This is a genomic window from Acinetobacter johnsonii CIP 64.6 (genome assembly GCF_000368045.1).
Lineage (GTDB): Bacteria > Pseudomonadota > Gammaproteobacteria > Pseudomonadales > Moraxellaceae > Acinetobacter > Acinetobacter johnsonii.
Genome location: NZ_KB849238.1, coordinates 57672 through 115342 on the forward strand (window position 1 = coordinate 57672; position 57671 = coordinate 115342).

The window sequence follows — 57671 nt, forward strand, 5'->3', positions numbered from 1 at the left end:
TTCTTCTTAAAATGAAAAAAGTCGTGCGGATGCACGACTAATTTTTTTGATTAAAGGTTATTTAATGTGCCTTCAGGAAGAACTGAAATCACACTTGCGCGTTGAATTTTTACGTCTACACCGCGGCTCAGTTCAACCACTGCAAAGTCACCTTCGAGTTTAGTGATTTTACCCATTAAGCCACCAGCAAATACTACTTCGCTGCCTACGCCAAGGCTTTCAACCAAAGAGCGGTGCTCTTTAGCACGTTTTGCTTGAGGGCGCCAAATTAAGAAGTAGAAGATTGCAATAAAAACAGCAATCATCAATAAGTTTGCGACCATACTTGGTTGTTGTGCAGCTTCACCCGCTGCGTGAGCTGTAGAAATAAAAAGGCTCATTTCAAATTCCTAAACTAAAAAAACGGTGACCAACGAATTGATCATAAATAGACTTGTTCTGCAATTTACCTTGTCTTTTTACCAAGCGCAAATGCTCACAACAATTAATCTTGGGGGCAAGGTGGAACTTCTAAACCACGACGTGCATAAAAATCTTCAACAAAGGCATCAAAGCGATCATTATCCAATGCATCACGAATGTCTTGAGTGAAGCGTTGGTAGTAACGTAAGTTATGAATAGTACCGAGCATTGAACCTAGCATCTCGCCACATTTTTCCAAATGGAATAAGTACGCGCGAGTAAAGTTTGTACAGGTATAACAGTCACAGTGTGGATCAAGCGGACTTTGATCATGACGGTATTTACTGTTACGGATACGCACTAAACCGTCGGTCACAAAATAATGTCCATTTCGGGCATTACGTGTAGGCATGACACAGTCAAACATATCGACGCCACGGCGGATGCCTTCTACGATGTCTTCAGGTTTACCCACGCCCATCAGGTAGCGCGGTTTGTCTGCCGGCATTTTTTCTGGAAGGTAATCCAGCACTTTGATCATTTCTTCTTTCGGTTCACCGACGGACAGACCACCAATGGCATAACCGTCAAAACCAACTTCAAGCAAGCCTTTTAAAGACTCATCACGTAAGTCTTCATACATACCGCCTTGAATAATGCCGAATAGCGCATTTTTATTTTCAAGCACATCATGGTGCTGAGTCTTACAACGCTTTGCCCAACGCAATGACAATTGTAGCGACTTTTGCGCTTCTTCATGCGTTGCAGGATAAGGCGTACATTCGTCAAAAATCATCACGATGTCTGAGTTCAATGTATGTTGGATGTCCATTGAGATTTCAGGAGACAAAAATACTTTAGAGCCATCAATTGGAGAGCGGAACGTTACGCCATCTTCTTTAATTTTACGCATCGCGCCCAAACTGAAGACTTGGAAGCCGCCTGAATCGGTTAGAATGGGCTTATCCCACTTCATGAATTTATGCAGACCGCCGTGCTCTTTAATCACTTCAAGGCCAGGGCGTAGGTAAAGATGGAAGGTGTTACCTAAAATAATTTGCGCTTTGATGTCTTCAATATCACGCGGGAGCATGCCTTTCACCGTACCATAAGTACCGACAGGCATGAACACAGGGGTTTCAACCACACCATGCTCTAAAGTTAAACGACCACGACGGGCGCGACCCGACTGACCTAATTTTTCAAACTTCATAAAATATCCTGAACAAGAGCAAAGCACTGCTCTGCTTGCAGTGCAAGAGCGAAAAAACAGTTCGCCGCTAAAAGGAGGCTATTTTCCTTGATTATGCAAATAAACACCAGTGTTGTAACACTTTTAACGCAAAGCTTTTCGGAGCAGGGTGGCGTGCTGTAAGGGGGGGGGCGGTTTGAGTTTAAGTCATGGTGGCGAGTGAATCGTGATTAGGATGAAAAGAGTTGATCGCATGGACGAGGTTGTGAACGTAGAAGTTAAAAAGGCACTCATTTTGAGTGCCTTGGATGTGTTGTTTGTGTTAAAGCGATTTTTTAGTTGAAATTGGGACGGTAATCAAAATTTTGCAGCGCAGCAGCGTCACGGAATGGACGCACAGCTTTTTTACCGACAGTCATGGTGTTTACAATGTTGTTTGGAAAGATTTGAATGTGGTTGTTAAACAGTTCGACATTGCGGTTAAAGATGCTGATCGCGGCACCGACATTTTCGTTTTGCTCTTCAATTTCATTCATCATCTTTAGATAAATATCATTGGCTTTGAGTTCAGGGTAGTTTTCGACCACGACATTGAGACTACGCATTAGCTCTTGGTTTAATGCTTCAATGCGCTGTAATTGGTTGACATCTGTATTGTTCAAGTTCAGGTTGAGAATGTTCTGACGGAGCTCAGTAACTTTTTCCAAAGTACCTTTTTCAAAGCTGGAGTATTGTTCGACCAGAGGCTCTAAGCTATCTAGAATTTTTATTTTCTGACGCTCATAGGTTGCTACATCCGACCATGCCCGAATGGTTGCATTGTGGTGTCTGACAATATTATTGCGAATGACGATTATGCCAAACACGATTGCAATAATAATCAAGAAGAAAATCAATAGCCCCATACAGTCCTCAAACGGCAAAATGTCATTATTTTAAAAATTGCGTTAGATCAGATTCTAAGCGATCTAGATAAGGTAATTTAAAAGTGCGTAAGTGTCCACGCAATGTCGAAATGTCATTGATTTTTTTTGCTTTTCTGGATATTTCAAACAGGTTTTGTGGGCTGATATAGCACAAGATATTTTTTTCAGGATGAAAAAGTAAATCGCCTTCACGAGAACGGAAAAAATCGGCAGTACGCAGCACAAATGCAGGGGAGAGTAGTTTGGCCATCTGCAGCTGGTCAGTACCAAAAAACTTGAGCTTTTGGTTAATCTGAATATCACTGCTATGCCATGGAAAACTATAAGGATAATAGAATTTTTTATTGTATGCGGTAATCGCGAGTCCTTGCGTGGGTACTTCAAAGACAAAACATCCCCATAAGTCTTTATGCACTTCTTTCACTTTTAACTCATTGCCATCTTTATCACGTACGCGAATTTCATCGACAAAGTGGTATTGAAACAGCAAAACCTGATGTTGTTGTCCTGCTTCATCCTGCCAAGTGGTACTGGCGTAGTAAGGAATATCATTGCTGATGGTGCCTTGATTAAAAATTGGAAACAGCTGCTTTAAATGGGCAATAAAAAATGCAGGTTGTAGGGCCACGCCAATTTGCTGTAGAGGGGTAAACTCGTTGAGCTGGTATTTTTTATGGATAATTTGTTTTTCAAGATAGTCGGTGACCTCTTCAAGCGGATCATCTTGCTCATAACTTAAATAGGCCCAAAGCAGGCAGCCTAAGCCAAATAAAAAGCTAAATAAGGTCCAAATGTGCTCTCCGACAAAGAACACAGGCACAATAAAAAAAATGCCGACTATTCCAAGTAGAATAGGCAGCACATTTTCAAATTTCAGGGTAATCGGGGCATTCCAAGGATGCAGTCGGTCAAGAATGTCTTGTGCCGAATCGGCCCCTCGGCCGATGTCCCAAAGCCTGTCGATATTATCAAACACAACTTTATTCTTTTTACGTCGAATATGAATGGAATGTTTGATTGTGTCGATAGGCATGTGAGGTTCTTATTTGGGTTGAAGTTGGTCGACTAACATGGCATCGCCATAACTAAAGAAGCGATACTGGTTGGCTACCGCATGTTGATAAGCTGCCAAAATATTATCACGATTTGACAGCGCTGAAACCAACATCAAGAGGGTCGATTCAGGCAGATGGAAGTTGGTGATAAGACGATCCACCACTTTGAACTCATAACCTGGATAGATAAAAATTTGAGTATCTCCCGTCCAAGCTTTGAGTTCACCCTGATGCGCTTGAGCCGCACTTTCTACGGCACGTGTGGCGGTTGTCCCAACAGAAATGACTTTGTTGCCACGAGCTTTGGTTTGGCGAATCAGCTCAACGGCGTGCTCTGGAACATCACACCACTCACTGTGCATAATGTGATTGGCAATATCATCGGTACGTACAGGTAGAAAAGTACCAGCACCCACGTGCAACGTGACAAAGGTTTTTTGAATGCCTTTGGCTTCAAGTTGATCCAACAGCTTTTGGTCGAAGTGTAAACTTGCAGTAGGTGCAGCGACACTGGCTAACTTGGTTGGATCATTAAATACCGTTTGATAACGCTCGGTATCAATGGCTTCAGCTTCACGGTTGAAGTAGGGAGGGATCGGAAGTTGTCCGTATAAATCCAGCACCGTTAAAATAGGCTGGGAAAACTCCACAATAAATAAATTTTCATGACGACCTAGTACCATGACTTTAACGGCATCTGGGCCAATAAAGAGCTCAGCGCCCGCTTTGGGGGTGTTGCTGGCTTTGATGTGACAGTGTGCAATAAATGCATCTTGCATGCGTTCAACCAGAACTTCGACAGCTCCGCCACTGGCACGTTTGCCTTTGAGACGTGCTTTCATCACTTTGGTGTCATTTAAGACCAGTAAATCACCGGTATCGAGCAAATCTAAAATGTCAGTGAATTGAAAGTCATGATGCTGACCTTGAGCATCGAGGTGTAACAGTCGAGAAGCACTGCGCGTATCTAAAGGATAACGGGCAATGAGTTCATCAGGGAGGTCGAAATTAAAATCAGAAAGTTGCATGATGGGAAAGCAGCGTCAAAATAAGGGAGGTCAAAATTGCGCTTAGTATATGCGTTTTTGTTGAAAAACGCTGAAATTGCACAAATATAAAGCTAAAAAATCAAATATGACTTAAAAATAGCCAATCACCACCAACTTGCGTTGACAAGTTTTCCAAAAAGTTTAATATACGCATCAACACCTTCCCGAGGTGGTGAAATTGGTAGACGCGGCGGACTCAAAATCCGCTGTCAGAGATGACGTGTCGGTTCGAGTCCGACCCTCGGGACCAAGATATTAAAAAACCCAAGCATATTCAGTCTTGGGTTTTTTATTGTCTGAAATTTAACATTTGAATTAAATCGCCGTAAAACATTACAGGTGGCTTAAAGCAATTCAATGTTCGGTGTGGATTTGGTTGATTATTTCCTCATATGATGGACTCAAAATTTTGTTTTAATCATTCTGATAAATAACGATTTTTCAAAAAGCAAAACCAGTCACAAGATAAAAGTCTGACATAATTGATTTTTTTGTTAAATGCCACGCTTGTATTGTTGTATTTTTATATTGTTTTAATGTTGAAAATTTGCTAATAAATAGAAGTAAATAATAGGTTTGTGCCGAAAAAATCACAAAAGATGAGGCAGAAATGGGTATTCAATTGCTAGATGTCGGGTCTGATACAGAACAGTTAAGTGCTTGTCACTTATCTTTATTGTTGGGCGTGAACAGTAATGACAATAAAATTAAGAGCTTTCTCAAATTTGCGCGAAAAATTTTAGGTGCACATGCCGCTATTTTAACGTTTAGCAATGAACCTTATAGTTGGTATGCGGGCAAACACGCATTCAATGCTTTTCAGTTACCCGCTGAAGCCAATTTTGCTACTCATTTTGAAGGGGATATCGCGATTGATGTCCTGCATCGCCATTATCATCATCTTTCTCAGCAGATGAGTGCTCTAGGCTTTGAACATCGCCGTATCATCGCATTGGATTTAAAGGCATCGGATAAATCCGTGGGGCAAGTGATTTTCTTTGATGAACAGTTGGACGCTTTTACGCAAGATGCTGTAGAAAATGTTTATGAACTGGCCTCTGGATTTCTTAATCTGCTGCATTTGCGCATGGAAAATGCGGAGCTCAAAGAGTTGTATGAACAACAGGTGGCCATGAATGTCAGTAAAACCAAATTTTTCCAAATTATTGCACATGATTTAAGAGCCCCTTTTCATGGCTTAATTGGTTTCTCAGAAGTGTTGGCTGAAGAGCGCAAAAGTTTGGATGAGTCTGGTGTGCAAAGCATTGCAGATTATTTGCATGATACCGCACAGTCGACTTATAGCTTGTTGGAGAGTTTACTGAATTGGGCGATGGCAGAAGGCGGGCGCTTTGTTTATCACCCCATCCATTACAAGCTTAAGCAGTCCTCTCAAATTGTTTTTGATGTGTTGCATGCGTTGGCTATCAATAAAAATATTCAACTGATTGACCGTGTACCCGATGATTTAAAAATTTTTGCAGATATCAATATGGTGACCTCGGTGATCCAAAACTTGGTATCAAATGCGCTGAAATTTACCCATATGCATGGCGAAGGTGTTGTGACGATTGATGCCAAACAACGTGATGATTTTATCGATATCTATATTCAAGATACGGGTCTAGGTATGACATTGGGGCAAATCGAATCTTTGTTTGAACCGAAACTAACCGTTAGTTTTAAGGGGACAGCTGGGGAGAAAGGTACGGGTCTGGGTCTGGTGTTGTGTAAGCGTTTTGTTGATTTGAATAAAGGTGAAATTTCAGTCACATCAAAAGAAGGTGTAGGTTCAACTTTTATCGTCAGCCTGCCACGTTCGAACAGCGCACATCAAGCATTGTCACTCGAGACATCCCAGCAAGAATTTAGTGAATAATCATACTTTTCTTATAAAATAATTCGCCTAATCTCATGATCTGCTGTTATAAATAACCAAAACAATGCGAAAGAGTCGATCATGAATGCTGAGCAATTGCAAAAGACATTGCGCGCAAGTCAATATGCGGAACAAGTCCTATCTATACATCAGGTTTATCTTGAACAAGATTATGCAATTGATCAATTTTCTCAGCCATTGACCACCGAACAAATTTTCGATGTCGTTCAAAACACCTTAAAAGAGATCAGTGATGAAACCACATGGATGCGCACCATCCGAATTTTACGTGCGCGTTTAATGTTTCGCTGGATTTGGCAGGATGCCAATCAACTGATCGATGTGATGACGCTAACGCGGGAGTTATCTGATTTTGCCGATGCAGCCATTTGTGTGGCAAAAGCGTTTGCCTTAGCGCCATTGGTGGCTAAACATGGTCAGCCTGTGGGTTATAACCATAAAATTCAAGATTTAATTGTGGTTGCGATGGGGAAGCTCGGTGCACAAGAGCTGAATCTCTCCAGTGATATCGACTTGATTTTTGCTTTTGATGAGCAAGGTGAAACTGATGGTCGTAAATGCATCGACGTACAACAGTTTTGCATTTTGTGGGGGCAGAAGCTCATTTACTTGTTGGACCATATCACGGCTGATGGTTTTGTCTTCCGTGTGGATATGCGCTTGCGCCCTTGGGGCGATGGTTCTGCATTGGCCATTAGTCATGCGGCACTGGAGAAGTATTTAAGCCAACATGGGCGCGAGTGGGAGCGCTATGCGTGGATTAAAGCTCGGATTGTGGCAGGGGGCAAAGAGGGAGATGAGTTGTTGGACATGACTCGTCCTTTCGTGTTCCGTAAGTATGTCGATTACACCGCTTTTGAAGCTATGCGCGAAATGAAAGCCATGATTGAGCGCGAGGTATTACGCCGCAATATCGAAGATGATATTAAGTTAGGTGCGGGCGGTATTCGTGAAGTCGAATTTATTGTGCAAGTTTTTCAGCTAATTTATGGCGGGGCAAAATTAGAATTACAAGACCGTCAATGTTTAGTGAGCTTACATCATTTGGGTGAAGTGGGTTTGCTGGATGGTCAGGCGGTCAGTGAGCTGGAAGATGCTTATTTATTTCTGCGCCGTGTAGAGCATGCAATTCAAGCCTTAAATGATCAACAGACCCAGTCTTTGCCCACAGAACCAGAACTCAGACAAAGGATGATTGATACCTTGGGTTTTGTCAGTTGGGATGCATTTATTGAGCACTTAAACCAAAAGCGCGTCAAAGTTATTTACCAGTTTGAGCATTTAATTAAAGAAAAAGAGCATGACCCTTTCGTAGAAAGTTTTAGTCAGTTAGAAGCGCGGTTAAATGAGGTGTTGGATGCGAATGCAAAAAACCTCATTCATGAATTTTGGAATGGTCATGCGCTAAAAAAGCTGCCTGCAAAAGCGGTGCAGCGTTTAAAAATGTTTTGGCCGCATTTGATTGAAGCGATTTTACAGTCAGATAAGCCGCAAGCCGCGCTGCTTCGCCTCATGCCCTTGGTTGAGTCGGTGATGCGACGCACCGTATATTTGGTCATGTTGATTGAGAGTAAAGGGGCTTTACAGCGCTTAGTGAAAATGGCAACCGTAAGTCCATGGATTTGTGAAGAGTTGACCCATTATCCAGTGCTCTTGGATGAATTTTTGTCAATGGACTTTGAGCTGCCGCGCCGTCAAGATTTGGAAGATTCTCTGCGTCAACAGTTGCTTCGTATTGAGCTTGATGACGTTGAAGATTTGATGCGTGTGCTGCGCCTATTTAAAAAATCCAATGTTTTGGCAGTTGCAGCCAGTGATGTTTTGGCTGAAAGTCCGTTGATGAAAGTATCCGATGCTTTGACCGATATTGCAGAAGTTTCGGTCAGTACAACTTTAAATTTGGCTTACCAAATGACGGCAAAGAAACATGGTTATCCGCTCGATGTTGAAGGACAGCGCTGTTCGATCGATCATTTGGCATTTGCTGTGGTGGGGTATGGAAAAGTTGGCGGGATTGAGTTGGGTTATGGCTCGGACTTAGATCTGGTCTTTATTCATTATATGAATGAGCAAGCCGATACAGATGGGCTGAAGTCGATCAGTGGGTTCGAGTTTGCAATGCGTGTTGCGCAGAAATTTATGTCGTTGATGACTACGCAGACCCTCGATGGTCGGGTTTATGAAATCGATACGCGCTTACGCCCATCGGGTGAAGCGGGGGTCTTGGTCACCAGTTTAAAAGCCTTTGAGCAATATCAGTTGAAAAATGCATGGGTCTGGGAGCATCAAGCATTGGTACGTGCTCGCTCGATTGCGGGTGAGTCAAGTTTGCGTGATAAGTTTGAAGCATTGCGCTGTCGGATTTTGACGCAGCCACGTGATGAAGAAAATGTACGCGCAGAAGTGCTGAAGATGCGTCAAAAAATGAAAGACCATTTGGGTTCTTCTAAAGAGCAACAAAAAGATGGAATTTTTCATTTAAAACAAGACGCAGGTGGTATCGTCGATATCGAATTTATGGCACAGTATGCTGTGTTGGCATGGAGCGGATCTCATCCAGATCTTGCCCATTATTCCGACAATGTACGAATCCTTGAAGACGCCGCAAAAGCCAGTTGCTTATCCAGTGACGATGCGACTGCATTGATTCAAGCTTATCTCAGTGAACGAGCCGAGAGCCACCGTTTAGCCCTTGCGAATCAATCCATGCAAGTAAATGCTGCGGACTGGCGCGATACCCGAGTGATCGTTTGCAAATTATGGCAAAGATTAATTGATCCAAGCTCAATCGTGAGCATTGGGTAACATGACTGTGTATATAAATTTGGAGTGTGTGTCATGAATTTGGCTGATCGTGATGGTTTTATTTGGCAAGATGGACAATTGGTTGACTGGCGTGAGGCAAAAACTCACGTATTAACACATACCTTGCACTACAGCATGGGTGTGTTTGAAGGTGTCCGTGCCTATGAAACACCGAATGGCACGGCTATTTTCCGTCTAAAAGAACACACTAAGCGTTTATTGAATTCTGCAAAAATTTATCAAATGAAAGTCCCATTTGATCAAGCAACATTAGAGCAAGCTCAAATTGATGTGGTTCGTGAAAATAAATTAGCGTCTTGCTACTTGCGCCCAATTATTTTTATTGGTTCGGAAAAATTAGGTATTGCTGCAACAGACAATACGATTCATGCAGTAGTAGCGGCATGGAGCTGGGGTGCATACCTCGGTGATGAAGCAATGGCGAAAGGTATTCGTGTGAAGACCTCATCATTTACTCACCATCATCCAAACGTGACGATGTGTAAAGCGAAAGCGTCAGGTAACTATACCTTGTCGATTTTAGCTCACCAAGAGGTGGCACATTCAGGTTATGACGAAGCAATGTTGCTCGACCCTCAAGGTTATGTATGCCAAGGTTCTGGTGAAAACGTATTCTTGGTGAAAGATGGTGTTTTACATACACCTGACATTGCAGGTGGTGCACTTGATGGTATTACGCGTCAAACCATTATTACCATCGCAAAAGACTTGGGATATGAGGTGGTTGAGCGTCGTATTACACGTGATGAATTCTACATTGCAGATGAAGCATTCTTTACAGGTACAGCTGCCGAAGTGACGCCTATTCGTGAATATGATGACCGTGAAATTGGTTCAGGTACGCGTGGTCCAATCACTGAACAAATTCAAACCACATTCTTTAATGCGGTTAAGGGTAAAGACCCGAAATACGCACACTGGTTGACTTATGTAAAATAAGTGGTTCGATGAAAAAAAGGGCTCTTTGGAGCCCTTTTTTGTTGCTCTGTAGTTTAGTCATCGATACCGAAAATATCGCGAGTGTAGAGTTTATTTTGGACGTCATTTAGTTCTGATGTTTGACGATTGCTAATAATTAAGTCAGCTACTTGCTTAAATTTTTTTAGATCGCGAATAACTTTACTATTAGCAAATTTTTTTTCTGAAATATTTGGCTCGTAAATAATCACCTTAATGCCTTGCGCCTTAATTCGGCGCATAATCCCTAAAATTGCGGATGAGCGGAAATTATCAGATCCTGATTTCATGACCAACCGGTAGATACCAACCACTTTGGGATTTTTATGAATAATCGTTTCAGCAATGAAATCCTTACGGGTCCTATTTGCATCTACAACCGCTTGAATTAAGTTACTTGGGACTTGCTCATAATTTGCTAAAAGTTGTTTAGTGTCTTTAGGGAGACAATAGCCACCATAGCCAAACGATGGGTTGTTATAATGATTGCCAATGCGTTGATCTAAACATACGCCTTCAATAATTTGACGGGTATCCAGACCGAAGGACTGGGCATAGGTGTCAAGTTCATTGAAATAAGCGACACGCATGGCGAGATAAGTATTGGCAAATAATTTGATAGCCTCTGCTTCAGTCGAGTGAGTAAATAGTACAGGGCAGTCTTTTTTAATAGCACTATTAAGAAAGAGTTGTGCCAATGTTTCAGCACGTTCCGATTGCTCTCCTATAATAATTCGAGAAGGGTAAAGATTATCCTGAAGTGCTTTGCCCTCACGTAAGAATTCTGGTGAAAAAATAATATTGTTTGTGTTAAATCGCAGTCGCATTCTTTGTGTAAAACCGACAGGCACTGTTGATTTAATGATTATGGTCGCAAGCGGGTTGGTGTGTTGGATGTCGTGAATGACTTGCTCCACACTTGAAGTATCAAATTGATTGGTAATGGTGTCGTAATTGGTGGGCGTTGCAATGAGAATAACCTCAGCATTGATGTAACTGTCTATTTTATTTGATGTTGCTTTAAAATGAAGCTTGTCATTTTCTAGGAATAATGAGATGTCTTTATCTTGAATTGGGGAGATTCTTTGATTTAACTGATGAATACGATTTTCATCGAGATCAAATGCAGTGACACAGTGCTGCTGCGCTAAAATCAAAGCATTAGAGAGTCCAACATAGCCTAAACCGACCACTGTAATTTTCATTCTGTTGATTCTGAATTATTTTTTATTACGGTGCAGGAACAAGATGTCATGTAAATGAACAATACATTTCAGTTTAATTACCGTGTAATTACTTGGGATTTTATGGCTCTAATCTTTAATCAAACCGAGACTATGTTATGATGCAAAATACTATGTAGATCGGTAGTTTCAAGCATGTCTTTACATGAAAATGATGACGTTTTAAATACGACAGAGCAACAAAATCAGAATATTGTGCTGTGTATGAAGTGGGGGACCAAATATGGTTCGGACTACGTTAATCGTTTGTATAACATGGTAAAACGCCACACTACCGTTGACTTTAAAATGGTGTGTTTAACGGACCGTACCGATGGCATTGATCCTGCGGTACAGTGTTTTCCTATTCCTCCATTAGCACTTCCAGAGGGAAGCCCTGAACGTGGCTGGAATAAATTGTCTACGTTTGAGCCAGATCTTTATGGTTTAAAAGGCAATGCGCTCTTTTTAGACTTAGATGTAGTGATTGTTGATAACATCGATAGTTTCTTTACCCATTCTGGGGATTTTCTGATTATTCATGACTGGAAGCGCCCTTGGCGTATTACGGGAAATAGTTCAGTTTACCGTTTTAAGTTGGGTGCTTTTCCAGGATTGATGCCCTATTTCCGTGAGCATTTTGATGAAATTCGTCAAAAGTTCCGTAATGAGCAAGCTTATTTGTCTTGGTATGTCGATCAAGAGAAAAAGCTCTCTTACTGGCCTGACAGTTGGTGTAAAAGTTATAAGTATCATTGCTTGCAAAAAGTACCTTTGGCGTACTTTAAAGCACCCGTAAAACCCGAAGGTGCAAAAATTATTGTTTTCCATGGGGAAATTAATCCACCTGATGCAGTAAATGGTGGTGGTGGCAAGTGGTATCGTTACGTCTTGCCATCAGATTGGATTAAAGAGGCTTGGCATTAAAAACCCAATGTTGGTTTACTTTTGATTAGAAAATTATGAAAAAACTAGATTTTGTTATTGCTTGGGTTGATGGAAGTGATGAAAATCATCGATTGAAACGTCAACAATTTCAACCTGAAAATGTTGTAAAAGGTGCAGCGGAAGACACTCGATTTGCCCATAATGATGAAATCTATTTTTCGATTGCTTCAATTCTGAAATATGTTCCGTATTGTGGAACGATTTACATTATAACTGATCACCAACAGCCGAGTTTTGTTGGGGAGTTTGAAGCGCAGGGGCTATGTCGCTCTGGTCAAATTCAAGTGGTTGATCATCAAGAAATATTTAGAAATTACCAACAGTATTTACCTACTTTCAATTCATTAAGTATTGAAAGTATGTTGTGGAATATTAAAGGGATTTCAAATCATTTTATTTATCTGAATGATGATTTCTTTTTCAATCAACAGTCTGATTTAAGTGATTTTCTTATTGATGGTCAGATGGTGATATATGGACATTGGCAAGCAACACTCATCAAGAAAATGAAATATATTTTCCGAAAATTCTTACAGCAGAATTTTGGAATGGTAGCTGAAGCGAAATATTCAACGGCTCAAATGCTGAGTGCAGATCGTGTGGGAATGACTAGATATTACGAAATTCATCATCGCCCTCATATTCTCAGTCGTGATTTGCTCAGTACTTACTTTAAGAATAATAAAGAGCTTTTAGAGCAGCAAATTCAGTTCAAATTTAGGAACATTGATCAACTGTTACCAGTGGGATTGTCTAATCATTTAGCAATTCAATCTGATCAAGCCATTTTAAAAGATGATATTGATATTGCTTATTTAAAAGATGGTCGTGATTTGGAAAAATTTATATTAGCTTTATCTAATTCTGAGATTAAATTTGGCTGTATACAAAGTCTAGATCAATTGGAATCATTAGCTGAAGGACGCATCCGAGCCGCACTGATTCAAAAATTTACAGGGTTTTTACCCAGCCAAATTCAACCGACTACTGTGGTCTAAACGAAGGAAAGCAAATGAAAGTTGTGACTTATCTTATTAATTTAGACGGCAGTGATCAACGTTTAGCAAGTGCGACAGCTCAGCTCAATCAAGCGGGATGGGATTTTAGCCGATTCTCTGCTTATGATGGGCGAGGTAAAGCCTTATCTGAATTTGAAAACTACGATGATCTTGCTGCTCAGAAAATATTAGGGCGTAGTTTAATGAATTCTGAGTTGGGTTGTTATCTAAGTCACTACGGTTGTGCTGAAAAATTTCTAGAAACGGATGCCGATTATTTAGTTGTCTTAGAAGATGACATTGAAGTGTTGCCTAACTTTAAACAGAAGCTTGAATCTTTATTAAGTTATTTAGATCAACATAAAGAGTTGGATTGGTATACCGTCAATATTGCTGCTAAAAAGAAAAAATTAGCAAAAGACATTGTTGAGTTTGATCATTATACCTTGTGGCATGCATATTATTTCCCAATACGTGGTGTAGGCTTGGTTTGGTCTCGAAAAGGAGCTGAACAGTTTGTACAACTGGGTAAAATCATGACCGTTCCAGTCGATATTTTCTTCCAAAGTTGGTTAAGTAAAACAGGAAAAGGGCTTGGCGTTTGGCAGCCATTTGTGCAGCCAGCAGGTCTGGATAGTGATATTTTAGGTACTGTTGCTGCTCAAGGTATCAAACGGAAGCAACTTGAGAATCGAAGTGCTTCTCATGGATTTAAGAAACAGAAGCGTATGTGGCGTGATCGCTTTTATGCAATTAAACATTTAATGTCTTGAGTCCTAGTTATAGACTGTAATAAATAATTTTCTTTATTTTGTTGAGTACATTTTATGAAGTTTTTTAAGAAGCTCTTCTATCTTTTGAAATTTTATACAATGTATTCAAACCAAAAAAGAGAAATCAATGAGTCAATAGATAACTACGCGGACCTGATCGTTCTCAATCCTGGTCAGAAAAATGCAGTTATTCCCAAAATTATCTGGATGTATTGGGAAGGCTCACTCCCTGAGTTTGTGCAGAAGTGCGTTGATAATATAAAAAAGAACAATCCAAACTATGTTGTAAACTTTCTAACACCTAATAATGTCAAAGAGTTTTGTGATATTGATTATGGTCGTTTAAAGCATGCGACACCACAACAGAAAGCTGATCTCATTCGATTTGAATTAATTTATCAACACGGTGGGATATGGTTAGATGCCAGTACAATTGTTTATGAAAATCTAGATTGGATTGAAAGGTTAGTTACTCAACATCAAACTAACAGTTTTGCCTATTATCGAAAGAAAAATACGACTTGCCCAGACTTTCCTGTTTTAGAGAATTGGTTATTGGCAAGTTCTGCCAAAAATATGTTTTTTAAGTCTTGGTTTGAGGAGTTATTAAAAGCTATAGAATTAACACCAAAGGTTTATATTCAGCAGATTAAAGAAAATAACGAAAATTATCAGGACTATTTTCAAGAGATAGGCCGTTTAGAATATTTGGTTGCTTATGTTGCCTGCCAAAAAATTATGCGTACAACTTTACCGAGTATGACCTTGATTAACTGTGATCGGAATGCTTTTTTCTATCAAGTAAAAAATAAATGGATGAAAGAAAAAGTGTTGATTGATCTTGCCCTCAATTATCCGCCAGTTGAAAAGCCTAAGCTGATCAAACTGGCAGGAAAAGAAAGGGGAATATTAAGTCGTTATTACAGTAAAAAAATGTATTTTAACGACTCGTTTATTGATATCTAATCACTACTTTTTAGCAATAAAGTTTTCTAATACTTTAAATTTTGGTCGTGTTTCAAAGTATTGTTCAGATGCTAATGACCCAACAATTGAGATATGACGTCCATCAAATGAATACGGTGTGTTTTTGGTTGCCATATGATCTGATTTAAATAGATCTGCTTGGCTTAACAAGAGTGTATTCGGATGTTCTGAAACGATTTTATTAATCACACTCGTTGCATATTTTTGCTTTGTAGCGAGTGGATTGTTCATATACTCATTTAGATTAAAGTCTCGCTCTAACCATATTGCACGTTTGAAAATTGAGCTGATGTTTTGATCAAAAGTATATGGTTCAGACATTACAATCACTTTCTTATTATTCATTTGTGCAACTTTGAGTAGCTCACTAAATGAATTCTGCTGATTTTGACGAACAATATCAGTCCAACGACCAGCAAAAATAAGAACGTCATACTGAGCTATATGATTCTTCAGATAGTTTCGGTTGATTAAGCACTGCTGATAAGCGGTAGATGACTTGTCACCTGTAAATTCTTTATCAAGACTTGGATAGCACCAATTCGTACTGATCGTATGGATGTTCAAGTTTAGCTTTTTGCCTAGATGATCCCAAAATGGAATATTGTGACCTGCAAATGAATCTCCAAACAAAAGAGCTGATTTAGCATTTGTTGAGTTAGATGCTATATGACATTTTAATCCATTTTCTCCAACAGTCAGACTATGATCATCTTTAATGTTATAGAAACACCAACCATTCGAGACCATAGGCATCTGTATTTTCTCAATACGCTTTAGGTATTCTGCATCGGCTCGATTTTCTAACCCATCCTTACCTAGAAACTTATAAAATGGATAGAGAATCGCAATACTTAAGATAAAAAGTAGATAAACATACTTTTTATTGATTTTATTCAGATGAATACGACAGGGTTCAATATGTTTGTAACTCAACCATCCTAAAATAAAAGATAATAAAAGAGCAAAACTGATATTGATAATATTTTTTTGAATTAGGAAATAGCTCAATAAAAATGAGATCGGCCAATGCCACAAATAAATAGAATATGAAGCACTGCCTAAACTCTGTATAAACTTGGGTTTCGTTAGTATAGAGTTTTGACGGTAGGCGATTAGAATTAAAACTGTACCCAAAACAGGAAGGGATGCAGCATAACCAGGCCAAGGCGTATCTTTGGTTAAAAAAATCAAGCTTAGCGCTAAAAGTCCAAAACCTGTATATTCAATAATTTTTTGCTTAATCGATGATAAAGAATATTGGTTAAAATAAAAGTACACCAGTCCACCTGCAATTAACTCCCATGCACGTGTTGAGAGTTTAAAGAAAGCATATATCGGATTTTCTGGTGTAAGTTTTACAGACAACAAAAATGAGCAAGAAAATAATATTAGAAGTAATATGCCTATATATTTAGTTTGTTTTGTAAGCTTTTTAAATGTGTACAAAATGATGGGAAAAAGGATGTAGAACTGCCATTCAACAGCTAAAGACCAGGTATGCAGTAATGCTTTATCATGTGAACTAGTTGCAAAATAGTCTCCTGATTGTTCATAGAAGAGATTATTTGATAAGAAAGTGAGACTGTATCTCGCATCTTTAGCAAAGTTTTTTAGATCTTCTGGGATAAACACAAATAGCCCCAAAGCCGTTAAAACTAAGACTAAGAATAATAGTGCGGGATAAATACGAATAATTCGAGATAAGTAAAAATCAACAAAAGAAAAATTATTGTGTTCAAGCTTTTCCACAATGATTTTTGTCATCAGATAGCCTGATATCACGAAGAAAACATCAACGCCCAAGTACCCAGCAGAGAAACCGAATACATTGAAATGGAAAAGAACAACAAAAACTACAGCATATGCTCGAAGTCCATTAATATCAGTTCTAAATTGATGATTATTCATATATTTGGGATGACTACAGAAAGACTTGAGCGTTCACATAAGGATGGAAGGAAATTACAGGTGAATTGTAAGTTCTACTCACCACTTTGTGTCAATAGAGTATTTTGTAATTGTTCAGGAGGTATTTTTTCAAAAGCTTTTACTGCACTGTTCTGAGATAAATTATAGACATTTATTTGCTGAGATTTTAGAAAGCGGGCAGCGGCATCGAATGCAGGCAATGTTACATCTAAATACTGATTCAACATAGTGGGTTGTTTATTTTCTTTATTTTCATAGAATCTGGGTTGGGAAAAATTATTCATATCCAAACCTGCAATATAAATGTCTTTATATTTCAAATGATAAGTGATTTGAAGTGCAACATAAGCCACTGTAAAATAGTCAAAAACAGCATTAAAAATGTGACTAGAAAACCCTAAGCGGTCATAGATATGAAAATAATTTGGAGTTTCAGTCACGCGTATCCGCTCACCTAAAAATCGCTCAATTTCACCTTCAGTTATAGGCTCAACAACTTTAATGTCGCAAAGAATATTTTCTAATTTTATTTTTCTTAAAATCAGGTCTAAACAACGTGGTGTTGTAAATAGTGTACAAAAGGAAGTTTTAAGTACATTTTCAATTAGATCAAAACGATTGTTGGTGAAATTGTGATCAATGATCACATAATATTTAAATTTGACACCACTTAAGGCAATTGCACCATTTACACCAATATAATCAATATCCGATCGCTGTAAATATGACGTTTCTAGTTGATGCACAGATGGACCTGTTGCAATTAGCATACATTTTCGATTGGGACTAAAATTTAATTGGGAATTATCGACAATAAGTTGTTTTTTAAAATAAATTTTTTGCAAATCACCATCGGGACTACGTTCTACTTGATAGTATGGCCAATAGCGACGATTGTGTTTATATGATTTTGGATGACTATACTTGTAAATAAATTTATACAGATTTCTAAGGATATAATTTGAAAAAAAACGTTGGGCTGAGATTATTGGTTGAGACATAAAGATCAAATTCTATGTAAGAAAATATGAAACAGGATACAACGTAGCCTGCTACCAATTTTAGTCATCTAAAGTAAAATTAGGTTTTTTACTAAACTTTGATTTTATGGCTTTGATGCTAGCTGTAAGCCAAGTTGTCCCTTTGACAGGGCGTGTAACTTTATTGCCTTGATAATTGATTTGAGTCGCTTTTTGAAATGGACCATAAGCTTTTACTAAATAGTCTTCAGGTTTATAACCATTATCCAATGCTTCTTGATAATATTGATCAAATAACTCAACTAAGTCTTGTCTTGGATGAGGCATGATTTTTCCATCAAACCAATGTTTTTGATTGTTTTTTTCTAGGCGCGGTAACGAGTATTTATGGCTAAACTGAGTACCCATGTCGGAGTAATGTAGAATTTTGATGTCTTCTATTTTTAAGCCTTCACCATCAATACAGTTATATGAATTATTGTAGTTTTGGACTAAATGAGGTTGGTCTTTGATTAGTTGCATTAACTTCTTGTGACCATCTGGATCCGATTGCAACGTTTTAAGTGAAGGTAAATATTGTTTAGCTTTTTTACAATCCCAAACACAAGTACATAAACGAGCTGAACTTTTGCCACCTTTGGCGATGACGATTGCATCATCTTTCATCGGATGCGACCATAACTCTGCGATATCACATAAAACGATGACATCAGCATCCATATAGATCGAACGCCCTTCAAAGTTGGATGATTCAGGAATTGCCCAACGGAAACCAGAAAATGGGGTTGCCCATTTCTCAGTATGCCATCCTTCATGCGTTTCTTGATTGCTATACCACGGACTAGTAGGATCATGGCTCAACTGCATCCATGTAATTTCAATTGGGTGCTGTGTATTTTTACGGATGCTATAATCAAGCACCATCATTTGTTCTAAATCACAGTTATTTGGATCACAGCCAACAAAAATTTTAATTGTTTCTTTGGGCATTCTGATTCTCGTCACGCAGAAGATAGCAAGCAGTTTGATAAGTATAATCTGAAAGCAAATAATACAAAACCCTTTGTTAAAATAAATTCAAATAATGTCTAGTTTAATTTTATAGAAAATTGTTATTATTGAATTTAAGAATAAATTTAGCCTTAGTTTATGAGAAATTTTGTTATTAGTTTGTCTAGCGCGACTCTTCGACGAGCGCATATAAGTTCGGAGTTTGCTAAAGAAAAGGTCGATTTCGAGTTTTTTGATGCCATTACTCCTGAGACCATGGCACAGGCAGTTGAGGATCTAGGTGTTGATATTTCGAAAACAGAGCTCAGAAAATGTGAGATAGCTTGCTTATTGAGCCATGCAGTTTTGTGGAAAAAAGCTGTGGATGAGAATTTACCATATATTGCAATTTTTGAAGATGATATTCACCTTGGTAGAAAATCTACCAGCTTTTTAACCAGTGATAAATGGATTCCAGCTGAATGTAAAATTGTAAAATTGGAAGCATTCTATCCAAAAATCATCGTGGCTTTAAATTACAAGCCTTTAATCAACTCTAAGCGCAAACTTGCACTGTTAAAAGCGAAACATATGGGATGTGGTGGTTACATTCTCTCAAATGAAAGTGCTAGAAACTTATTGGCTTTATTAAAGCAATATGAAGTCTTGATTCCTGTTGATCATATTGTTTTTAATGATTATTTACAGAGTAATCCACAAGATATCTTCCAGATGTTACCTGCAATTTGTATCCAAGATCATAGATTGACTAAAAGTCATGATAAGTTTCCTAGTTTTCTTGAACAGGAACGCAACTTACGCAAAGGTGAGGATAAAACCAAAGTTAAACTTAGCCTTTTAGATAAAGCTAAAAGAGAGTTTCTACGTTTGGGTACGCAAACTGTAAAAATTGTGAAAGAGTTAGCTGTTCTATTACAGGGTGAACGTGTGGTTCGTATACAGGGTGAACGTGTGGTTCGTATAAAATTTAAATAATTTCAATGAATAGTTTTGCTTTTATTTATTGTAGTGATTTCCTGCGATTTTATCGCCTCTAAATCTTTTATAACCCCACATATATTCAGCAGGGAAACGGTTAATCATTGCCTCAACGGCTTTATTCAGCGCAGCAGTCGCCACGTCTAGGTCAGCATCACATAGTTGTGGATCGTTAAGATCATCACAATACACTTCAAAGCCTTCACCATCTGCACTGCGGAAGCAACTTAAGCCGACTAAACGACATTGGGTTTTTTGTGCCATTTTACTGGCGAGCGTACTGGTTAAACAAGGAATACCAAAAAAGGGAACCACCACGCCACCAGAAGGCTGTGGCACATGGTCGGGCAAAATAATGCTAAAACCACCTTGTTTTAGATTTTTGAACAGTGTTTTTACACCATTGGCATCGGTCGCAACCAAGGTCGCATTTAATCTTTGTCGAGCCTGTAAGGCAAAAGCGTTAAAATCTTCATTTTTCATGGGTTTATACATAATGGTGGGAATGCCATATTGATGAATCCATGCATTCATCATTTCCCAAGTTCCCAAGTGGGGAACAATAATCAGCGCACCTTTGGGGTCTTTTAGCGCTTCGGTAAATACCTCTAAGTGATGAACTTTCTGAATCTGCGCAATGCTCCATTCAGGTGGCATCGCCCAACACTTCGCCGACTCGATATAGCTTAAGCATTGCTTTTGCACGCTTTCACTGGCGAGTTGTTCTTGTTGTGTTGCGCTAAGCTGTGGATAGGCTAAACCCAAATTCACGCGGGTTTTCCACAGCATACTTTTGTTCGGGTTTTGATTGATCAAATACGCTGCTACTTTTGCAAGGCTGCGCAAAAAAGCCAAAGGCAATAGGCGAAGCAGCATAATATAAAACGACATCTGGCTTAGTCTTGCGTATCAGCATTGCCTTTTAAGACCATATAAATCAAACCGACAAAAATGACAAAAGCACCTGCCAAGCTACTTACACAGAAAAAGACAATACGGTCATAGGTGGTTAAATTAAATAATTGATTGTCTAGAATATAGCGCATGAAAAACCATTGTACGATTGCAAAAACAATTAGCACAATACCACGACGACGGACTTCAGGACGCATAGCCATTTGGTTGCTCACAACTTATCTAAAACAGTGCGCCATTATGCCACTGCTGAGAATTGATCTCAAATGAATAAAAATATTCTATTCAGGCCGTTAGGAAATAGCATAAATTATTCTTTCGAAATTCTTGAAATCACATGTAGGTTTGTGGAGCCTACATCGGTGGCTTTATCCGATAAGCATTGATATTGCCATAACAATTTCGAAAACGTTTATAGGACCAAATATACTGTTCGGGTGCTTGGTTAATCATGTCTTGCATGGCAAGATTTAAACTGTCTACAGATAGCTGTAGATCTGTCGATAAAATATCTTGAGATAATTCTGTACAGTACACATCAAAACTCGCTGCGTCAGCATTACGAATACAACTTAATCCGATCACATTGCATTGTGTTTTTGCCGCCATTTTAGAGACCAGTGTCGTGGACAAAGTATTTTGCTGGAAAAAATATGAATAAATACCGCCACTAGGTTTTGGTAGATGGTCCGGTAAAATCACCGTCAGCCCACCTTGTTTTAAGTGTCTGAAGATACTGCGGATACCTTTTTCATCAGTAGGAACAAGGGTTGCATTAAACTTTTGCCGTGCAGCTAGAATATAGCGGTTAATTCCTTTAATTTTATAGGGTTTATACATGATCATCGGTTGCGTATAGACATTTAACCATGCATTTAACAGCTCCCAACAACCAAAATGCGGAATGACCACAATCACGCCTTTTTTATTGGCTAAAGCTTCTGTTAGAACAGATTCACCATGAATGTTTTTCAATAAATCTAGGTTGTATTGTGGAGGCATTCCCCAGCATTTTAAAAATTCAATATAGGTTTGGCATTGGCTTTGAATGCTGAGATGAACGCGTTTCTGGAGTGCTATTGGGTCGAGCTCAGGGTAGGCCAATTGCAGATTAATGGTGGTGATACGCTTAATTGAAGAGTCACTATAGTAAAGCAGGTGTGCAATTCCGCGTGCGATGTATTGTAAAAAGGACAATGGAAAAAGTGAGATGATTTTAAGTAGATAATAAATAGCCATATTTTGACTCAGAAATCTTTTGAAAAGATGAGATGAGAGAAAATTTTGCAAAGAGACTTAAAAATCTAAGATAGATAAAATCAAAAAAAGATGAGCGTCTTAAGAACAAAATAAATGAATAAATCAATAGAGTGATTCAGTGCCAGAACTGCTGCAATAAAATATAGACTATCGTGAATCACTGTAAGGGGGATAGATCAAAAGTTCAAAAGAAATTTTGGAAAATTTGAAGCGAAAATAATATCTATGGAATGGCTGGTCTTGTCTTGAATGAAAAAACCCTGCGCATGGCAGGGTTTCTTTAATCAAAATCTAAAGATTATTTGGTTTCTTCAGCTTTTGGTTTTTCACGTAAGCGAATGCCTAAATCACGTAGTTGATTTGATTCAACTGGTGCAGGCGCTTGCGTTAATGGGCATTCAGCAGTTTTGGTTTTCGGGAATGCAATCACATCACGAATAGAAGCACCACCTGTCATGAGCATGACTAAACGGTCTAGACCGAATGCTAAACCACCATGCGGAGGAGCACCATAACGTAATGCATTGAGTAAGAAGCTGAATTTCTCTTCGGCTTCTTCTTCACCAATACCTAAAGCTTCAAAGATTGCTTTTTGCATTTCTAGGTTATGAATACGCAGTGAACCACCACCAATTTCGGTACCGTTTAACACCATGTCATAAGCCACAGAAAGCGCAGCACCTGGGTTATTTTTCACATCTTCAACGCTTGATTTAGGCAGTGTGAATGGGTGGTGAACAGAAGTCCATTTGCCATCATCTGTTTCTTCAAACATTGGGAAGTCAACCACCCAAAGCGGTGCCCATTCGCAAGTCGACATTTTCAAGTCATGACCGACTTTAATACGTAAAGCACCCATGGCATCGTTCACAACTTTAGCTTTGTCTGCACCAAAGAACACGATATCGCCATTTTCTGCGCCAACACGTTTCAAGAGATCAAGTACGATTGGCTCGATGAATTTCACGATTGGAGACTGTAAGCCTTCGATGCCTTTTTCAAGCTCGTTTACTTTAATGTACGCTAAACCTTTTGCACCGTAGATGCCGACAAATTTCGTGTATTCATCAATTTGGCTACGTGGTAGTGAACCTGCACCTGGAACACGCAATGCAACGATACGGCCTTTAGGGTCTTTCGCTGGACCTGCGAATACTTTGAATTCAACTTCTTGCATCAGGTCTGCGACGTCAACCAATTTCAAAGGAATACGTAAGTCTGGTTTGTCCGATGCATAGTCACGCATAGCATCTGTATAGGTCATGCGCGGGAATTTATCGAATTGAACATCAAGAAGTTCTTTGAACATCTTAACCGTCAACGTTTCCATTAAATCCATGATGTCATCGTCACTCATGAACGATGTTTCAACGTCGATTTGGGTGAATTCAGGTTGACGGTCTGCACGTAAGTCTTCATCACGGAAACATTTTGCGATTTGGTAGTAACGATCTATACCACCCACCATCAACAATTGTTTGAATAATTGTGGTGATTGTGGAAGTGCGTAGAAGCTACCATTTGAAACACGGCTTGGCACTAAGTAGTCACGTGCACCTTCAGGCGTTGCACGGGTTAAAATCGGAGTTTCAACGTCTAAGAAACCATTGTCTTCGAAGTAGTTACGAATGAGGTTGGTTAGTTTTGAACGGAAACGTAAACGATCTAACATTTCAGGACGACGGATGTCCAAGAAACGATATTTCAAACGAATTTCTTCAGAAATATTGGTGTTGTCGTCATTCAATGGGAACGGCGGAGTTTCTGATGCAGCAAGCACTTCGATTTCTTTACCTAAAACTTCGATTTGACCGCTCACCATATTGGCATTTTCTGTGCCTGCATAACGGCGACGTACGCGACCTGTAATTTTTAATACGAATTCTGAACGTACTTTGTCTGCAGTTGCGAATGCTTCAGGAGTGTCTGGGTCAATAACCACTTGCACAAGACCATCACGGTCACGCATATCAAGGAATATGACACCACCGTGGTCACGGCGACGGTGTACCCAACCGCAGAGGGTTACTGTTTCATCAATTTGAGTTTCGGTTAAAGAACCGCAGTAATGAGTTCGCATCATGGCGTTAAAAATCCAACTATATGGCTAAAGGTAGCGAATACGTAAACAGCGTACCGCCAGAAATAAAGGTAGGATTATGCCTCTTTGGGCATTGACTCTCAAGGTATAGCTTAAAAAAGGCTGGAAATAGCATTTAAACGTTGGTTTAAATTCAGCCTAAACGATAGTCTCGATCTAAAAATAAAAACAGAATGCAGCCAAAGATTAAAATCAGTAAAGCGACTTGGCTAAACTCATTAATACTTCGCCCTGTAAAATAATACAGGTCTGACTGCCACACTTGCGTGGGGATATAACGTGCATAGTCCCAAACACTGACTAAACCGCCTAAAAGGCTCAGTATGAACAGTCCCATTGCAAAGCGTTTGATTTTTAAACTCACTGGAAAATGTTGCTGATAGGTTTGGTAATAGCGCCAACCCATCCACGCCAACAAGGGCAAAGCCAGTGCCGATGTGCCAATTTGTAAAATGCGATGTAGCGGATAATAGTGCCCTAACAAAGGAATCTTCTGGCTTAGAAACTCATGTCCGAACAAAGTTCGGTGATCAACATGGGTGAGTCCGTCCCATAACAGATGCGTAGCCGTGCCGAGCAGTATCGCGAGAATAACGGCCACAGAAAATTTAAAAAAACGCAGCATACTGCTCAGCCTTAATTCATGCTGAATGCCTAAAAAACGATAAAAACAGGGCCGTAATAGCACGTACCACAAAACACAAAAACTGAGTCCAATCCAAAGATCAGGATGAACGAGTGAAGTCCAGTAGTGGGTAGTATTTGAATTGGCTTGTGTAAACAGCCGATAAAGATCAGGGGTCATGCTGCCAATGGCAATGGCAGCAATGGGTAAACGGTCACCACTGAGTTTGGCTAAAGGGGGCGCGAGAACGGCATGTGAAATGGTAAAGGGCATTGATCTATTGGCGTTGGCATCGACTTAGATGGATAGGGCAGTTTATCTTTTTTCTGCGATTGGAATGTTTTTTATTGCAATGAATTTGAAATGTTATATTATAACAATATTCAAAAATTGTACGCTTGAGTGAGTTCCATGGCTTTCCATAAAAATTTGATAACGCTCTCTATTTTGGCGGTGGTCGCACCTGCCATTTTTGCAGATGACACAACAACACAACAACTTGAAACATTGACCAGCCAAGCACATCCACTCGTTCAGACCGCTGCTGATTTTGCAGTCGCCGATCAGGTCATCGAGCAAAAAAGCTTAAAAGAACGTGCACCGACTATTGGGGATGCTTTGGCCGATGAGCTAGGCGTATATTCAAATCAGTATGGTTCAGGTTCAAGTCGACCCGTGATTCGTGGTCAAGATGGCCCTCGCGTGAAAGTCTTACAACATGCTTCAGAAACAGCCGATGTTTCGAGTTTATCGCCAGACCATGCCGTGACGGTCGATCCGATTTTGGCCAAGCAAATTGAAATCATCCGTGGCCCTTCAACCCTGTTATACAGTGCAGGCACCGTGGGCGGTTTGGTCAATGTCACCGATCAAAAAATTCCAACCAGCATGCCTGAAAAAGGTCTAGAAGGTACGGCGGGATTACGCTACAACTCTGGCAGTGATGAAAAGTTGGCCAGTGCTGGGGCGACGGTTGCTTTGGGCAGTCAGTTTGCTCTACGGGTTGAAGGTTCAAAGCGTGAAGCGAATGACTATATTGCGCCGAACTATTTCCACGAGCATGAGGGTGAACTCGAAAAAGAACGTCGTGTTGGAAATACCTTTGCCAAAGGCGAAACTGTCAGCGTTGGTGGCTCATGGATTGGTGAGCGTAGTTTTGCGGGTATCGCCTATACCAACCGTCAAGATCAATACGGTTTACCTGGGCACAGCCATGAATATGAAAGTTGCACTGTATCAGGTAATTTATTAATTGGATGTGGTGAGGAAGATTATGGGGACGAACATGAGACAGGGCCTTGGGTTGACTTGAAGTCGGAACGTTATGATTTCCGTACAGAAATTTTAAATCCGATTGCAGGGTTTGAGAAGTTACGTGCCCATGCCAGTTATACCGACTACCAACATGATGAAATTGAAGGCGATAGTGTTGCAACCACCTTTAAAAGTAAAGGGTATGATGCGCGTCTAGAAATGGTGCATCAGCCGATTGCGGATTGGGAAGGTGTGGTTGGCGTACAGTACAATCAACAAAAATTAGATATCACGGGTGAAGAGTCGATTTTAGAACCGACCAAGACGCAAAAGTGGAGCGTATTTGGTTTAGAACATAAGCAGTGGAATGACTTCCATTTTGAGTTAGGGGCACGTGTCGATCAGCAGACGATTGATATTGAATCTGATCGAAAAGACTATGATGATTATGCCGTGTCCTATTCGGGTGCTGTGAATTGGATGTTTGCACCGAACTATAAACTGTCTTTGGTTGGATCACATCAAGAGCGTTTACCTTTGGCGCAAGAGCTTTATGCTGATGGTAAGCATCTTGCAACCAATACCTACGAGCGTGGCAATGAAAATCTCGATGTCGAAAAGTCCAATAACCTAGAATTAGGTTTCCATTACGATACGGATAAAATTGATTATCACGTTCATGTTTACCACAACTGGTATGACAACTACATTTATGCTCAAACTGCAGACCGTTACGAAAACTTCCGCCTAGTAGACTACACCCAAGACAAAGCGCGTTTTTATGGGACTGAAGCAGAAGCCTCTTATGCCATCAATGATGTTTATAAAATGAGTGTCTTTGGTGATTATGTACGTGGCAAAATTGACAATGAAAATGCGCCACGGGTGCCTGCTGGCCGTTTAGGAACAAAAGTGAATGCTAACTTTAGTGACACGTGGTCGGGTACGGCAGAGTATTACCATGTGTTTGAGCAAGATCGAATTGCAAGCTATGAGACCGAAACCGAGGGCTATAACATGTTGAATTTGGGCTTGGCGTATAATGGTCAGTATATGCAGGGCAATGATTATCGCGTGTATTTCAAAGCCAATAACCTCTTAGATGAGACGGTTTATTCGCATACCTCTTTCTTATCGACCATTCCACAAGTGGGGCGTAACTTCACAATTGGACTGGACTTTAGTTTCTAAGGTGCTATTTCAAGCTTCACCCCAACTTTTTCCGTAAAGAGGAGGTGCTCCCTCTCTTTTAAGGAGAGGGTTAGGGAGAGGCTACCAAAACATTGACAACAGAAATCCTCTTGAAAAATCAAACAATAAAACCTAGTCTGAGTATATTGGATTAGGTTTTTTGTTATGCGTATCTTTCGAAAATTACATCAAAAGCTCAACTGGACATCGACCCGTTATGTCGGTGTCGTGGTGGGTTTATTGGCTCTGACTTATTTAACCTCCGCAGTTTACCATAGCGTTAAACCACTGCCTGATGGGCTGGACTATACGGGCAAGTTACGTCATGCCGATGTCAAATTTATTGCAGATCAAACCTATATCGATGCACAAGGCAAGCAGCAACAAGATCATCATATTTTCAACGCAGTGTTTAAACTGATTGAAGATGCACAAACCACGATTGTGTTGGATATGTTCTTGTTTAACGATGAAGTGGGAACATCTCAAGCATCACAACGGGCGTTGACTCGTCAGCTGACCGATGCGTTGATTGTCAAGCGAAGCTTACATCCGAATATTGAAATCAAAGTCATCACCGACCCGATTAACTCGGTGTATGGCGGGCTATTACCTGAGCATTACCGTAAATTGCGTCAGGCAGGTGTGGATGTGATTGAAACGGATTTACGTCCGCTACGTGCTTCTAACCCTATTTGGTCAGGTTTTTGGTATATCTGTTGTCAAAATGCAGGCAATAATCCCGACGGTGGTTGGTTAAAAAACCCGTTTGGGGATGAAAAAATCACCCTACGTAGCTATCTCAACTTATTTAACTTTAAAGCCAATCACCGCAAAACTTTGGTGGTCGATACCGCCGAAGGTTGGAAAACCTTGGTCACATCGGCGAATCCACATGATGGCAGTTCGCGACATTCCAATGTGGCGCTATTGGTGACAGGCAATACCGCAATTGATGTGTTGAAAACAGAGCAAACTGTAGCACATATGTCTCAGGGCGATGTACCAATGGTGATTCTAGGCGAAATTGCAGGCAATCCATCGCAGCCTCAGGTACAGGTGCTGACGGAAAAAGCAATCCTAGATGCAACACTCAACTTGTTGAATACAGCAAAAGCCAATGATCAGATTGATTTGGCGATGTTCTATTTGTCTGAGCGTCAAATCATCAATGCTTTAAAAGATGCACAGAATCGGGGCGTTAAACTTCGGATTTTACTCGACCCCAATAAAGATGCATTTGGTCGTCAAAAGAATGGAATTCCGAACCGTCAAGTTGCATCTGAGCTTAACGATGCAGGTATTACAGTGCGGTGGTGTAATACTCAAGGAGAGCAGTGTCATAGCAAAATGATTTTAAAACGCCATGCACAAGAAGCAGAGCTCATTTTAGGTTCAGCGAATTTTACCGCACGGAATTTGAAGAATTATAACTTAGAGACTAATTTACGTGTGATTGGCCGGTCTAACGCAGCGGTGTTTACAGATGCACAGCAATATTTTGATGGGGCATGGTCGCACTTAAATGGTCGTCAAATGAGTGTGGGCTATGAGCAATATAAAGATGAGTCGAAACTCAAATATGGGCTATACCGCTTTATGGAGTGGAGTGGTTTGTCGACGTTTTAATTTCGAATTCCTTTTGCCGTTTCATGAAAAGCGGCACTCCCTCTATTGTGCAAGATGAAAAGTCCCTCTTTTTAAAGAGGGATTTAGGGAGATTTAATTTTTAAGATTTTACTGCTCAGGATTTGGCGGGATGATTTGATCCAAATCTTTATCGGTCATCTTATCGAGTTCATGTAGATCTGTTTTGATTTTCCATTTTTCGGCATCTTCCACTGGGCTCGGTAGACGTGCTTCTAACCAGTCACAAATGACATCAGGTGGAAAGTCAGGATGGTTACACTGAATGACCCATGCCAAGAATTGCTTGGCTTCACCATTCATATATGGCGGCGGTGAAACAGGTAGAAACTGCGTCGGTAGGCGCTCATTTTTCGAAATATAGTTCAGTACATGTCCCAGCTCTTGTACCGTTTGCCATGCCAAAGGATGATCTACATCAATTTGAAACTTAAACCACCATGCATTTTTGCCATCTGTGCCATAAGCATCAATCAGATTTTTTTGAATACTGGGCACTTTTGCAAAATATTCATAGAGTCGATCAAAACTTAATTCCGCCACGATTGTTCATCCAATACATTTATAAACAAAGATTAAGTATAAACTGAAAACATATACGATTTATTGCTTTTCAAAGAAATCCTGCTTCAAACCTTATAGTGGTGATAACGGTCAGCGATCTAAAATCGACAGTTTGTACATTTTTTATCCATAAAATGGGTTTAAAATAATAATATTCACCTCAGTGGAGGAAGATGATGAAATATTTAAAAATAATCTATGGAATAAGTTTACTCAGCTTATTTCCTGCACTGAGTTTTGCTCAACCAGCGACGCGTTATTATGGAAAACCGCTGACTTCGCAAACCCAGCGTTTCCCAACCTATGCTGGGCCGTATCAAGGTGCAATGCCCAGACCTACATCACCGCCTCAAATTGAACCCCCTCATCACAGACCACCTCCGCACCATCCACCACATGGCGGATATCCAATGCGACCCGGTGTGAGTATTATTTACCGAGCGCCCAGCTATTCAACCTATAGTCAGGAAACCAATAGCTATGTGTATGGGGATGGCGACTCCAGTATTGAAAGCCGTGATTATGTGTTGATTACCGATTGGCGACGTTTGGGACTGCCAGACCCACCTGAAGGTATGCACTGGATCTACGAAAATGGGCGCTATGCTTTAGAGCCGGATTCAAAATAAATGAATCTTTGATTGATACAAAAACCCTCCGTTGTTTAGACAGAGGGTTTTTTAGTGGTCAATAAAAAATTAAGCGAGTTCATCATCTTGTGGGCGTGGTGTTTTTCCTTCAGGTAAAGGCTTGTCGGCATGTTTATCCCGAATTACTGAAGGATAATTCCACGATGCATAACGCACTACCAAGATTGCAACCGCCATAATTAAAATTGAACCCGTAATAATCACCAAATCCATATCAGCTTTGTGGTCATGCTGGATATCGGAAATTAAAAGTCGGGTGAGGGCAGTGATGGCAATATAAATTAAAAAGCGGACAGGCATGTGGTTGGTTTTAAAATAGATACCAACCATTGCACCCAGTTCTAAGTAGATGAATAACAGTAAAATATCATCAATTGAGGCATATTGTTTAATGGTCAGGATCTCATAAACGGTATGTCCTGCCGACCAAATCACCATACAGCCAATAATAAATAAAGCCACATAGTGAAAGCTTTCTACTGCAGTATTGCCCAGTTTATCGAGGAGGGTTTCTATTTTCTCTATTTTAGGGTCACGGTTAGTCATGGCTGCCTCCTGATATGTTGATGGTGGTTTATTGCATCATAAGCAAATTTCATGCACATGACGTATAAAAGCAAAAATAAAGCTGAGCCATAAAAAACGCCTGACGAAGCAGGCGTTTTTTTATTCAATCTTTAAGCGATTAAGCTTGGCTGGTGAAGTAGTCTTCAGAGAAGTTCATGATAACTTCTGCACCTGCTTTTACTTTTGCAATACGTAAGTCGATTTCAGGCAAAATACGTTGAGCAAAATAAGCTGCAAGCGCCAGTTTGTTTTGATAGAAGTCACCATCTTTGGCTTTTGCAGCATTGGCAATTCTTGCAAACATATAGGCAAAGCTGAGTAGGCCGATTGCATGTAAGTAATCCACTGCTGCAGCATTCGGGAACTCTGCACTTTCAGCAGCACGTTCAAGAACATACTTGGTCACTTCTTCCACTTCAGTTGCCGCATCGAGTGTTGCATCTTTAATGAAGTTTAGATCTGCATCTAAGCTGTTAGCAAAGTCACGGATTTCAGTAATGTAGTCTGCGATGAATGCCCCACCACATTTAATGGTTTTACGACCGATTAAATCTTGAGACTGAACGCCGTTGGTGCCTTCATAGATTTGTGCAATACGTAAGTCACGTACACATTGCTCCATGCCCCATTCACGAATATAGCCATGACCACCGAAGACCATTTGTGCATCTAAAGTTGCTTGGAATGCTGTGTCGGTTAAATACGCTTTTGCAATTGGGGTTAACAAGGCAACGCGGTCATTGGCTGCTTTCACAGCTTCAGGGTCTGTTGAGAACTTGGTGATATCCAGTTGCTGACCCACGTAAACTGCAAATGCACGAGATGCTTCGTTGTTCGCACGTGCATTAAGCAACATACGACGCACATCACCATGAACTAAAATGCTGTCCGCAGGTTTAGCAGGCGATTGAACACCCGACGCGCTACGACCTTGTAGACGGTCTGTTGCGTACTGTGCCGCATTTTGGTAAGCAAATTCAGATGCGCCTAAACCTTGAATACCCATCGACAAACGTTCGTAGTTCATCATCACGAACATTGCCGCAAGGCCTTCATTTTCTTTACCGACCAAGTAACCCTTGGCACCGTCAAAGTTCATTACACAAGTTGCAGACGCTTTGATCCCCATTTTGTGTTCAATTGAACCTGGACCTGCCGCATTACGCTCGCCTACAGAACCATCTGCATTCAATAGGAATTTAGGCACGATGAATAATGAAATACCACGTGAACCCGCAGGTGCATCAGGGGTTTTTGCCAAAACTAAGTGAATGATATTTTCAGCTAAGTCGTGGTCACCACCAGTAATAAAGATTTTAGTCCCTGTAATGTTATAGGTGCCGTCTTCGTTACGTTCAGCTTTAGTTTTGATAATGCCTAAATCTGTACCTGCATGTGGCTCAGTTAAACACATGGTCCCAGACCATTCGCCTGAGTAAATTTTAGGTAAATAGGTTTCTTTTTGTTCTTGCGATGCATAGCTGTTTAGCGCCATGCCAGCACCGACAGAAAGAAGCGGGTAGAGCATGAATGATGGGTTGGTTGCGAACAGCATTTCATCTGCAAGAACTGTCAGCATTTTTGGCATGCCTTGACCGCCCCATTCTTCATCAGCCGCTAAGCCAATCCATCCGCCTTCAGCATATTGCTTAAACGCTTCTTTAAAACCAGCAGGTGTAGTCACTGCACCATTGCTAAATGTTGCGCCTTCTTCATCACCTGTACGGTTTAAAGGCAGGGTTACGTTTTGCGCAAATTTAGCCATTTCCTCGAGGATCGCTTCAGCCGTCGCACTGTCTACATGAGCTAGATTTTCATTAGACTGCCAGAACTGATCTGCATTGAAAACGTCATTGAGGATAAACTTCATATCCGCAAGTGGGGCATTATAAATTGGCATGTTCGTTCACCTGTTTATTGTTTGAATCTCTGTAGACTTAGGACAGCTTAATTAACAACGGAGAGTGTTGTCAGATGACCCAAGCGAAATAACGCTCTATTTATAAAGAAAAAGGACTGCCAAAGCTATGACTGTCCTTTTTCATTTCTGTACTCAAGAGTACAACTATTTCGAATATCGAATTAGTTATTAACTACTTAGAATGCAAAGTGCTCTGCATCTAATGCGAATAACGGTTCTACGCCACCAGCAATCACGTCAACGTGTGAGCGAACACGTGGAAGGATCTTCTTGAAGTAGAAACGTGCAGTCGTTGTTTTTGCGTTGTAGAAGTCAACTTCAGTGGTACCTGCAGCCAATGTTTCTTGTGCTACAAGTGCCATGCGCGCCCATAGGTAAGCAAGGGTTACATAACCAGAGAAGTATAGGTAATCGACCGCAGCAGCACCCACTTCATCTGGGTTTTGCATTGCTTTCATACCAATTTGCATGGTTAAGTCACCCCACTCTTTGTTTAGAGCAGCAAGAGGTTCAACAAACTCTTTCATTGCAGCATTGTCTTTGTTTGCTTCAACGAATTTGTGAATAATCTTAGTGAAGTCTTTCAACATTGCACCTTGAGTACCCAAAACTTTACGACCTAACAAGTCAAGCGCTTGGATTTCAGTTGTCCCTTCGTATAAACACGCAATACGTGTATCACGAACGATTTGTTCCATGCCATGCTCTGAAATAAAGCCGTGACCACCAAACACTTGAACGCCGTGTTTTGCAGATTCAGAACCTGTTTCAGTCAAGAATGCTTTTGCAATTGGAGTAAGCAGTGACAAGATGTTGTCAGAAGATTTACGCTCTTCTTCAGTTGCACCTTGCTCAACTACGTCCGCATGTAGAGACAATAAGTAAACCAGTGCACGACCACCTTCAGCAAATGCTTTTTGAGTTAACAGCATGTTACGAACAGCAGGGTGAACAATAATTGGATCGGCTTCTTTTTCTGGTGCTTTAGGACCTGTCAAAGAACGCATTGCTAAACGGTCTTTCGCATAGGTTAATGCACCTTGGAATGCGCCTTCAGATGCTGCCAGACCTTGTACAGCCGTACCAATACGTGCAGTGTTCATGAAAGTGAACATGCAGTTTAAGCCACGGTTTTCAGGGCCAATCAGGAAACCTTTTGCATTGTCAAAGTTGATCACGCAAGTTGAGTTCCCGTGGATCCCCATTTTGTGTTCGATAGAACCACAACGCACGGCGTTACGCTCACCCACAGTACCGTCTGCGTTTAAGTTAAACTTCGGCACGATGAATAAAGAAATACCTTTGGTGCCTTTAGGTGCGCCAGGAAGACGAGCAAGTACAATGTGAACAATGTTCTCAGCCATGTCATGTTCACCCGCTGAGATAAAGATTTTCTCACCAGTGATTGCATAGCTACCGTCAGCTTGTGGCTCAGCTTTAGTACGGATAATACCCAAGTCAGAACCTGCATGAGATTCTGTCAAGCACATCGTACCTGTCCAAACACCTGAAACAAGGTTTGGTAAGTAAGCATCTTTTTGTTCAGCTGAACCGTGATGTTCTAAAGTACGAACTGCACCATGAGAAAGACCTGGGTACATACCCCATGCCCAGTTTGCAGTACCGACCATTTCTGAAATCACGTTACCCAAAGAAACAGGTAATGCTTGACCACCGTATTGCTCTTCAGCAGAAAGAGACGGGAAGCCAAGTTCGATATATTTTTGATACGCTTCTTTAAAGCCAGTTGGAGTTGTAACAACGCCATCATTCCAAGTACAACCTTCGCGGTCGCCGCTTTGGTTGATTGGAGATAATTCGTTTTCACAGAAATCTGCAGCAGCTTCTAAATATTGGTCAACCAATTCACGGCTTACGGTTTCCTGAAATGCAGGCAATTTAGAATAGTGTTCTTCTGCATTCAATAGCTCATGCAGTACGAATTGCATATCACGTAAGGGCGCTTTGTATTGTGGCATATCGGTTTCCTCAATACTGGTTTAACCAGCTTATAATCCTAATAAACATAAAAACGTGTCTTCTTTGACACGGATTGGAATAACTTAATCGTGCAACATCTTCTAATTTGGTACAAGCGGTTCGGGTGCTTTTCTTGGTGACTGTAAAGTCAAATAAATATTATTCAAAATCGCTAAGTGCACTGAGTGTAAACAGTTTTGCTGCTTTTGGCATGACATAAATAGTCAAAAAGCGTAAAAAGTTATGTCCAATAAAAAAGGCGCAATTTGCGCCTTTTTGATCTATTTATACTTTTTAGAGTGGTTTAAGCAGCCTTATTGGGTGCTGAAACAGGAGCTTTAGGTTGGAAGTGAACGATACATTTGCCATCTACTGTTTGTGTGCCAACTTTTAACTGCACGGCTTTACCATCGGTTTGACCTTGGCAGGCTTTGGTCGCAGCTTGTTAGCGCGCTTGACGTTCAGCTAAACGTTGATCGTATTGCTGGGTTAACTCAGCACGTTTCGCATCGGTTAGTGGTTCGCCGCGTTGCATATGCATACCACGGAATTCACCACGATCGGCTTGATCGCCACGCATTGGGCGATGTTCACCACGTTTCATTTCATCACGGTTCGGTTTAAATGAAATCGCACATGTGCCTTCTAGTGTTTGCTCACCTGCTTTGACTTGGACTGCTGAACCCACCGCTTTGCCATCGCAGGCTTTTTTAATGTCTTGCATGACTTGTTTACGTTCAGTACGCATTTTTTCAAATTGTTCGCGTTGTTCAGGTGTCATGTGACGGTCTTTCTGATAATGACCATGCATATGTTGCGACTGCTCCATATCTTTCGGTGCTTGGGTGGATTGACAAGCAGTCAACACACCTACAGATAAAACGCTGGCAGTGGCTAAAGCCATTTTTGTCATCTTATTCATTCTACAACTCCCCCATACAAGAGCATGTCATTTTGGATGATTAAAGATTAAATAATAAAGATGTAGAAACAATCGAGAGTTTTTTGATGCAGTGTTCTATACAATAACAAGGCAAAAGAACGACCGAGAGATTGCTTTTGAAGATTCGCCGCGTACCGATTGCTTTACGCTTATTCCTCACTGTATTGCTGACCACTTTGGTGATTACCACGGTGAGTTTAGGTGTGTTGCATTGGACGATGCAAAAGAATTTTGCCAAATATGTGGCGGACGTGGAAATGCAAAAGCTCGATCATCTGATTGATAACTTAGCAGGCGTTTATAGTACCTATCATGACTGGGGCAATGCCATTCAAGCGCAAATTTTGCAGATTGAAGGACATGCTGCGCCAGATGATTATGACCGTCTCTCTCGTTGGTGGTTACGTCGCCAGTACGACATTGCTTTGCAACAGCGTTATTTTAAAGAAAATACCAAAACCTTACTCAGTGATGTTTCTACCACTGAAGTCAAACATGAAAAACAGATTTTAACCGAACAAGAACTGCAAGCTTTGGAGGAAAACTTACCTTCGGAGTTTCAACCCTTTGAAGGTTTAAAGTTCCCGCTCAGCGCCAATCAAAATGTTTTCCGTCCAGATCGTAAAAAAGAAGAGATTGAACAAGAGAGCAAACAAAACACAGGCAAAAAACAGTTTATTTCCACGCCTGACCGTTTAGGTCTTAGCTCGCGTTTGTCTTTATACGATACGCAGCGTCAGTTCGTGGTCGGTGAACCTTCGGATGATCAAGTTTCTTTCCGTCCTATTGTGGTGAATAACCAAGTGGTGGGCTACTTGGGGCTGAAACCAGTTCTCGATCAAGATGATGCGTTAAGTATCAACTTCTTTAGTAATCAAAAGCGCTATTTATTACTAGTCTATGGTTTAACCGTTTTTGCCAGTTTAATTGCTGCGTTGTTACTTGCGACTTATTTTAAGACACCGATTCAACGCTTGTTGAATGGTACGCGTGAATTAACGAAGGGTAATTTTCAGCATCAAGTTAAAGTGAATCGAAATGATGAGCTGGGTGATTTGTCCAATGAACTGAACCAACTGGCGGTGATTTTAGATCAGCATGAAATTTCACGTCGTCAATGGGTGTCAGATACTTCACATGAGTTGAAAACACCGCTGGCGGTATTACAAGCGCAGATCGAAGCGATGCAAGACGGTATTCGGAAACCAACGCCTGAGCATTTTGAATCGATGTTACGCCAAGTCACCAGTTTGAAAAAACTCACGCATGACTTGGCTGATTTGGCACAAGCGGAAGCACAGCAATTAAACTGTTACTTTGCAACCGTGAACCCATGGGCGGTAATTGAGCAAGAAGTGGAAAACTTTAAGCCTAAATTTGAACAGGCCCATTTAAGCATTAGTGTCGAAGGTGAGGGCGCCGAGTTACAACTTGATATTGACCGCTTTAAGCAAATCATGGTCAATTTATTGGGTAATAGCATTCGTTATACCGAAGCGGGTGGTCAGGTTCGAGTTCATACGGAACAGTCTGCAACAGATTGGACAGTCTATGTCGATGACAGTCCATATGGTTTAACTGATGAGCAACTGGCACGACTCGGTGAGCGTTTCTATCGAGTCGATGACTCGCGTACGCGGAGCACAGGTGGTACAGGTTTAGGTTTGGCTTTATCGGCTAAACTGGCTCAGGCTTTGGGCGGCGAATTGAGTTTTGATCATTCGCCTTTGGGTGGTTTACGTTGCAAGTTAACGTTCCCAAAAAAATGAAACACAAAAGGAAGTATGTATGAAACATATTATGCTGGTTGAAGATGAAGTAGAACTTGCACAATTGGTCCGCGATTATCTTGAAGCAGCGGGCTTTGAAGTCAGTATGTTTCATGATGGTCAGGAAGCTTACGATAGCTTTACGCAGCGTAAACCGAGTCTGATGATTTTAGACTTAATGGTGCCTCGTATGGATGGCTTGACCATTTGCCGTAAAGTCCGTGAACAGTCGGATTTGCCGATTATTATGGTCACTGCACGTACGGAAGAAATCGACCGTGTGCTTGGCTTGAACATGGGGGCAGACGACTATGTGTGTAAACCCTTTAGCCCAAAAGAATTGGTAGCGCGTGTCCAAGCCGTGTTACGTCGTTTAGAGCGTAAAGCTGAGCCTGAAGATCAGTCTTTGTTCCGTATGGATAAAGCGCAACAACGCATTTGGTATCAACAAAAGCCTTTAAACTTAACGCCGACCGAGTTTCGTTTACTGGAGTTGTTTTTAGAGCATGTGGGTCAAGTCTATTCACGTGCACAGCTACTGGATCATATCAACCCAGACAGCTTTGAAGTAGCTGACCGTGTGATTGATAGCCATATTAAGAACTTACGTCGTAAGATTTCGGATGCAGCTGAAACAGGCAACCGTCATGAATGGGTTCAGGCGGTATATGGGGTAGGCTACCGTTTTGAATATCCTGAAGATTAATTCAGTTTTCTGAACGATAAAAAAAGCGGATAAGCTGAGGTTTATCCGCTTTTTTTATGGGGTTCAAGCAAATGCGGCAATCAAAATCAGCAGTTTGCTTAAATCTCCAACTGGTGAAATGAAACCGAGCAATCTGCAATTTAAAAGGACAAGACTGGTTGATCGTCTGTGCAAGCGGTACAATTCATTTTTTTATCAGATGAGCATGTGTTTTGAGCAGCGAGACGCCTAAACTTCAGCGCCGTTTAAAGAACCGCCATATTCAATTGATCGCCATGGGGGGTGCAATTGGCACAGGGCTGTTCTTAGGTTCAGCACATATTATTGAATCTGCTGGCCCTTCGATTATTTTGGGTTATATGATTGGCGGTTTGATTGCATTTTTAATTATGCGTCAGCTCGGTGAAATGATTGTGCATGAGCCAGTGACGGGTTCATTCAGCTACTTTGCCTTTAAATATTGGGGGCGGTTTTCAGGCTTTTTAACGGGCTGGAACTACTGGGTATTGTATATCTTGGTGGTGATGACTGAACTGACTGCGATTGGCAAGTATGTGAATTACTGGTGGCCACATATTCCTGCGTGGGTCTCGGTGTTGGTGTTTTTTGTGGTGATCACACTGGCCAATCTTGCCAATGTCAAACTGTATGCGGAGTCTGAGTTTTGGCTGTCGATGATTAAAGTTGTGGCGATTATCGCCATGATCATCTTCGGAGTTTACCTGTTGTTGACGGCTGATGTCGGTTCAACCGCATCCGTCACGAACTTATGGGCACATGGCGGGTTTTTCCCACATGGCTTTGAAGGCTTGTTTTATATGTTGGCCTTTATGATGTTTGCCTTTGGCGGTATTGAGCTGATCAGTATGGCGGCTGCGGAAACCGAAGATCCTGAAAAGAACATTCCAAAAGCCGTCAATCAAACGGTGATTCGGGTTTTCCTGTTCTATATTTGCTCGCTGGCGATTCTTTTGTCTTTGGTGCCTTGGAATCAATTGGATTTGGGTGGTTTAGATAAAAGTCCATTTGTGCTTATTTTTAAGCAAATTGGCATTGATTGGGCAGCACATTTACTGAATTTTATTATTCTGACTGCATCGGTTTCTGTTTGTAATAGTGGGATGTATGCCAATAGTCGCATGCTTTTAGGTCTGGCAGAACAAGGTAATGCCCCGCAAGTTTTTAAGCAGGTGAATCGGCAAGGGACACCGATTGCGGCTGTTTTATTTTCAGCATTACTGATTTTTGGCTGCGTGCTGTTGAATTACTTTTTGCCTGAAAAAGCGCTCAGTTATCTGATTTATATTGTGGTCAGTGCTGCGGTGTTGAATTGGATGATGATCAGTTTGATCCATCTTAAATTTAGACAGAGTATGAAAAAACAGGGCATTCAAACCAAGTTTCCAGCGTTATTTGCACCGTTTAGCAATTATTTTGTTTTAGTGTTTATGCTGATGATTTTGTATATCATGTGGAATCAAGGTTTTATGCTTTCCGTGTTGATGCCTCCTGTCTGGATCCTCGTGTTATTTGTTTTATTTAAAACATTGAAGACGAAAAAAAGCTAAAGCGCAGGTGATGATGTTGAAAAGGACTCAATATGAGTCCTTTTTTATTGGGCTTTGGATTGTTTGGGGTTCTGATTCATGGGTAAGTTATAAGCATTTTAAATAATCTTTTAGTTTGTCTTTTGATATGCAGAGGGTCTATCAGTCTGTATTCAAATCAGCGAAGCATTCTACAAGCCATATGTATGTCACCTAGGGTTGGACTGTGAGATGGCGTCCTAACTTTTCAACAATGGAATCAAATAAGCAACTGAGCAGGAAAATTACTAAGACTTTACTGATTCTCAGTCTGTCTTTGTACGAGTTCAGCATGGCTTTCTGATTAACTTGGATGGAGAGTGAGCTACTCTCATACTTCATCTTTTCGGATTGATATGTATAGATAATTAAATAGGCAAAATCGAGAAAGAGTGATTGTATTTCCAACAGATTGAAGTACTGAGCTATAAAGTTGCTTTTAAATCACGCAAAAAGTAATTTTTAGGAGTAAGGCTCAGCTTTAGTCATCCTGAAAACTATCCACAATTTCTGCGGATAATTTTGGGGGTAAGTCTAATTAAGCTTATTTTTCTATGTACGTTTTGGCTTACACCAATTCAAGCGGATTGCGTCTAGGTCAGTCCCAAGATTTTTTATATGATGCAGTCATAGAGAACAGGAAGTTCCAAAACATAAAACAAAAATGATAAGTTCAACACTAGGATGTGAGGTACGACAGGAGTTATACCTAGCTAACCAATACGAAAAAGCCCGACAGGATGTCGGGCTTTTTTTATGATCTATGAATGCCTCATTTCACTTTTAGTTTGGCACACGTAGAAAGCGTCGAAAAACTGTTTAGCCGATACAATATGCGTTCAAACCGATGATTTGTTTGATACAGTGATAGGGTTGCGCTTTAGGAAATCTAATAGGAATAATTTAAAAATCTTTTTCATTCAATACATATTTAGGTGATGGCTTTAAGCGCAGCGATTCGCTGTCTTTGTAGTTTATTCAGCTTGGATACCACGAGCTCATAAGAGCTATGTACTAGATCAATGACTAAATCCGAATCTACGTTTTCATCTTCATATATTGAAATCCAATGCTTTTTATTCATATGCCATCCTGCATGCATATAGGGATAAATATCACGTAGCATCGCGCCGTGGTCAGGCGTGACTTTTAAATTACTTAAAGCCGCCCCACTTAAAGATGAATTGAGCAAAAACATTTTATCCATGACTTTATAGACATCACAGCCTTCACCAAAGGGCTGACTACACGTCACTTCTGGCAGGGCAAGTGCAGCTTTTGCAGCAATAAGGTGTAAGGACATGTTGATCATCACTCTAGTGGAAAGCCTTGTGGATATTGTTTAATTTATCCACAGTTTAAGCCAAATGCTTAAGAGGAACAACTCACCATCACCTCAGGAACATCCGTTGGCAAAGGTGCTAAATCTTCCGCTTTCTCTAGTGCTACATTCCGCTCAAACGGGCGGCTAAGCAGGTCAAATAAGCGTTCGACTTCTGAGAAATCATTCCGTTCAGCCAGCTCAATTGCTTTTTGTGCCATGTGATTGCGTAGGATATAAACAGGGTTGGCTTGTTGCATGGCTGCATTGAGTTCTGTTGTGTCTTGATTTGCACGAATCTGTTCATATTGCGCGAGGAAACTTTCAAATTGACGACGGTCAAGGCAGTCATCTTTAATCGTCTCATATTGTTGATCCTGTAAACGCGTAAAGCTTTGTGTGTAGTCGAGCTGTTCTGTTTGTAGAATCCGTAAGAAAGTCATGGCACAGTCAAAACTGTCCATGTGGAAATGAGGTAAGCCCATTTTTTGACTTAAACCCAGTTTGTAGTGCTCCAAGAACGTGGGTTCATAGTGCTCTAAGCAATCTGCAAGGTCTTGCTTCCATTGTTCTTTGTCATAGTCTTGCGGACAAAGTGGAATGAGGTTATTCAACCATGTCCATAAGTTCCAGTGTCCAATGCTCGGCTGTTGCTGATAGGTATAGCGACCTTGGTAGTCGGAGTGATTGTTAATCCAATTCGGGCGGAAGCGCTCCATAAAACCATAAGGGCCAAAATCGAGGGTTGAACCCGTAATGTTTAAATTATCAGTATTCATCACCCCATGTGCGAATCCGACCAGTTGCCATTTGGCAATCATTACCGCAGTCCGTTGAATCACTTGGGTTGCAAATGCCAAAACTGGTTGTTCCGCATCTAAACACTCGGGGTAATGCCATGCGATACATCTTTGGGTGAATTCGCCGAGTAAATCAGGTTGATACTGATTAATCCACTCAAAATGCCCCAAGCGAATATGACAGTCCGATGTGCGTAACATCATCGCACCGAGTTCCAATTTCTCCCGCTGCACACCTTGAGCTGATGAAGTAAAGCCCACCGCGTTGCTTGAAGCCACGCCTAAACTATTCAGCGCATGTCCAGCCAAGTACTCACGAATGACGGAGCGAAGTACCGCACGACCATCTCCCATACGTGAGTAAGGAGTAGAGCCAGCACCCTTTAAATGCAGGTCAATGGTTTGCCCATGTTGATCGAGAATTTGCGCGATCAATAAACCCCGACCATCACCAAGCTGTCCTGCCCACTGACCAAATTGATGTCCTGCATAGACCATTGCCAATGGTTCAAATTCATTAAAGGTTTTTTGTCCGCTACAAATCTCTACCCAAGACTGTTTGTCGGCTTCAGACCATTGCAACTGTTCTGCCAAGGCTGCATTGAAATGACCTGCTTTTGCCCCTTTTAGTGGCAAGGGCTGTTGACGGTGATAAAGCTTTGAAGGAAGGAGAGAGTAGCGTGAATTGAACTGCATAGTGAAGGATCACAAGGGATAAGCCATGACCCCATCAATATAGCAAAGTTTTAGTGTTAAGGCATATATCCAACTATTTTAGTCAACTATAAACAGCTTGGCACCCTTTGAGGTAGACGAGCGATGGGCTTCGGCTTGATTTGCAACTTGGTAACTCATGCCAGCCGTGAGGGTAAAGCTACGACCATCATCTAGTTCGGTGTGTAGTTCGCCTTCTAAGCACAACAGGATATGTCCTTTAGAACACCAATGGTCGGCCAGATAGTTCTCAGAATACTCCACCATACGCACGCGAATCGCGTCAAATTGTTGAGTACGCCATAGGGCATAACCTTGATCACCTGTGTGGCGGGTGGTTGGTATCTCGGCCCAGTTGGTGATACCGAAAGGAATGTTGTTAATATCCATGCTGTTATCCTTTATGAACTGCTAAAAAAAGCCCCTTGCGGAGCTTTCTTTTGAAATGCTGAATCAGAGATCAATTATTGTGAAACAGGCGCTTTTTTAATGCTACGCATCAAGGTGGTCAAGGTTTGACGGTGATGACCTAAGCGCTGTTCGACTAACTGAAACTCAATTTTGAGCTTTTCATCCATTTGATGGATTTTTTCAGCCACAGCCGTTTTCTTGGCTTGAATTTCTTGTTCTTTCAATTTTGCCCAGTCATTCAAGGTTTGGGTAAAAGCATCATACTCTTGCGCAATACGAGCTTTCGCAGAGCTGATGTCATCACTGACATTGAGACCATGAACTTCTAAGTCTTGTTCAGCGTATTTAAACTTCATCGCAAGTTCAGCTTTTTTAATATTGAAGCTCGGAATACGACGTAAGTTTTTAGCTAAACCCAGTTTTGAGCATGACCAAATCAACCATTTAGTTGGGTCATATTGCCACCATTTCACACCATTACGGTAGTCGTATTGGAAAATGTGGTGGTAGTTATGATAACCCTCACCCCAAGTCGCAATAGCTAACCAGAAGTTGTCACGTGCGGTATTTTCGTCGGTATACGGACGTTTGCCCCACATGTGGCATAAAGAGTTAATGAAGAACGTGACATGGTGGCTGAGGATTAAACGCATTAATCCGCCCAACAATAACACGCCCCATAAGTCGCCTACAGCCCAACCGATTGGTAATAAAATACCCATGTGGACGCTAATCACTAAAGGAACATAGTATTTGTGTTGGAACATCACCAATTTGTCATTGAGCAAATCGGGTGCATTTTTAAAGTCCGGTTCTGCTGATGGATAGTCTCGAAGCATCCAACCCATGTGGGCATACCAAAAACCATTGTTAATCGAGTAGGGATCTTTCTCGATATCATCGACATGGCGGTGGTGGGTACGGTGACCTGAACTCCAAAATAAAATACTGTTTTGCACGGCAAAGGTACCCATAATCATCAAAATGATTTTTAAAGGTAAGCTTGCTTCATAAGCACGGTGTGCCCATAAGCGGTGGTAGCCAGCGGTAATACCTAAGCTACTAACACCCAGTAATACAAACATACTGATCCAAGCGGCTAAGCTGAAATCATGCTGAAAGGCATATAAGGGAATTGCAATCACAGCCACAATGGGAAGAAAAACCAATGCAAAAATTGCAACCCAGTTAAATGGGGCTTTGGGTAAGGGAGCATTCATCTCCAACAGCACTCCTGAAACCTTGGGAGGTATAAATGGAAGGTCAATCCATTACTTTTTGCATGGATTAAGCCACAGCATATTAGCATGAGCGAACCTTGGTTCACTAGCATTATTGTACAGATGTATTGTACTAAACAGTAACAGAATACGAATGTTTAGATATCGAAATTATCGAAGCATTTCTAGGCTTCATCGTAGCAGAGCGATCAATATAAAAAATAAACATTTTCAGTGCTACTGCGCATGTAAAAATCAAGTCAATCTGTGGCTTGTTCAATGCACATCTATCAAATGTTGTAGCATCATTTTAGGAAAATCGGTAATTAATCCATCAATGCCACAGTCACGTAAATGTTTGGCGCGCTTGATGTCATTCACTGTCCAAACACTAATGGCTAAATTTGCTTGTTGTGTGGCTTTTAACAAGTCATCGGTTGCCAGTTGGTTCATCCAGCCGATTTGGCAACAGTCGTATTTGAGCGCTTGTTCAATCGCAAGATGTTGAATATCGTCTTCAATCAATAAGCCACGTTTAAATGTTGAGTGTTGATCTTGGAGTGCTTGTAGGATTTTAAGATCAAAACTGGTGATGACCGCACTGTGTTCAAAGCCTCTAAGTTGCTGTGTGAGATGTTGTGTTAGTCGTTCCGCTTCAGCTTGTGTTTGCACGGCTTTGACTTCAACTTCAAGATGTTCGAAGTCCTGCATAATCTGGAGTGCTTGTCGTAGTGTTGGGGTACTTTGCTTTTCCCAGTCTAGCCAAATATGTGCTTGGTTATAGCTATCGAGTTGTGTGCTGCTTAATGGGTAGAGTGCTTGGTCGATACCGGTGGTTCGGAGCATGTTGTCATCATGCATAATGATCAGCTCATGATCTTTGAGCTGACGAACATCAAATTCGACCGCACGTATGCCCAGATCATGAATATACTGAAAACCGCCGAGTGTATTTTCTGGGGCTTCGCCACGTGCACCACGATGTCCGATGATTCTCATATTGAACCTGATCTATATACGTCTTTTGAGTGATTGTAGCGCTAAAACATTGGATTGGGGGGATAGATTCTAAGCTGGAGATATTAGATATGCGTAAATGCGATTCGTAATGGTTTGAGATAGAACTGAATTTGAATGAAATGTTTATATTCACGATAAGTGATGGTATTTGACGAGTTTTACGATTGGAAAAATGGTTTTGATTGCTTTTCCCGAAAGAAAAGTAATCTTAGAAAGTCTTCCAGTGAACTTATCTAAAAGACTCGTAAGGAATCCATTTTGTTCTAAAAACTTAGAAAGGTTTAAATGGTTTCATTAATATTTTTTTGCCAAAGCACTTCTGAGCCGCCCTCAGCTCGTTGCAAGGCGCGGGATGCAACAAAAAGCCAATCCGATAAACGGTTGAGCAACTGTAATGCGGTGCTTTGAATATTTTGATCACGAGTGTGCACCGACATTAAGCTACGTTCAGCTCGGCGACATACCGCTCGCGCTTGATGTGCATAGCTACATGCTAAAGAACCCGAAGGTAAGATAAATTCTTTCAGCATGGGTAAGTCTTCATTCATACGGTCAATTTCTTGTTCAAGAAACTCAATACAAACCGGTTGGAGCAAATCATAGTTGGGAATACATACTTCACCGCCTAAATCGAACAGCCAATGTTGAATGAGGCTTAAGCTTTTGTCCCATGTGGCTTTGTTCGTGATTTGACTTGCACTAATTTGAGCACGGAGCACACCAATTGTTGAATTGAGTTCGTCCACATCACCAAGTGCGGTAATTCGTAGATCATCTTTAGTCACACGTGATCCATCACCCAGACCTGTGGTGCCTGAGTCGCCAGTACGGGTATAAATTTTACTTAAACGGTGGCCCATAATTTGTCCTGCCTAAAGAATGAAAAAAAGGATAATGCCGGTCAAAACATTATCCATAAACTGCGCTGTTTTAAATTGTTTTTTGAGTCTTTACGTTAAATTAATAACGGAAAGTGACTCCTGCGGAAGCGAAACGACCGCCGTTGATGTACCAATCTTCTGGGGAGTTATCCCAAGAACTTGCCGCTTTATATGCTTCTCGATATTGAACATCACCCATGTTTTGAATGTTAGTAAACACTTTAACTGTTGGGTTAATATTCCAATAGGCATTGAAGTCGACAGTTGCATAACCTGGAACTTTTACGCTATTTGCACTATTGCTAGCATTGGCATGTGAACGAGCTATTACCGAAGTACTAAGTCCATAGACAGCATTTTCTAGTCCTGCAGTGAAAGTAAGCGTCTGTTTTGGGCGATAGGCAATTTCTAAACCTGTTGCTTTATTTTCAGTTTCAACATAAGCATATTCTGTCGCGAGGAATAAATCGTCTTGTTTCCATTTCAGACCTGCCTCACCGCCTGTAAAATTGGCTTCGCCAACATTTTGATTCATGCTGTCGCTATAGACGATTAAGTTATCCACATTGGTGCGATAAACAGAAAAACTAGTCGCTAGATTATCCGTAATCGCATAATCAAAACCTAGTTCATAAGAGATGCTTTCTTCGGGTTCTAAATTTTCATTACCGCCCCACTGAGAATAGAGTTCATTTAGGGTCGGAGCACGGAATGCACTGCCAATATTGGCATAAACGCTTGCATTAGGCAGGAAATGATAGCGAATAGCACCTTGACCTACTGTGTGGCTTCCAAAAAGCTCATTGTCTTCTACACGCAGACCAACTTGAGTGTCAAACAGTTCATTTTTAAATTGGTGTTGTAGATAATAACCTGTGCTATTAACGCTCTGATCTTGATTTTTGATTGAGCTGGTTTTGTAGTTGGCGTCATTATAAGTTGCACCAACTAAAATATTTTGATTTGGTGTGAATTTCCATTTTAGGTTTAAATCACTTTGGTTATTTTCAGTGTTGTACTGTGTGAAATATGATGGAACATCTTGCTTGTCTTGAACATTTGCAAAATGTGCACCTAAAATTAGATTTTGCAGAATATTGTAATCAACTTTCGCATTAATAACACGATTAACAAAATTACGAGGAGCTGTATTGGTAATGTAGTCATTACTGAAAATACTTGTTCCTTTATTTTCACTAATCGAAGCAGAAGCATCAAGCTGATTTTCTTGGAAATATCTAACTTTTGCATTATAGCCTTTTTGATCATAGCTGGCCTTATCACTTTTATCTTGGCTTTCAAAAATACGAGTTCCATCACTTTCTAAGCGTTGGCCACCTACTTGAGCATAGAAACCTTGATCTGTGACTAAATCTGCTTTTGCGATGGTTTTATAGGTATTGTTTTCACCATAGATACCAGTTAATTCTGCACCAGACTTAACTGGTTTTTTTGAAATAAGTTGAACTACACCACCGATTGCATCACTACCATATTGGACTGAAGCGGGGCCTTTCAAGATCTCAATTTGTTGAACATCTGAAGTATCTAAAAAAGCAGGATAAAGTGGGCCAAGTTCATTTTGACTATTTAAACGCGCGCCATCTTTTAAAACTAAGGTATGGACAGCTTTTGTTCCACGTAGTCCAATTTCAGAAATTTGTCCCATACCGCCACTTTGTTTCACGTAAACAGAAGGGTCTTGTTGGATTAAATCAGATAAATTGAGAGCAGGGTTCTTTTCAATCGCATTTTTATTGATGACAGAAATACGGGCAGGAACGTCTTTAATCTTTTCTTCAGAACGTGTTGCAGTGACAACCAATGTATCTAAAGATGCATTAATACTGTCTTGTGCAGATGCTGTTGCGGAGAAACCCATCGCAATAGCGATTGCGCCCACTAAAGCTGTAGGCTGAAATAAATTTGGCATGCTGGCTCCATACATTCACCCCTCGTGAATGATTGAGTTAAATGGCGCAATAAGCAGGTCTCCGGACTCAAATATAAATATTGCGAACAATATTGGTATATCCATCTTCCCACACGAGTGCAGTGATGTAAGTGCAAACACTTATAAAGATATACGTTTCGTTTTACCGTTGCGGGGGCAGTGTTGGACTCTCACCAACTTCCCTAAAGCATAGTGCTTAGACTTATTGCATTTGGGCGAAGTATAAGGTTTGTATGCGAATTAAACAATCTATGTAAAGATTTTTCAGGATGAACTTTACGCAAGGTGAAAAAATTGCATTACAATGATTCGCCCTGTTATTTATAGATCAGCTATAAATAGGGTTGAGCCAGAGTCATAACCTATGCGAACCCGTGCCAAAATTTGTGGAATTACCCGTAGCCAAGATATTCAAGCTGTGGTCAATGCCGGGGCTGATGCAATTGGTTTTGTATTTTTCCCGCCTAGTCCACGCCATGTCAGTGCCACTCAAGCTAAAGAATTGATTCGACATGTGCCTGCCTATGTGCAAACTGTTGGGCTTTTTGTGAATGCCACTGCGGATGGCATTGCCGATGTGTTAAAACAAGTGGCGCTCGATATCATTCAGTTTCATGGTGATGAAACACCAGAAGACTGTCAGGCAATTGCGGCACAAGTAGGACGTCGTTGGTATAAAGCCATTCAGGTGAAACCTGAACTGGATGTGGTTGTAGAAGTTCAACGCTTCCAACAGGCCGGGGCAAGTGCAGTGCTCTTAGATGCATGGCATCCCGAATTGAAAGGGGGAACAGGACACAGTTTTGACTGGTCACAATTCCCCAAACTGGATATTCCTTTAATTTTAGCTGGTGGTTTAACCCCAACTAATGTTGAAGACGCTATAAAGACGACTGGGGCTTATGCTGTAGATGTCAGCGGAGGCGTCGAATCCGCTAAAGGTATAAAAGACCAACAACTTATAGAAAACTTCATGCAAGGAGTCCATCGTGGATCAGCAAAGTAATGTGATTGACTATACCCAATACCCAGATGAACGTGGGCATTTCGGTATCCATGGCGGACGTTTTGTGTCAGAAACTCTAATGGCAGCATTAGAAGACTTAGAAAAGCTCTATTTCCGTATGAAGGATGATGAGCAGTTTCTGGCAGAATTCGACCGTGACCTCGCCTACTATGTAGGTCGTCCTAGTCCTTTATATTATGCTGAGCGATGGTCGAAAGAGTTGGGGGGTGCTCAAATTTACTTAAAACGTGAAGACCTGAATCATACAGGTTCACATAAAGTGAATAACACGATTGGTCAGGCTTTACTGGCAAAACTGTCGGGTAAAAAACGAATTATTGCTGAAACTGGCGCAGGTCAGCACGGTGTTGCAACGGCTACGATTGCAGCGCGTTTAGGGCTTGAATGTGTGGTATTCATGGGTGCAGAAGACGTGAAACGTCAAGCCATGAATGTCTATCGTATGCGTTTACTTGGTGCGACCGTTGTGCCTGTGGAAAGTGGCTCTAAAACATTGAAAGATGCCATGAACGAAGCGATGCGTGATTGGGTCACCAATGTTGATTCAACTTATTATGTGATTGGTACGGTTGCAGGCCCACATCCTTATCCACAATTGGTTCGTGATTTCCAATCGATTATTGGTCGTGAAGCACGTAAACAAATTCAAGAGCAAGCAGGGCGTTTACCTGATGCCTTGGTGGCATGTGTCGGTGGTGGTTCAAATGCAATGGGCTTGTTCTACCCATTCTTAAACGATGCTGATGTGAAAATGTACGGTGTTGAAGCTGCAGGTTATGGCATTGAAACAGGTAAACACTCTGCACCATTGAATGCTGGTCATGTCGGAGTTTTACACGGTAACCGTACTTATTTAATGTCGGATGAACAAGGCCAAATCATTGAAACTCATTCAATTTCAGCAGGTTTGGATTATCCAGGTGTAGGCCCTGAACATAGTTTCTTAAAAGATATGCACCGTGTTGAATATGTGCCGATCAATGACAATGAAGCTTTACAAGGTTTCCGTGATTTAACCCAAATTGAAGGGATTATTCCGGCATTGGAAAGCTCTCATGCCATGGCCTATGTGACTAAACTTGCGCCAACCATGTCTAAGGATCAAATTATTATTGCGACTGTTTCAGGCCGTGGTGATAAGGACTTAATGACTGTGGCACGTATTGATGGCGTAGAAATGGTTGAGATGTAATTACTTCCTTGAAGCCTCCCCCATGTAGGGGAGGTTTTACGACTAGATTTAAAGAATCGTGTTGGGTGAAAGCTCAGCACGATTTTTTCTTATGTAGATAGTTTTGGTTCAAAAATGAGCGCTTAAGAGTTTAAAAATTAATATAATTATTTGATTCGAGGAAAGACTGTTTGCAATTGTTTGAGGCAGGCTATTAGTTGAACTATACAGTTTCTGCGATATAGTGAACGGATTGATGATATGTGCCGAGTTTTGCAAACGGAAATGCCTTTGGTTACTTTGGGCAAAACCAAAGTAACATGACGAGCTCTGCAAATAAGAAGTACAAACTGTAAGACTCCGTCATGTACATTTTAATTTGAAAAGGAGCAAAACATGCCCAGCCTATTTATGGTCATGCTTGGTGGTCGCCATGCCCGCGCCAATACTGAAGTCCATGATGTTGTATTTGCAGTCGCTGACAGTTTAGAGGAGAGTTACCCGCAACTTAAAAATGCGTGGTTTGGTGAGCAAAAAGGCTTACATATTGATGCTTGGATGCAAGTGGAGGGTGTCGAAAGTGCAGGGAAAAAATACCAAATACAGTTTAGTGATGCTCAACCCCAAGCGGAGGATGAAAAACTGTGGCTCATAAATTTAGGTGGCTATGACACACGTGAATTTGGGGAGTTACATCGTTATGTACTCGTCGTTGCGCCGCATGCCGCAGAAGCCAAACAACTTGGTAAGCAATATTTTGATCAAAAGTGGCAAAAGCAACATACTGACCGTGTTTTAGACGTCGATGACTGTATTGCGATTGATTGTGTATATGGGCGTTATGTAGTTTTGGTTGAAGCTGAGTTCGATGCAAACACATGGGAAAATATATATCTCATGTTAAATTAAGTTTGAACTATTCCTAATTCTTTTAAGTGATGTATTCAAACGAAAGAGAGTAGGTTTAGCGAACAATTTGATGAAAAAACAAACTAAATACTTTTCACCTTTAAAATTATAGGCATAATAGGCTTATGGATATTAATTAACTTTTGCTTAAGGATAAAGCATCAATGGATTTGATTCAGTCCAACGGACAACCACATTATGGTCGGTTTAGCGAACTTCCAAAAACCATTGATTTAGATAAGTATCAGTATAAAACCCCATATGGTGAAGTGCTCACTGGCTGGCGGAAAAAGCTAAAATATAAGAAATTTAAGTTTTGTAGCATTCAACATGAGCATTACACCATTGGCTTAGCGATCGCTGATATTGCTTGGGCTGGGCATGGTTTCGTTTATATTTACGATCATCTTAAAAATGAAGTGCTTGAATGGAATGCCGTGAATTTTCTGGCGCGTAAAACCGTATTAGATGAACAACCTTTGTATAACCAAAGTGTGTTTGCAAATTCACCGTTTCAAATTGAAATTCAGCATGCCAATGGGGTGCGTTATGTTCAAGTCACTAAGTATGGTGAGATTAAGCTGAGTGCCCGAATTTTCTGCGCAGGTACTGATCCATTGAGTATGTGTAGTCCAACAGGGATTAATGGTTGGACTTATACTCAGAAATTGACCACCTTAGCGTGTGAGGGTTTTTTTACCAATAAAGCGGGGCAGATCATTCAGTTTAATGAGCGGACCTTAGCTGCGCTAGATGATACCTGTGGTTTCCTCCGACCGGAAACAGCTTGGTTTTGGCTCTCTTGTAGTTTTTGGGATGCTGAGGGTAGACGCATTGGGCTCAATTTAGCTTCTGGTGTGAATGAAAGTTTTGGCAATGAAAACTGTCTGTGGATGAATGGAAAGCTCTATACCGTAAGTGATGTTCTGTTCCAAATGGAAGAAGAAGGGCGTTGGAGCATTCGCTCGTTAGATGAACGCTTAAATTTAACTGTGACCACGGGTTGGCGCCGTTTTGAAAATCTAAATTTGCGTCTCGTGGGCAGTCAATTTAGTCAGTGGCAAGCCAAGATTAGCGGTACGATTCAGCAGGATGATCAAGAGATTGTATTGCTGAATGAATATGGATTGCTCGAACAGCATTATGCAAAGTGGTAAAAAGACCTGTGATAAAAAAACCGGCATTATGCCGGTTTTTCTTTTGTTATGTTTATGAATTTATTTTCCTGCTTGCCAAAAAGCTTCACCGGCTAAAATCGGGTCATGACTTTCTGCTAGGGTATCGATCCAAACTTTATACTGCGCAATCACAGGATGTTGATTGGGGTGAAAGTCTTTCTTAAACCAATCCAGATATTGACCACGCATGCGGGACAGTATCCCTTTTTTACCAAAGAACCAAGGCAACCCTTTACGCATCATTTGCAAGCGCTGAATACGGTTAAAGCCATCATGTTTGAGCATGACATCTGCACGATAGGTGGTGAAACCAAACATCATCACCGTGGTAAAGGCCAATGCAAATAGACGCGTCGCTTCAGGCACATGTCCGACTTGTTTCATCACATCAAACGCGACATCACGGTGTTCCATTTCTTCAATGGCATGCCATGCAAATAAAGCACGTACATAGGGGTGAGCCTCAGCCAACGTGGCTTTATGGCTATAAAAAGTCTCGGCCATCAGTGCAGTTAAATGTTCTGCCGCAGCCGTCATGGCAATGTTGTATTGCGGCGAGCGTTTGCTTAATTCGAACTTGAAGATTTTATTTAAACGCTGAATAAACTGATCGACAGGCATGCCTTGTTCTCGCATGACCTGATTCATTTTGTCATGGGCAATGCCATGCTGTGCTTCCTGCTTAATAAAGTCGGTGACACGAGCTGCTAAGCTTGGGTCTGTAATTTGGTCCCTAAACAAACGCACGCTTTGAATAAAATAGCGTTCTCCATCGGGGAAAGTGAGGCTGAGTGCATCGAACATTCGGGTCCGAAATGGGTCGCCGCCAAACCAAAAACGTGGCACTTCATCGAGCTTAAAATTGAGTTGGGTTCGCACAATCGGTTCAACAGGGGCTGTAACAATGGCATTCATTTTGTTTTACTTCATTTGCCTTGGATGATTGCAGTATGTCGGAGAAAATGCAGTTTGTTTTGACAGATATTGCCATTTTTTATACATTTTACGCCAATGTGAAAATATCGCATGTCAAATAGCGGTGAGCCGTCATGCAAGAATTACAAATCCCCAATGGTTATTTTCAGCTCTGGAACATGTACCTCATAGAGCAAGGAATCGATTTTCATCAACTCGGTTTTTTAGCGCAATATCGGTATGAACTGGAGCATGTATTACAACTGCCAATCGATACCCAATCGCCATTTTCGTTCTTTCAAACGATTTTACAACTGACGCGAGAGCAGCTGGATTGCCCTCAGTTGATTATGGAGATGGCAAAATTTATTCAACCTAAGCATTTTGGTGTTTTGGGCTATATGGCCACACGTAGTAATAGCGTGGCTGAAGCACTGAGTTATGTGATGCGCTTTAGTCGTTTGGTGATTGATGGGGCAGAAGTTAGTCCCATGCAGATGCAGCAAAGGGGCAATGAGATTTGGCTGACTTGGCCTTTTCTCAATGAGAAATATGCTTCACTGAATGAAATGACCATGGCATCTATTGTGCATTTGGCCAAGAAAATTTTCCCCGATCAATTACAGTTCTTAAAAATCCAAATGGCGCATCCAGCCCAGATGGCACAGTATCATTATCAAAAATTTTATGGCTGTGAAGTGAGCTTTAATCAAGCCTGCTATGCCTATGTGATGAGTGCGGACAGTTTGACTTTAAAATCGGGCTTTGCTGATCCTTCTTTAACGCAGCTTTTACTGAAACAAGCAGAGGTAGCAATTGCCCTCAAGCCTCGTTATGAGAGCGTATTGCAACAGATTCATAGCGCCGTGGCTGATTATCTTAAAGCGCATGCAGAAGCCCCTAAAATTGAACAGATTGCCAATGAATTACACCTGTCAACGCGAACCTTACAACGCCAGTTGCAAGACTGGGATAGTTTATTTAAGCGAGTACTTGAGTCAGAGCGCATGAAGAGATGTGAATATTTATTACAACAAGGTTTGAGTTTGACTGAAATCGCCTTACAACTCGGCTATTCGGGGCAGTCAGCTTTAGCGCGTGCCTATAAACAGCATAGTGGACAGACCTTATTGCAGTTAAAACGACAACTGAAATAACAGCAGGAATAAAAAAAAAGCGCCTTTGGGGAGGCGCTAAAATGTATGAAATGATCAGACTGATTTCAGTCGTGGAAAACGAAATAAAATCGCAAGGATGGCAAAGATTGCCAGTATCCAACAGTAGTAAATGCTGCCGATGAGTTCAACAGGCGAAAGCTTTGCAATTGAGCAGGCCAATAGAAGCTGTGCACCATAGGGAATAAGCCCTTGTACAACACATGAAAAGATGTCGAGCAAAGCGGCTGCACGCTTGGGGTCTACGCCATATTCTTTCGCGACTTCACGCGCCATATCGCCCGATAAAATAATCGCTACAGTGTTGTTGGCCACAAAAATGTTGGAGAAAACCACTAAAAAGCTCAATCCGATTTCACCTGCGCGCTCACGACCAACTTTAAATAAACGGGTTAGGCTGTAAATACGTTGAATAAGCCAGTCGAGACCACCTTCTTTTTGCATAATGGTCGAAAGACCGCCCAAGAACATCGAGAGTAAAGCGACTTCAAACATACCGACAAAACCATCATAGATGGCTGTGTTGAGTTGAATGACCGTAAATTCTGGCTGTGCAATCAGTCCCATCACTCCAGAGAGCACCACGCCGACTGTAAGTACTGCAAGCACGTGTAAACGACTGAAGGCGAGGAAAAACACCACCACATACGGCAACACTAGCCAAGGATTAAAGTCTTTTGACTGAATGGTTTCGGTTTGGTGAATACTAAAGACATAAATTGCGATCGTGACTAAAGCTGCAGGTACTGCAATCCAGACATTGACGCGAAACTTGTCACGAAGCTGAACTTTTTGACTGGTGGTGGCTGCAATGGTGGTATCCGAAATCATCGACAGGTTATCACCAAACATCGCACCGCCTACGACCGCACCTATGGCATAGACCGCAGCAATATCAGTGGCTTGAGAGAAACCAAAGGCAATGGGGGCGCAGGCCGCAATGGTGCCCATCGAGGTGCCCATTGCTGTTGCAATGAACGCTGAAATAATGAATAGCATGGGCAGCACAAAGGCTGGTGGAATCGCAGACAAGCCCATTTGCACTGTGGCATCTACACTACCAATGGCGCTGGTGGCACTGGCAAATGCACCTGCCAGCATGAACACCATGAACATCAAGATGAGGTTCGGGTGACTTGCACCGCGCAGAAAGGTTTCGATGCCTTGATTCAGCTCACCGCGGTAGATCAACACCGCCAAAATAATGGCAGGAATAGCCGCAACAGGCGCTTTCATTTGATAGAACGCAAACTCGGTTCCAATCACAGAATGGTAAATACCACTGCCTAAGAAAATGGCTAAAAAAACAATAAGCGGTAACAGCGCAAGCGCACGTGCTTGCACTAAACCTGAGTTATCGGTGGTCATAGGAGATAGGGAAATGAAAGAATGTGCGTAGTATAATGCAGGTTTTGCTATTTCATAAAACTTTAAATGTAAAAGCTAAGCCGTCTATTTTTATCATTTTTTTGCAAATAAAAATAAGTTTATCTAAAACTTAGACATTTTGGTATTTCCTAAAATTAGGCATCTTTGATCATTGAGAAAAAAACCGAAATATCAGTAAATGGTGCTTTACGGTTGTTCTGAAAATATTTGACGAAAAATGAATTGGAACGCGAACGCGATGTGCTCTATTCAATGAGTAAAAAATAGCGTTACAATGCAGCGTCTTGTATTTTTACAAAGCCAACTCCTCAGTAGTTTTAATTTTAAACAAGTTAAGGAAAGCACAACCCTATGTCACGTTTAGCCACTCGTTTTGGACAGCTTAAATCTCAACAGCGTAAAGCTTTGGTTTCTTATGTTATGGCTGGTGACCCTCATCCACAGGTAACAGTTCCTTTGTTACATCAGATGGTCGAGGCGGGTGTAGATGTGATTGAACTCGGTCTTCCATTTTCAGACCCTATGGCAGATGGTCCTGTGATTGCCCTTGCTGCAGAACGCGCATTGGCAGGTGGCACCAATACCTTAGACGCTTTGAATATGGTCAAAGAGTTCCGTCAAAAGGATCAAGAGACCCCAGTCGTATTGATGGGTTATCTGAATCCAGTTGAAGTCATTGGTTATGAAAAGTTTGTATCGACTGCGCATGCATGTGGTGTCGATGGCATTCTACTGGTGGACTTACCACCAGAAGAAGCAGCAGAGCTTGATGTTGTATTGAAGCTATTTGATATGGATCAAATCTTTTTACTAGCGCCAACGTCAACGGACGAACGCATTAAACATGTGGTGAAACAGGCGAGTGGTTTCATCTATTACGTGTCTTTAAAAGGGGTCACAGGTGCAGCAACTTTAGATGTTGCTGAAGCTGCAAACCGAATTGCGAAAATTAAAGCAGAAACAGATATTCCTGTCGGTGTTGGTTTTGGGATCAGTGATGCGACATCTGCCAAAGCAATGGGCGGAGTGGCTGATGCTGTGATTGTTGGTAGTGCTTTTGTTAAGCAATTTGCAAACTTAGCACCAGAACAAGCCGTGGTTGAAACGGTTAATAAAGTCAAGGAGCTTCGAGCAGCGCTCGATGAGTTAGTATGAGTCAAGATGTTAAATCAGGGAAAATCCTAAGCCCATCGACGCCATGGACTGAACGTGGTGTACCCGGTATTCAAGTACCTGATGAGCAAACCTCACTCAAGGCGACGTTTACAGAACCAACGATTGAATGCCCTGAGTGCCATGCACTTGTTACACGTACTGCAATGTCATTTAACGCGTATGTTTGCCCTCAGTGTGATGAACATTTGCGTATGAAAGCCCGTGATCGTTTGAATTGGTTCTTTGACCAAGTGCAAACAGAATTGGGACAGGAATTTAAAGCCAAAGATCCGTTGAAATTTGTCGACTCAAAGCCATATCCAGCGCGTATGAGTGAAGCGCAGACCAAAACAGGTGAAACTGAAGCCTTGGTGGTGATGCAAGGTTTACTCAAAGGTATTCCTTTGGTTGCCTGTGCCTTTGAATTTGACTTCATGGGTGGTTCAATGGGTACGGTTGTTGGTGACCGTTTTGTGCAAGCGGCTGAAAAAGCCATTGCGGACAAACAACCTTTGATTTGCTTTGCTGCTTCGGGCGGTGCGCGTATGCAAGAAGGCATGTTGTCTTTGATGCAAATGGCGCGTACTTCAGCAGCCATCCAAAAAATGAAAGATG

48 protein-coding genes, 1 tRNA gene, 1 pseudogene and 1 riboswitch (1 of these 51 only partly in view) are annotated in these 57671 nt (G+C 41.1%); of the genes and pseudogenes, 22 read left to right on the plus strand and 28 right to left on the minus strand.

The window, feature by feature from the left end; translation table 11 throughout:
* Window positions 1-50: 50 nt before the first annotated feature.
* The 5 genes from yajC to queA all read right to left on the minus strand — a co-directional run bounded on the left by yajC (window position 51) and on the right by queA (window position 4603).
* On the minus strand, window positions 51-380 hold the full coding sequence (yajC, locus tag F986_RS17260; protein ID WP_004697692.1) for a preprotein translocase subunit YajC: 330 nt from the start codon (window positions 378-380) through the stop codon (window positions 51-53).
* Between the two features lie 104 nt (window positions 381-484).
* Entirely contained in the window at window positions 485-1615 is a 1131-nt protein-coding gene (gene tgt, locus F986_RS17265) for a tRNA guanosine(34) transglycosylase Tgt (protein WP_004697695.1), read from the minus strand.
* A 314-nt stretch (window positions 1616-1929) separates the two neighbouring features.
* Window positions 1930-2499, minus strand: a complete 570-nt coding sequence (locus F986_RS17270; RefSeq protein WP_004697696.1) for a LemA family protein — start codon at window positions 2497-2499, stop codon at window positions 1930-1932.
* Between the two features lie 25 nt (window positions 2500-2524).
* On the minus strand, window positions 2525-3553 hold the full coding sequence (locus F986_RS17275) for a hypothetical protein (protein WP_004697698.1): 1029 nt from the start codon (window positions 3551-3553) through the stop codon (window positions 2525-2527).
* 9 nt (window positions 3554-3562) lie between these two features.
* On the minus strand, window positions 3563-4603 hold the full coding sequence (queA, locus tag F986_RS17280; RefSeq protein WP_004697701.1) for a tRNA preQ1(34) S-adenosylmethionine ribosyltransferase-isomerase QueA: 1041 nt from the start codon (window positions 4601-4603) through the stop codon (window positions 3563-3565).
* 184 nt (window positions 4604-4787) lie between these two features.
* Here queA and F986_RS17285 point away from each other — a divergent pair.
* From F986_RS17285 to F986_RS17300, 4 genes are all read left to right on the plus strand, one after another.
* A tRNA-Leu gene (locus tag F986_RS17285) sits at window positions 4788-4874 on the plus strand.
* Window positions 4875-5234: 360 nt separating this feature from the next.
* Window positions 5235-6503, plus strand: coding sequence for a sensor histidine kinase (locus tag F986_RS17290; protein ID WP_004697703.1), 1269 nt, complete (start codon window positions 5235-5237; stop codon window positions 6501-6503).
* Between the two features lie 81 nt (window positions 6504-6584).
* Window positions 6585-9329: a bifunctional [glutamate--ammonia ligase]-adenylyl-L-tyrosine phosphorylase/[glutamate--ammonia-ligase] adenylyltransferase gene (glnE, locus tag F986_RS17295; protein WP_004697704.1), complete on the plus strand. Its 2745-nt coding sequence runs from the start codon at window positions 6585-6587 to the stop codon at window positions 9327-9329.
* A gap of 33 nt (window positions 9330-9362) precedes the next feature.
* Entirely contained in the window at window positions 9363-10289 is a 927-nt protein-coding gene (locus F986_RS17300; RefSeq protein ID WP_004697706.1) for a branched-chain amino acid transaminase, read from the plus strand.
* Window positions 10290-10342: 53 nt separating this feature from the next.
* Here the strand turns inward: F986_RS17300 and F986_RS17305 are convergent, their stop codons facing one another.
* The gene (locus F986_RS17305) at window positions 10343-11512 is read right to left on the minus strand and encodes a nucleotide sugar dehydrogenase (RefSeq protein ID WP_004697708.1); all 1170 of its coding nucleotides are present in this window, start codon (window positions 11510-11512) and stop codon (window positions 10343-10345) included.
* A gap of 174 nt (window positions 11513-11686) precedes the next feature.
* On the opposite strand from F986_RS17305, the gene F986_RS17310 reads away from it, so the two are divergent.
* From F986_RS17310 to F986_RS17325, 4 genes are read left to right on the plus strand one after another with little or no spacing between them, the layout of a single operon-like run.
* Window positions 11687-12457 (plus strand): hypothetical protein, encoded by a 771-nt coding sequence (locus F986_RS17310; protein WP_004697709.1) that lies wholly within the window; start codon window positions 11687-11689, stop codon window positions 12455-12457.
* A 35-nt stretch (window positions 12458-12492) separates the two neighbouring features.
* Window positions 12493-13476 (plus strand): Stealth CR1 domain-containing protein, encoded by a 984-nt coding sequence (locus F986_RS17315; RefSeq protein ID WP_004697711.1) that lies wholly within the window; start codon window positions 12493-12495, stop codon window positions 13474-13476.
* A gap of 14 nt (window positions 13477-13490) precedes the next feature.
* The gene (locus F986_RS17320; protein WP_004697713.1) at window positions 13491-14249 is read left to right on the plus strand and encodes a glycosyltransferase family 25 protein; all 759 of its coding nucleotides are present in this window, start codon (window positions 13491-13493) and stop codon (window positions 14247-14249) included.
* 54 nt (window positions 14250-14303) lie between these two features.
* On the plus strand, window positions 14304-15215 hold the full coding sequence (locus F986_RS17325) for a glycosyltransferase family 32 protein (RefSeq protein WP_004697714.1): 912 nt from the start codon (window positions 14304-14306) through the stop codon (window positions 15213-15215).
* Window positions 15216-15218: 3 nt separating this feature from the next.
* Here F986_RS17325 and F986_RS17330 read toward each other — a convergent pair whose 3' ends face one another.
* The 3 genes from F986_RS17330 to F986_RS17340 form a co-directional block, all read right to left on the minus strand.
* Window positions 15219-17147: an acyltransferase family protein gene (locus F986_RS17330; RefSeq protein WP_026056437.1), complete on the minus strand. Its 1929-nt coding sequence runs from the start codon at window positions 17145-17147 to the stop codon at window positions 15219-15221.
* Between the two features lie 74 nt (window positions 17148-17221).
* Window positions 17222-18169, minus strand: coding sequence for a hypothetical protein (locus F986_RS17335; RefSeq protein ID WP_004697717.1), 948 nt, complete (start codon window positions 18167-18169; stop codon window positions 17222-17224).
* Window positions 18170-18229: 60 nt separating this feature from the next.
* Entirely contained in the window at window positions 18230-19138 is a 909-nt protein-coding gene (locus F986_RS17340) for a glycosyltransferase family protein (RefSeq protein WP_004697719.1), read from the minus strand.
* Between the two features lie 159 nt (window positions 19139-19297).
* On the opposite strand from F986_RS17340, the gene F986_RS17345 reads away from it, so the two are divergent.
* Window positions 19298-20134 carry a glycosyltransferase family 25 protein gene (locus F986_RS17345; RefSeq protein WP_004697721.1) on the plus strand — a complete coding sequence of 279 codons (837 nt, stop codon included), beginning with the start codon at window positions 19298-19300 and terminating at the stop codon, window positions 20132-20134.
* 21 nt (window positions 20135-20155) lie between these two features.
* Here the strand turns inward: F986_RS17345 and F986_RS17350 are convergent, their stop codons facing one another.
* The 5 genes from F986_RS17350 to F986_RS17370 all read right to left on the minus strand — a co-directional run bounded on the left by F986_RS17350 (window position 20156) and on the right by F986_RS17370 (window position 25311).
* Complete coding sequence (locus F986_RS17350; RefSeq protein ID WP_004697722.1) at window positions 20156-21028, minus strand: lysophospholipid acyltransferase family protein; 873 nt, start codon at window positions 21026-21028, stop codon at window positions 20156-20158.
* Window positions 21029-21033: 5 nt separating this feature from the next.
* Window positions 21034-21255: a hypothetical protein gene (locus F986_RS17355; RefSeq protein WP_004697724.1), complete on the minus strand. Its 222-nt coding sequence runs from the start codon at window positions 21253-21255 to the stop codon at window positions 21034-21036.
* Between the two features lie 151 nt (window positions 21256-21406).
* Entirely contained in the window at window positions 21407-22291 is an 885-nt protein-coding gene (locus tag F986_RS17360) for a lysophospholipid acyltransferase family protein (protein WP_004697725.1), read from the minus strand.
* A 319-nt stretch (window positions 22292-22610) separates the two neighbouring features.
* A complete protein-coding gene (gene aspS, locus F986_RS17365; RefSeq protein ID WP_004697728.1) occupies window positions 22611-24395 on the minus strand; it encodes an aspartate--tRNA ligase in 1785 nt (594 codons plus the stop codon).
* A gap of 151 nt (window positions 24396-24546) precedes the next feature.
* Window positions 24547-25311 carry a DUF4184 family protein gene (locus F986_RS17370; protein ID WP_004697731.1) on the minus strand — a complete coding sequence of 255 codons (765 nt, stop codon included), beginning with the start codon at window positions 25309-25311 and terminating at the stop codon, window positions 24547-24549.
* A 138-nt stretch (window positions 25312-25449) separates the two neighbouring features.
* Between F986_RS17370 and znuD the strand changes: the two genes are divergently transcribed.
* Window positions 25450-27483 (plus strand): zinc piracy TonB-dependent receptor ZnuD, encoded by a 2034-nt coding sequence (gene znuD / locus F986_RS17375; RefSeq protein WP_004697734.1) that lies wholly within the window; start codon window positions 25450-25452, stop codon window positions 27481-27483.
* A gap of 165 nt (window positions 27484-27648) precedes the next feature.
* On the plus strand, window positions 27649-29112 hold the full coding sequence (locus tag F986_RS17380) for a phospholipase D family protein (protein ID WP_004697736.1): 1464 nt from the start codon (window positions 27649-27651) through the stop codon (window positions 29110-29112).
* 108 nt (window positions 29113-29220) lie between these two features.
* Here F986_RS17380 and F986_RS17385 read toward each other — a convergent pair whose 3' ends face one another.
* Complete coding sequence (locus tag F986_RS17385) at window positions 29221-29673, minus strand: hypothetical protein (RefSeq protein WP_004697739.1); 453 nt, start codon at window positions 29671-29673, stop codon at window positions 29221-29223.
* Window positions 29674-29867: 194 nt separating this feature from the next.
* On the opposite strand from F986_RS17385, the gene F986_RS17390 reads away from it, so the two are divergent.
* Window positions 29868-30323, plus strand: coding sequence for an RcnB family protein (locus F986_RS17390; RefSeq protein WP_227518523.1), 456 nt, complete (start codon window positions 29868-29870; stop codon window positions 30321-30323).
* A 69-nt stretch (window positions 30324-30392) separates the two neighbouring features.
* Here F986_RS17390 and F986_RS17395 read toward each other — a convergent pair whose 3' ends face one another.
* The 4 genes and pseudogenes from F986_RS17395 to F986_RS17410 all read right to left on the minus strand — a co-directional run bounded on the left by F986_RS17395 (window position 30393) and on the right by F986_RS17410 (window position 35734).
* Window positions 30393-30890 (minus strand): phosphate-starvation-inducible protein PsiE, encoded by a 498-nt coding sequence (locus F986_RS17395; RefSeq protein WP_004697744.1) that lies wholly within the window; start codon window positions 30888-30890, stop codon window positions 30393-30395.
* Window positions 30891-31029: 139 nt separating this feature from the next.
* Window positions 31030-32811 carry an acyl-CoA dehydrogenase C-terminal domain-containing protein gene (locus tag F986_RS17400; protein WP_004697747.1) on the minus strand — a complete coding sequence of 594 codons (1782 nt, stop codon included), beginning with the start codon at window positions 32809-32811 and terminating at the stop codon, window positions 31030-31032.
* Between the two features lie 197 nt (window positions 32812-33008).
* A complete protein-coding gene (locus F986_RS17405) occupies window positions 33009-34811 on the minus strand; it encodes an acyl-CoA dehydrogenase C-terminal domain-containing protein (protein WP_004697748.1) in 1803 nt (600 codons plus the stop codon).
* Window positions 34812-35116: 305 nt separating this feature from the next.
* Window positions 35117-35734, minus strand: a pseudogene (locus F986_RS17410) (hypothetical protein).
* Window positions 35735-35871: 137 nt separating this feature from the next.
* Here F986_RS17410 and baeS point away from each other — a divergent pair.
* From baeS to F986_RS17425, 3 genes are all read left to right on the plus strand, one after another.
* Window positions 35872-37524, plus strand: a complete 1653-nt coding sequence (gene baeS, locus F986_RS17415) for a sensor histidine kinase efflux regulator BaeS (RefSeq protein WP_004697753.1) — start codon at window positions 35872-35874, stop codon at window positions 37522-37524.
* A gap of 19 nt (window positions 37525-37543) precedes the next feature.
* Window positions 37544-38230 carry a response regulator gene (locus F986_RS17420; protein WP_004697755.1) on the plus strand — a complete coding sequence of 229 codons (687 nt, stop codon included), beginning with the start codon at window positions 37544-37546 and terminating at the stop codon, window positions 38228-38230.
* A gap of 212 nt (window positions 38231-38442) precedes the next feature.
* A complete protein-coding gene (locus F986_RS17425) occupies window positions 38443-39798 on the plus strand; it encodes an amino acid permease (protein ID WP_004697756.1) in 1356 nt (451 codons plus the stop codon).
* A 949-nt stretch (window positions 39799-40747) separates the two neighbouring features.
* Here F986_RS17425 and F986_RS17430 read toward each other — a convergent pair.
* The 7 genes from F986_RS17430 to F986_RS17460 form a co-directional block, all read right to left on the minus strand.
* The gene (locus F986_RS17430; RefSeq protein ID WP_004697758.1) at window positions 40748-41119 is read right to left on the minus strand and encodes an MmcQ/YjbR family DNA-binding protein; all 372 of its coding nucleotides are present in this window, start codon (window positions 41117-41119) and stop codon (window positions 40748-40750) included.
* Between the two features lie 68 nt (window positions 41120-41187).
* Window positions 41188-42633 carry a protein adenylyltransferase SelO gene (locus F986_RS17435; protein ID WP_004697761.1) on the minus strand — a complete coding sequence of 482 codons (1446 nt, stop codon included), beginning with the start codon at window positions 42631-42633 and terminating at the stop codon, window positions 41188-41190.
* Between the two features lie 78 nt (window positions 42634-42711).
* On the minus strand, window positions 42712-43041 hold the full coding sequence (locus F986_RS17440) for a DHCW motif cupin fold protein (protein ID WP_004697763.1): 330 nt from the start codon (window positions 43039-43041) through the stop codon (window positions 42712-42714).
* A gap of 74 nt (window positions 43042-43115) precedes the next feature.
* A complete protein-coding gene (locus tag F986_RS17445; RefSeq protein ID WP_004697764.1) occupies window positions 43116-44282 on the minus strand; it encodes an acyl-CoA desaturase in 1167 nt (388 codons plus the stop codon).
* Window positions 44283-44558: 276 nt separating this feature from the next.
* A complete protein-coding gene (locus F986_RS17450) occupies window positions 44559-45281 on the minus strand; it encodes a glycerophosphodiester phosphodiesterase (protein WP_004697766.1) in 723 nt (240 codons plus the stop codon).
* Window positions 45282-45583: 302 nt separating this feature from the next.
* Complete coding sequence (locus F986_RS17455; protein ID WP_004697767.1) at window positions 45584-46162, minus strand: cob(I)yrinic acid a,c-diamide adenosyltransferase; 579 nt, start codon at window positions 46160-46162, stop codon at window positions 45584-45586.
* Between the two features lie 100 nt (window positions 46163-46262).
* Window positions 46263-48116, minus strand: coding sequence for a TonB-dependent receptor plug domain-containing protein (locus F986_RS17460; RefSeq protein ID WP_017397160.1), 1854 nt, complete (start codon window positions 48114-48116; stop codon window positions 46263-46265).
* Between the two features lie 35 nt (window positions 48117-48151).
* Window positions 48152-48358: riboswitch (cobalamin riboswitch) on the minus strand.
* A 143-nt stretch (window positions 48359-48501) separates the two neighbouring features.
* Here F986_RS17460 and F986_RS17465 point away from each other — a divergent pair.
* The 4 genes from F986_RS17465 to F986_RS17480 all read left to right on the plus strand — a co-directional run bounded on the left by F986_RS17465 (window position 48502) and on the right by F986_RS17480 (window position 52401).
* On the plus strand, window positions 48502-49143 hold the full coding sequence (locus F986_RS17465; protein WP_004697772.1) for a phosphoribosylanthranilate isomerase: 642 nt from the start codon (window positions 48502-48504) through the stop codon (window positions 49141-49143).
* Entirely contained in the window at window positions 49127-50356 is a 1230-nt protein-coding gene (gene trpB, locus F986_RS17470) for a tryptophan synthase subunit beta (RefSeq protein ID WP_004697773.1), read from the plus strand. The genes F986_RS17465 and trpB overlap by 17 nt, the downstream gene beginning before the upstream one ends.
* Before the next feature lie 375 nt (window positions 50357-50731).
* Window positions 50732-51244, plus strand: a complete 513-nt coding sequence (locus tag F986_RS17475; protein ID WP_004697776.1) for a DUF1543 domain-containing protein — start codon at window positions 50732-50734, stop codon at window positions 51242-51244.
* Window positions 51245-51408: 164 nt separating this feature from the next.
* On the plus strand, window positions 51409-52401 hold the full coding sequence (locus tag F986_RS17480) for a DUF2804 domain-containing protein (RefSeq protein WP_004697779.1): 993 nt from the start codon (window positions 51409-51411) through the stop codon (window positions 52399-52401).
* 60 nt (window positions 52402-52461) lie between these two features.
* Here the strand turns inward: F986_RS17480 and F986_RS17485 are convergent, their stop codons facing one another.
* A complete protein-coding gene (locus tag F986_RS17485; protein ID WP_004697780.1) occupies window positions 52462-53337 on the minus strand; it encodes a metal-dependent hydrolase in 876 nt (291 codons plus the stop codon).
* Window positions 53338-53471: 134 nt separating this feature from the next.
* Here F986_RS17485 and F986_RS17490 point away from each other — a divergent pair, with 134 nt between their 5' ends.
* On the plus strand, window positions 53472-54494 hold the full coding sequence (locus F986_RS17490) for an AraC family transcriptional regulator (protein WP_004697783.1): 1023 nt from the start codon (window positions 53472-53474) through the stop codon (window positions 54492-54494).
* A 54-nt stretch (window positions 54495-54548) separates the two neighbouring features.
* On the opposite strand, the gene F986_RS17495 is transcribed toward F986_RS17490, so the two are convergent.
* Window positions 54549-55880, minus strand: a complete 1332-nt coding sequence (locus tag F986_RS17495) for a Na+/H+ antiporter NhaC family protein (protein ID WP_004697784.1) — start codon at window positions 55878-55880, stop codon at window positions 54549-54551.
* A gap of 372 nt (window positions 55881-56252) precedes the next feature.
* Between F986_RS17495 and trpA the strand changes: the two genes are divergently transcribed.
* Complete coding sequence (gene trpA / locus F986_RS17500) at window positions 56253-57056, plus strand: tryptophan synthase subunit alpha (protein WP_004697786.1); 804 nt, start codon at window positions 56253-56255, stop codon at window positions 57054-57056.
* A protein-coding gene (gene accD, locus F986_RS17505; protein WP_004697788.1) for an acetyl-CoA carboxylase, carboxyltransferase subunit beta crosses the window boundary here: on the plus strand, window positions 57053-57671 show its 5' portion. It continues 278 nt past the right edge of the window; the window shows 619 of its 897 coding nt (coding positions 1-619); its start codon is at window positions 57053-57055; the stop codon falls past the right edge of the window. Before trpA ends, accD begins: the two co-directional genes overlap by 4 nt.

Coding starts and splice junctions, on each gene's coding strand:
- yajC (WP_004697692.1), bottom strand. CDS start 380: ATGAGCCTTTTTATTTCTACAGCTCACGCAGCGGGTGAAGCTGCACAA.
- tgt (WP_004697695.1), bottom strand. CDS start 1,615: ATGAAGTTTGAAAAATTAGGTCAGTCGGGTCGCGCCCGTCGTGGTCGT.
- F986_RS17270 (WP_004697696.1), bottom strand. CDS start 2,499: ATGGGGCTATTGATTTTCTTCTTGATTATTATTGCAATCGTGTTTGGC.
- F986_RS17275 (WP_004697698.1), bottom strand. CDS start 3,553: ATGCCTATCGACACAATCAAACATTCCATTCATATTCGACGTAAAAAG.
- queA (WP_004697701.1), bottom strand. CDS start 4,603: ATGCAACTTTCTGATTTTAATTTCGACCTCCCTGATGAACTCATTGCC.
- F986_RS17290 (WP_004697703.1), top strand. CDS start 5,235: ATGGGTATTCAATTGCTAGATGTCGGGTCTGATACAGAACAGTTAAGT.
- glnE (WP_004697704.1), top strand. CDS start 6,585: ATGAATGCTGAGCAATTGCAAAAGACATTGCGCGCAAGTCAATATGCG.
- F986_RS17300 (WP_004697706.1), top strand. CDS start 9,363: ATGAATTTGGCTGATCGTGATGGTTTTATTTGGCAAGATGGACAATTG.
- F986_RS17305 (WP_004697708.1), bottom strand. CDS start 11,512: ATGAAAATTACAGTGGTCGGTTTAGGCTATGTTGGACTCTCTAATGCT.
- F986_RS17310 (WP_004697709.1), top strand. CDS start 11,687: ATGTCTTTACATGAAAATGATGACGTTTTAAATACGACAGAGCAACAA.
- F986_RS17315 (WP_004697711.1), top strand. CDS start 12,493: ATGAAAAAACTAGATTTTGTTATTGCTTGGGTTGATGGAAGTGATGAA.
- F986_RS17320 (WP_004697713.1), top strand. CDS start 13,491: ATGAAAGTTGTGACTTATCTTATTAATTTAGACGGCAGTGATCAACGT.
- F986_RS17325 (WP_004697714.1), top strand. CDS start 14,304: ATGAAGTTTTTTAAGAAGCTCTTCTATCTTTTGAAATTTTATACAATG.
- F986_RS17330 (WP_026056437.1), bottom strand. CDS start 17,147: ATGAATAATCATCAATTTAGAACTGATATTAATGGACTTCGAGCATAT.
- F986_RS17335 (WP_004697717.1), bottom strand. CDS start 18,169: ATGTCTCAACCAATAATCTCAGCCCAACGTTTTTTTTCAAATTATATC.
- F986_RS17340 (WP_004697719.1), bottom strand. CDS start 19,138: ATGCCCAAAGAAACAATTAAAATTTTTGTTGGCTGTGATCCAAATAAC.
- F986_RS17345 (WP_004697721.1), top strand. CDS start 19,298: ATGAGAAATTTTGTTATTAGTTTGTCTAGCGCGACTCTTCGACGAGCG.
- F986_RS17350 (WP_004697722.1), bottom strand. CDS start 21,028: ATGTCGTTTTATATTATGCTGCTTCGCCTATTGCCTTTGGCTTTTTTG.
- F986_RS17355 (WP_004697724.1), bottom strand. CDS start 21,255: ATGGCTATGCGTCCTGAAGTCCGTCGTCGTGGTATTGTGCTAATTGTT.
- F986_RS17360 (WP_004697725.1), bottom strand. CDS start 22,291: ATGGCTATTTATTATCTACTTAAAATCATCTCACTTTTTCCATTGTCC.
- aspS (WP_004697728.1), bottom strand. CDS start 24,395: ATGATGCGAACTCATTACTGCGGTTCTTTAACCGAAACTCAAATTGAT.
- F986_RS17370 (WP_004697731.1), bottom strand. CDS start 25,311: ATGCCCTTTACCATTTCACATGCCGTTCTCGCGCCCCCTTTAGCCAAA.
- znuD (WP_004697734.1), top strand. CDS start 25,450: ATGGCTTTCCATAAAAATTTGATAACGCTCTCTATTTTGGCGGTGGTC.
- F986_RS17380 (WP_004697736.1), top strand. CDS start 27,649: ATGCGTATCTTTCGAAAATTACATCAAAAGCTCAACTGGACATCGACC.
- F986_RS17390 (WP_227518523.1), top strand. CDS start 29,868: ATGATGAAATATTTAAAAATAATCTATGGAATAAGTTTACTCAGCTTA.
- F986_RS17395 (WP_004697744.1), bottom strand. CDS start 30,890: ATGACTAACCGTGACCCTAAAATAGAGAAAATAGAAACCCTCCTCGAT.
- F986_RS17400 (WP_004697747.1), bottom strand. CDS start 32,811: ATGCCAATTTATAATGCCCCACTTGCGGATATGAAGTTTATCCTCAAT.
- F986_RS17405 (WP_004697748.1), bottom strand. CDS start 34,811: ATGCCACAATACAAAGCGCCCTTACGTGATATGCAATTCGTACTGCAT.
- F986_RS17420 (WP_004697755.1), top strand. CDS start 37,544: ATGAAACATATTATGCTGGTTGAAGATGAAGTAGAACTTGCACAATTG.
- F986_RS17430 (WP_004697758.1), bottom strand. CDS start 41,119: ATGTCCTTACACCTTATTGCTGCAAAAGCTGCACTTGCCCTGCCAGAA.
- F986_RS17435 (WP_004697761.1), bottom strand. CDS start 42,633: ATGCAGTTCAATTCACGCTACTCTCTCCTTCCTTCAAAGCTTTATCAC.
- F986_RS17440 (WP_004697763.1), bottom strand. CDS start 43,041: ATGGATATTAACAACATTCCTTTCGGTATCACCAACTGGGCCGAGATA.
- F986_RS17445 (WP_004697764.1), bottom strand. CDS start 44,282: ATGAATGCTCCCTTACCCAAAGCCCCATTTAACTGGGTTGCAATTTTT.
- F986_RS17450 (WP_004697766.1), bottom strand. CDS start 45,281: ATGAGAATCATCGGACATCGTGGTGCACGTGGCGAAGCCCCAGAAAAT.
- F986_RS17455 (WP_004697767.1), bottom strand. CDS start 46,162: ATGGGCCACCGTTTAAGTAAAATTTATACCCGTACTGGCGACTCAGGC.
- F986_RS17460 (WP_017397160.1), bottom strand. CDS start 48,116: ATGCCAAATTTATTTCAGCCTACAGCTTTAGTGGGCGCAATCGCTATT.
- F986_RS17465 (WP_004697772.1), top strand. CDS start 48,502: ATGCGAACCCGTGCCAAAATTTGTGGAATTACCCGTAGCCAAGATATT.
- F986_RS17475 (WP_004697776.1), top strand. CDS start 50,732: ATGCCCAGCCTATTTATGGTCATGCTTGGTGGTCGCCATGCCCGCGCC.
- F986_RS17480 (WP_004697779.1), top strand. CDS start 51,409: ATGGATTTGATTCAGTCCAACGGACAACCACATTATGGTCGGTTTAGC.
- F986_RS17485 (WP_004697780.1), bottom strand. CDS start 53,337: ATGAATGCCATTGTTACAGCCCCTGTTGAACCGATTGTGCGAACCCAA.
- F986_RS17490 (WP_004697783.1), top strand. CDS start 53,472: ATGCAAGAATTACAAATCCCCAATGGTTATTTTCAGCTCTGGAACATG.
- F986_RS17495 (WP_004697784.1), bottom strand. CDS start 55,880: ATGACCACCGATAACTCAGGTTTAGTGCAAGCACGTGCGCTTGCGCTG.
- trpA (WP_004697786.1), top strand. CDS start 56,253: ATGTCACGTTTAGCCACTCGTTTTGGACAGCTTAAATCTCAACAGCGT.